We start from the raw sequence: 57,671 nt of genomic DNA on the forward strand, positions 1-57,671 counted from the left end.
ATATGTTGCCACAGATCAAGTAAAGTTTAAAAATGCTGATGGCCATGTCATGAATCTAATTGATGTTCCAAAAATTGTTTTTTCGGAAATTATGCGCGATGTCGATTTGTTTGTTGGAGTATGTAGTGTCGGAAATGACCCAGAATGGCAAGATAATAATGGAGATAGACAAACGCATAGAGATTATTGGACATCCTATTCATTTGGGGATTTAACAGAAATTGCAAAAACCCGAAAATCTATTCTTGAAAGATTACTTCCAAGGCTAAGTAAAATTAAAGACAAAGCTACTATTGATGGTAAGTTTTTAATTGTTCAAGGAACTATAAGAACCTACAAAATACATATTGGTAGTGGAAATATTTTGATGGAACCTAACGATCAATATTTATGTATTGTACCTTCTAGATCACCTAACAAATCAACCGACAAATTATTTATTCCTTTCGAAGGTGATAAAGGTTTATCTATTGTTTTAAGCAAGGCTTTTCTTCTAGCTGAGGACACTAAAATTACAGACACAACGATTTTAAGCCAAATTAACCGAAACTAATGACGTCATTTTTTGAAGTACATGAAAAATGTATAGGCAAAGAAAAAATTGATCTGCTGAAGAATTCACGAATTGCTGTTGTAGGACTTGGTGGATTAGGCTGTTCTGTTGCTATGGGATTAACCCGTTTAGGAATCAACAAATTAGTATTAGTTGATAATGATAAAATAGAACAGTCTAATGTTGCCAGACAAATTCTATTTACAAAGTCTAATATCGGAGCATCAAAAGTTGAAACTGCTAAACATGCTTTAACAGCGATTTTTGGCGATCTAGATATCACATGCATTCAAGATTATATAACAGTTAAGAACGGCATTAACTTCTTAGAAAATACAGATATTATTGTCGACTGTACCGACAATTATATGGCGCGTTATGCCATTAGCAAAACTTGTGAATCAATTAAAAAACCCATGGTTTTTGGAGGGGTTCAAGGATTTGAAGGACAAATTGGTGTTTTTAATTATAAAAACAATAAAGCATTTCACCATATTTTTCCAGATATTAACTCGCTGTTAAACGTTGAAAATTGTGAAGCTTCCGGAGTACTTCCGTTTGTTGTACAAACAGTTGCTAACTTTCAGGTTATAGAAACCTATAAAATAATATGTAACGAGAACAATGTTCTAAACAATCAACTCTTATGTATTAATACACTTTCAAATAAGAGTCGAATTCTACATTTAAAATAAGTTAATACTCTAACAATAAACTAATTTTACTTTTCACTTTTTCAGTTGAAGGAATCATGGTTTGCTCTAAAGTTGAATTCAAAGGAATTGCAGGCATATTCTCACTACCAATAGTCATCACTGGTGCGTCTAAATATTTAAAGCATTCTTCCTGAATTTTTCCAGCTAATGCGCGAGCAAAACTATTGTTTGAAGGCTCTTCTGTTACAACAAGACACTTTCCTGTTTTCTTAACCGATGTCATAATCGTGTCTTCATCTAAAGGAAACAACGTACGTAAATCAATAACTTCTATTTGATCTTGCATCCCTAATTCTTCCGATGCATTCATTGCCCAATGCACTCCCATTCCGTAAGTAACAATAGTTAATGTCTCTACATTTTCTTGTTTCCAAATTTCTTGTAAAACCCATGCTTTACCAAAAGGCAATACATAATCTTCACTTGGCTCCACAGAGGTTGCGCCTTGCGTTCCTGGCACTTTAGACCAATATAAACCTTTGTGTTCTAAAATTACAACTGGATTAGGATCATAGTAAGCTGCTTTCATTAAACCTTTTAAATCTGCTCCATTACTTGGATATGCTATTTTAATACCACGAATATTTGTAATTACAGATTCTACTGAAGATGAATGGTAAGGTCCTCCGCTTCCATAAGCACCAATTGGCACTCTAAGAATCATTGATACTGGCCATTTACCGTTAGACAAATAGCAACTTCTACTGACTTCTGTAAATAACTGATTTAAGCCTGGCCAAATATAATCCGCAAACTGAACCTCAACAATTGGTTTTAATCCAACGGCACTCATCCCAGCGGTTGAACCAACAATAAAGGCTTCTTGAATTGGTGTATTGAAAACGCGATCGTCTCCAAATTTTTGTGCTAAGGTTGCTGCTTCTCTAAAAACACCACCAAGTCTTCCACCAACATCTTGTCCATAGAGTAGACATTCTTTATGCTTTTTCATTAATTCTTCTACAGCGAAAAGTGCACAATCTACCATCACTACTTTTTCGGAACCTTCTGGTGAACGCGTTCCTTTTTCCTCGGTAATTGGTGTTGGCACAAAATCGTTGGTAAATAAATCCTCAGGTTTTGGATCTTCGGCTAATAACGCTCTTTCAAAATCGGATTGTACTTTCGTTTTCGCTAAATTTTCTATATCCTCAACTTCTTTTTCTGAGAAGCCAACATCTAATAATTGTTGCTTTAAAACTGGATAAGGATCACGAGAACTCGCTTCGTCTAAATCATCGCGATACCATTCCATTCTTACACCAGAAGTATGGTGATTTAATAACGGTACTTTTGCGTGCACTAAAAAGGGTCTGCGCTCTGTACGAATCGTTTCTATGACTTTTTCTAATGCTTCATAGCTTTCTGTAAAATTGGCTCCATCTATTGAGATAGCGTCTAAACCTTTAAATCCTTGTGCGTATTCAAACGCATTTTGCGCTCTAGTTTCTGCTGCATTTGCACTAATATCCCAACCATTATCTTGTACTAAATATAAGATTGGCATTTGCTTTAATGCTGCCATTTGGAACGCTTCTGCTATTTCACCTTCGGTTACAGAGGCATCTCCTAAACTACAAACGGTAATTGGTTTTAGAGCGTTCTCGACTGCGCTCGAACTGACAGGATCAGATTCTAAACTAGAATCGTCTAAACCTTGTAATTCTTTATACTGCATTCCCATAGCAACTCCTGTTGCTGGAATGGTTTGCATTCCTGTTGCAGAGGATTGGTGTGGAATTTTTGGTTTATCGTCGTCCTTTAAACTTGGATGCGAATAGTAGGTTCTTCCTCCAGAAAATGGATCGTCTTTTTTAGCTAACAATTGCAACATTAAATCGTAAGGCTCTAAACCAAATGATAACAACATGGCATCGTCTCTGTAATATGGAAACGCATAATCTTGAGGTAATAATTGAAGTCCTAAAGCTATTTGAATGGCTTCGTGTCCTCGAGATGTTGCATGTACATATTTTGAAACTTGTTTAAAATTAGCTTCGTATAATTCTGCCATTGCTTTTGCTGTGCAGAGTTTTGAAAATCCTTTTTTTAGTGTTTCTTTTTTCATCTTTAGTGACCGCGAAAGCGGTTATCTTTTCTCATTTCCCATGAAAATGGGAATCTCATTAATTAAATATTTTACTCAGTCTATGGATTCCTGCCTTCGCAGGAATGACAAACCTCACGTCAGTTCGAGTAAAATTGCTTTTCTTGCAATTTTGTATCGAGAACTTTACATGACTTCTCGAAACAATTCTGATAAAAAATCGGAATCACTCGAAGTGACATTGCTCACCCGTTAGGGATTACTCATTCATTCTTATTTGATAAATTAGAACTCATGATTGCTTCGCAGTTGAGGCTTTGTTGAAGCTCTTTTTTGTTTTTTCAAAAAAAGCGACTGCCGAAAGTACGACCCTTGTGGTAACGCCCAAATCACTCTAAGCTAATTCTTTTTCTACTTTAGTCATCCAATTAAATTGGTCGTCTAGCTTGCCCGTTTTAATGGCATTTAGCGTATCATTAACTTCTAATCCTATAGGGCTTTCATCAGAAACATGAATTGTCTCTCCTTCTAATCCAATCTCTTGAATATAAGCTATGCCAACGGCTGTTCCTGTTCCGAAGGCTTCTTCTAAAGTCCCATTTTCTGATGCTTTTTTAATTTCATCAATAGTGATTTTTCGTTCTGTTACTGTGAAATTCATAGCACGTAACATCTCTATAACACTTGCTCTAGTGATACCATGTAAAACTGAACCATCGAGTTCTGGTGTGATAAATTCTCCATTAATTTTGAAGAAAATATTCATGGTGCCAACTTCTTGAATATACTTGTGCTCTGCGGCATCTAACCATAACACCTGATCATAACCTTTGGCCTTGGCTAATTCCGTTGGACGAATTGCTGCTGCATAATTTCCAGCGGCTTTAGCTTCACCCGTTCCACCTTGTGCTGCTCTAATGAATTGCTTTTCTGCCCATAATTTAATGCGTTTACTAAAAAATGGACCCGCTGGTGATGCCATTATTATAAACTTATAATGGGTTGCTGCACGCATACCAATAAAAGGCTCATCGGCATACATGAATGGTCTTAAATAGAGTGCGCTTCCATCGGTTGGCGGAATCCAATTGTGCTCTAAGCCGACTAATTCTTTAAGTCCTTCTACAAATAAATCTTCAGGAATATGAGGCATTCCCATTCGGTCTGCACTTTTGTTTAAACGCTTGGCATTTTCTTCTGGTCGAAACAACATTGGTGCACCTTCGGTATCTTTATAGGCTTTCATCCCTTCAAAAATAGCTTGTCCGTAATGTAAAGCCATTGCAGCTGGATGTGTAGGAATTAATCCTAATGGTTCAATTCTTGGGTTAACCCATTCTCCGTTTTCGTAGTCGCAAATAAACATGTGATCGGTGAATGTGGTGCCTAATGGAATATTGTTGAAGTCTAAGGCATCAACTTTTGATGTTTCTACTTTAGTGATTGAAATGTTAGGTTTCATATATGTATGTTTTTTAGAGTGTTTAAAACACCCCTAAAGTCCCCTCAAGGGGACAATTCTGAATTTATATTTCTCTATTACTATCAAATTGTTCAAAATAATCGGCTACGCGTCGTACAAAGCTTCCGCCTAAAAAACCATCTACGACTCTGTGGTCGAATGATAATGATAAATACATCATACTACGAATAGCGATTTCATCTCCTTTTTCAGTGGTGATGACTTCTGGTCTTTTCTTAATGATTCCCAATGCTAAAATGGCAACTTCTGGCTGATTGATTATTGGTGTTCCCATGACACTACCAAAAGTTCCTACGTTAGAAATTGTGAAGGTGCTGCCATTTATATCGTCTCCTGCGAGCTTATTCTCTCTAGCTTTATTGGCGAGTTCATTGACGTTACTAGCAATTGTTTTCAAATCTTTAGTATCTGCATTTTTTACTACAGGAACGATTAGGTTTCCACTTGGTAATGCGGTTGCCATTCCAATATTGATATCTTCTTTTACAATGATGTTATTTCCATCGACAGAAGCATTAATATTTGGAAAATCTTTAACGGCTTTAGCTACGGCTTCTACAAATAAAGGTGTGAAGGTTAAACGCTCTCCATGCTTTTCTTGAAAGGCTACTTTGTTAGCATTACGCCAGTTGACCATATTGGTCATATCAGCTTCCACATAAGCGGTAACATGAGGCGAGGTATGTTTGGAATAGACCATGTGATCTGCAATCATTTGGCGCATTCTGTCCATTTCGATGACTTTTCCTTTGCCTTTATCGAAATTTAATTGCGGAATTCTATAAGCCGTTGGATCTTGCGTTACAGCTTGTGCAAATTTATAAGGTCGTCCGTCTTCTATATACTGAAACACATCGCTTTTGCGTAATCTGCCTTCATTTCCTGTAGCGGGAATTCGTGCTAATTCTTCAAAACTGATGTGATGTTCTTTCGCTATTTTTATGATTAATGGAGAAAAGAAAGTGTTAGTATTATTTACCGAAAATGAAGTTGAATTCGAATTGGCAGGCTGCTGAACTGGCTTTGGTCTTTTAGTCTTAGCCTTGTTCTTGACTGCGCTCGAAGGGACAGCTTTAGATTCATTTAGTGTTTTGGATTTCTTCACTTCTTCTGAAAGGTCTAAAATCGCTAGAACTTCTCCTACAGGAACCACATCTTTAGCTTGAAACATGGTTTTTACTAATGTTCCAGATGCTGGTGCAGGTACTTCGTTATCTACTTTATCTGTGGCGACTTCAAGAATAATATCTCCTTCTTCGAATGCATCGCCTTCAGCTATTAACCAATTGATAATAGTTCCTTCAGTAATACTTTCACCCATTTTGGGCATCTTTAATTCAAATATTCCTGCGAAGGCAGGAACCTTTTTATCTTTCATCTCTCAATCTATTAAAGTCTATATTCCAATTATCACTAATATCAACCCAACTTGGATTCATATCTTCAATTAATTTTATTTTCCAATCACGCTTCCACTTTTTCAATCGTTTTTCTCTAACAATTGCTTCTTCCGCTTTACTATATTCTTCAAAATATACTAGTTTATTACAATTATATTTTGATGTAAATGAATCTGGATATATTTTTAATTTGTGTTCTTTCACTCGTTCTTCCAAATTATAAACTAATAAGATTCCTGCATGCGCAGGAAGTTGGTTCCTTTAGTAATACTTTCACCCATTTTGGGCATCTTTAATTCAAAAGTCATCAAGCGAATATAGTTTAGGATTATAAGAATTAAAGATAATATATATCGAATTATACAATTGTTAAAATCTTTTAATTTACTATTAAAAAGGATATTATTCTTTATTTAAATAATATTACAGATGATTTATCTTTTAATCCTTAAATTTGCCGCTTTAAAACAACTAATTTTCTCATGTCACATACACTCGATAACATAGACACACAACTACTCACCATACTTCAAAAGAATAGCAATCGGACGACCAAAAGTATTGCTGAAGAACTCGGCATGAGCACTTCACCAATATTTGAACGCATTAAAAAATTAGAAAAGGAAGGTTATATTGAAAAATATGTGGCTGTTTTAAACAATAAGAAAATCGGCTTAAAACTGACTGTTTTTATAGGTATTACCTTGCAAGGGCATACCCGAAGTTATTTGGAAAAATTTGTAAAGGAAATTAATAACTTCCCGGAAGTTGTAGAATGCCACAGGGTCAGCGGGAATTTTGATTATTTATTGAAACTCGTCGTTGAAGATATTGAAGCTTATGAAACCTTTATCATTTCAAAATTGACACTACTTCCTTATTTAGGAAATGTACAAAGTTTGATTGCGTTATCGACAAGTAAAGAAACGAATGAGATTGATTTGAGTCGAGTGTTGTAGACCTGTAAGGTTTTTGAAAACCTGATAGAGCTTCTCGATATAATTCCGATAAAAATCGGAATCACTCGAAGTGACATCATCTTATTTTTTGAATGTTTCTCGAAGTGTTTTATAAACATCATCCTGCATTTTCATATTCTCAGGCACTTCTCGTAATGGCTCAACGGCTTTTAAACTCTCGTGGCAATCTGCAGGTAATTGCTGATACAATTGCGTGCCTTTTGTTTTCCACGAAATCATCTCATCACTAACCTGCTTGATGACTTTTGCAGGATTACCAACGACTAAACTTCGCTTTGGAATTTTTGTTTCGGCTTTTACAAATGCCATGGCACCTACTATAGATTCGTCTCCAATTTCGGCATCGTCCATAATTACGGTGTTCATACCTATTAAGCAATTTCTGCCCAAATTCGCACCGTGAATAATGGCTCCATGGCCAACGTGTGCACTTTCTTTTAGGGTAATGGACTTACCTGGAAACATGTGTACTGTACAGTTTTCTTGGACGTTTACTCCATCTTCTAAAATGATTTGTCCCCAATCGCCACGAATAGCTGCTCCTGGACCAATATAACAATTTTTACCAATGATGACGTTTCCTGTTACTGCCGCTAAGGGGTGCACGAAACTGGATTCGTGAACGACTGGAGTATAGCCTTTAAAACTGTAAATCATATTTTATTAAAACTTATTAAATTGTTAAATATTCATAAAAATCACAAAAAAACGTAAAGTTTTGTGTATTTAAACCTACTATCCTCAAATAAACACAACAAATTATGAATCACCTAACATCATCTTATACTATACAAAAAGAGGATATACCTCAATTAAAATTTTCTAAAACAGAAACTTTAAGTAGTCCTATAAAAAGAAAACTAAGATCTCATTATTTAGAGCGTGCTACACAATTAGGCAACTTACTAAAAACTAAAGTAAAAATCTATTTTATGGATAGCACCAATAAATTAATAAGTGTAAACACAACTATTTGGGCCGTTACCTCTAATTTTGTTGTCTTAAAACAAGGCATTACCATCCCAAAACATAGTATTATTTACATTGAGTAAATCTTATTTAAAGCCCTTTAGTTTTTCTTTTGTAAAGTCGGAAAGCACCAATCTACCACTAGTTTGAGCACGTTCGGCCAAAAGTGAATCCCAATCGTCTGTGCCTTGCCAGAATACTTTTTTCATTTCTAGCATCGCTTCTGTGTTATAGGTACATAAATGTTCTGCTGTTGTTTTTACAGCTTCATCTAGTTCTTCTGTACTATCATAAACTTGCGTGAATAAGCCTTTTTGTTTTGCCCATTCTGCAGGATAAAATGTATTGGCGTCAATTGCGATTTGCGACATGGCGCTTAATCCCATTTTACGCTCGATTGCTGGTCCGACTACAAATGGTCCAATACCAATATTTAATTCGCTTAACTTAATAGCTGCGAATTTAGATGCCATACAATAATCGGTTGCAGCAGCAAGACCAACACCACCTCCAACGGTTTTCCCTTGAATGCGGCCGATAATAAATTTCGGACATTTACGCATCGCATTAATCACATTTGCTAAACCCGAAAAGAATACTTTTCCTGTTGCGGCATCATTGATGTTTATTAGTTCTTCAAAGCTAGCTCCTGCGCAAAAGGTTCTGTCTCCGCCACTTTTAAGAACGACCACTTTAATAGCGTCGTTAGTTCCAGCATCCGAAATGGTTTGCGCTAGTTTTGCTAATACATCTCCAGGTAAGGAATTGTGAGCAGGATGGAAAAACTCGATGTATCCTACTTCGTTTTGTATATCTAATGTTACGTATGGTGTGTTCATATTCTTAGTTTGTCAATGCGCACTTGTTGCGCATTCGTATTAATCTTTGTTCTTATTATATTTAAAAAGCTCCCAATCTAAACTCAAATCCATCCATTCCGGATTCATTTCTGTTATTAGATTTCTCTTCCATTCTTTTTTCCATTTCTTAATAGTCTTTTCTCTTTTGATGGCGATTCGTATATCTGAATGCACTTCAAAATAAACTAATTTTTTAATGTTATAATGCCCAACATGAGTTCCAAAAGTTGCTGCTTTGTGTTCACTCATTCGTCGTTCAATATTATTTGTTACACCAACATAAAAGAGGTGATTTCTTTCATGTGTTAAAATGTATGTATAATATTTTTTAGACATTTCGTTTCAATTTAAGCGACTGCAATTTATATTATCGCTAAAATTCAAGCGACTGCGCAATAAATGCGCAGTGACTTTCTATTAATAATTACAGTAATCCGAATTGCTCAAAGTGATGATTCAGGTGTTTTCGTTCTAATAAATACGATTCGTATTTATTCAATTCTCCGAAAACTAAATTCTTTAATTTAGCTTCTGGGTTTTCTTTAAAAAACTCTAAATACTTTTCGCGTTGTGCTTTAAACTTTTCGATTGCTGTTGCTAAATCTGGATGCTTTAGAGGTTCTAAAGTGTTTTTTTCTAATTGTGGAAATTGAGAGTTCTTAGGGAACTTATCATAATTCCATAAACTATTATGCACTTTATCTAAAATGGTTGAAGGTGTAGCAATTTCAAAATCTTGAATTTCTCCTGAAGCAATTTTATAGGTGTATTCTAAATGTTCAACCATGTGTTGCGGCGTCATAATGCCCCATTTTGGTTTCATGTCTTCTTTTAATGCAGAAAGACATGCGTTGATCTTATCTTCTGTCATTTCAACAAAAACCTCTTGCTTTTTTTGCACCATGGTTAAGACTGTTGCGAAAGCTACTTTCTCATCGTTGTTTGCATCAAAAATTTCGGCATACCATTTTACAATGCCACTTGGATGTTCTGCTGAAGCCACATCGCGATCTACTTTTTGCTTACAGGTTAAGCGCACGTAAATGGTATCGTTGTGATATAATGGACGAAGGAATCTGCATTCTTCTAATCCGTAATTTGCAGACACTGGTCCTTTATTTGGGTATACAAATAATCCTGCAGCTGCTGAAATAATAAAATACCCATGTGCGGTTCTCTTCTCGAAAATACTACCATCTAATGAGGTGATGTCTGTATGTGCATAGAAGTGATCCCAAGTAAGGTTTGAAAAGTTAATGATGTCTGTGTCAGTGAATGTACGATTGTGGGTTTTCATAGACATTCCTGGTTGGATGTCTTCCCAATGGTATTTAAATGGATGCTGCTCTGCTTCCTTATATTTTGCATTTTGCTGATAAATACTAGTGATTTCCGTCAACGTTGTTGGTGACCCTTGAATGGCAGTACGTTGTAAATAATGCTTAATACCACGCATGCCTCCCATTTCTTCGCCACCTCCAGCTCGACCAGGACCACCATGTACCAAATATGGTAAAGGAGAACCATGACCAGTGCTTTCTTTGGCCATATCGCGATTAACCACTAAAATTCGACCATGATGACTAGCTGCATTAACCACATAATCTTTGGCAATTTTATCGTCATAAGTTGCAATAGAAGACACTAAAGACCCTTTACCCATCTGCGCTAAAGTAATAGCTTCGTCTAAATTCTTATAAGGCATTATGGTACTTACAGGGCCAAATGCTTCTGTTTCGTGAACGGCTAAATTTGTAAATGGTTGATCTTCGCGAAGCAGTATTGGCGCTAAAAAGGCACCTTTTTTAGCATCTGCACCAATGGTTTCAATTTTATCTAAATCTCCATAAACAATACTAGCTGTTTTTGCTAATTCTTGTACACGTTCTCTAACTTCGGTAACTTGATCTTTACTTACCAAGGCTCCCATACGCACTTCTTTAAGTCGTGGATCTCCAATGGTAATTTTATCTAAGGCTTTACCTAGAGCAGCCTGTACATCATCTATAAGATTTTGAGGTACAATAATTCTACGGATTGCAGTACATTTTTGACCACATTTAACCGTCATTTCATTACGAACTTCCTTTATGAACAAATCGAATTCTGGTGTTCCAGGGACAGCATCTTCACCTAATATTGATGCATTTAATGAATCGGCTTCCATAGTAAAAGGCACTGCTTCATCAATGATACGTTTATGAGATTTTAAAAGTCTTCCTGTTGTAGCGGACCCTGTAAAGGTTACAACATCTTGAGATTCGACAGTGTCTAAAATTGTTCTTGCCGAACCTGTAATCAGTTGTAAAGCGCCTTCTGGTAAAATACCTGAAGCAATAATTTCTCGTACAACTGCTTCTGTTAAAAATGAAGTGTTTGTTGCTGGTTTAACCACAGCAGGAACACCAGCCATCCAATTGACAGCACATTTTTCTAACATGCCCCAAACAGGAAAGTTAAAGGCATTGATATGAATCGCTACACCGCGTTTTGGTACCATAATGTGATGTGCCATAAAGCGTCCACCACGAGACAAGTCGATAGCATCACCTTCTACGTGATACGGTTGGTTTGGAAATAGTTTACGCAATGACGCATTAGCAAAAAGATTTCCAAAACCACCTTCAATATCTATCCAGCTATCTACTTTGGTAGCTCCTGTTCTGTAACTTAATTCGTAAAAACTAGCTTTTCTTTTGGTAAGATATAAAGCTAAGCTTTTTAACATGTTGCCACGTTCTTGAAAAGTCATTTTACGAAGTACTTCACCACCTTTAGTTCTTCCATATTGAAGAATTTCGGCAAAATCTAAGCCTTCGGTATCTGAAAGTGCAACAAGCTCTCCTGTAATGGCGTCGAACATAGGAACTCCTTCACCTTTACCTTCTAGCCATTGTCCTGTGACGTAATTTTGTAATTTTTTCATTGATACGTTTATTTATCATTTCCTTAAAAACGGAAATCTAATTTATGTCTTTTCGATACAGATCCGATAAAATTCGGAATCACTCGAAGTGACGTTTTTTTTATTCAATTAACTGCACACGCGTTAGCGATTGTAGCGGCATCCTTTTTGGCCATTAAAAGCAAAAAAGATATAGCGGAAAGCGCGACCCTTGTGGTAACGCCCAAATGATGTTACAAATTCACATTCTCAATAATCGCTGCATAACCTTGCCCAACTCCAATACACATGGTAATTAAGGCATAACGTTTGTTTTGCTCCTGCAACTCCAAAGCGGCAGAATACGCAACTCTTGCGCCTGTTACTCCTAATGGGTGACCAATAGCGATAGCACCACCATTTGGATTTAATCGCTCATCGTTGTCTGCTAATCCCCAAGCTCTAGTGCATGCTAAGGCTTGCGCAGCGAACGCTTCGTTAAGCTCGATAATATCCATATCGTCCATGGTTAATCCTGCTTTTTCTAGCGCTTTATTAGAAGCTGTAACAGGGCCAATTCCCATAATCCTAGGCTCGACACCAACCACAGCAGAACTTACGATTCGTGCTAATGGTTTTAAATTGTATTTTTTAACTGCATCGCCTGAAGCGATAATGGTTGCTGCTGCGCCATCGTTTAATCCTGAAGAGTTACCAGCGGTTACGCTACCACCTTCTTTTTTAAAGGCAGGTCTTAATTTCCCTAAAACTTCTAAAGAGGTTGTAGGCTTAACAAATTCGTCTTTAGAAAAAAGGATGGGATCTTTTTTACGCTGTGGAATTTCTACAGTAACAATTTCTTTTGCTAAGCGTCCGTTTTCTTGTGCTTTGGTTGCTTTCTGCTGACTCCAAAGTGCGAACTTATCTTGGTCTTCTCTTGAAATATTATATTTCTCTACAAGATTTTCGGCTGTATTTCCCATGCCGTCTGTGCCATACATTTGTTGCATTTTCGGATTGATAAAACGCCATCCGAAAGTAGAATCGTATAGTTTTGAATCGCCACCAAAAGCCGTTGATGGTTTTGCCATGACGTATGGTCCGCGTGTCATATTCTCGACTCCACCAGAAATAAACACATCGCCATCTCCTGCTTTTATAGCACGATTGGCGTGAATGATTGCTGATAATCCAGAACTACATAAACGGTTTACGGTTTCTCCTGGCACTGTAAATGGTAATCCGGCTAACAGAGATGACATTCTCGCTACATTTCGATTGTCTTCACCTGCTTGGTTGGCGCAGCCCATAATCACATCGTCATACGCTTCTTTTGGGATGTTTGGATTACGTTTTACGATTTCTGCAATGACTAAGGCTCCTAAATCGTCTGTACGAACAGCAGCTAATGTGCCTTTGTAGTTTCCTATTGGTGTTCTAATGCCGTCTATTATATATGCTTCCATGTTTGAAATTGAAATTGAAATTGAAGTCGAAAAATGAAACTTCTATTTCATAATTAATGTGTTATTTACTTCTGTTTTTTAATACCTATAAGGTTTTTGAGACCTTGCAGAACTAATTAATTTAATAAAGCAGAGAATGTATCTCCGTTTCTTATATCACCTGTATTATAGCCTTTCATAAACCACTCCATACGTTGTTGTGATGTGCCATGAGTAAAACTATCTGAATTTACGCTTCCGCTTGTTCTTTTCTGAATGGCATCATCACCAACCGCATTGGCAGCACTCATTGCTTCTTCAATATCTCCTTCTTGTAAATATTTTTTATTGTGATGCGCCCAAACTCCTGCGTAAAAATCGGCTTGCAATTCTTGTGCTACCGATAATTTATTTGCTTCGGTTTGGTTGGTCTGACTCTGTAATTGTCTTACTTTGTTAGAAGTGCCTAATAAAGTCTGAATGTGATGTCCGACTTCGTGTGCTGTTACGTATGCAATTGCAAAATCACCTCCTTTAGCTCCGAAACGTGTTTTTAGTTCATCAAAGAAAGACATATCCATATATAATTTTTGATCTGCTGGACAATAAAAAGGACCTGAAGCTGCACTTGCATTTCCACAACCTGTACTTACGGCATCTGTAAATAAAACAAGTTTTGGTTCTTTATAATCACCTAGGTTATATTCCCTAAAAAGTCGATTCCAAACATCTTCTGTATCTACCAAGACTGCGTTCATAAAATCACCCATTTCAACTTCTTGACTCGTTAGATCTCGTTGCTCAACTTGTTGTGTCGTTTGACTATTGGCTACTTGTTCTATGATTGGTGCTATTTGTTGCCCGGTTTCACCTCCAAAAAGTTGTAATAAAATTACCACAACAGCAATGACTCCACCTCCTGCAACCACTTTTCCTTTGCTGCTCATGCCGCGTTGATCTTCAAGATTCCCGCTTTGTCGTCTACCTTTCCATTTCATAATTTAATGTATTTACTGTTTTATTCCCAATCTTTTTGCGTCCTGTACACCACACCTTTAAAAAGCGCGACTAATTCCTCACCGCGTTTGACTTCAATAATATTAAAGCCTAATCTATTTTTTACAGATTCTATTACAGATTCTGCTGTAATATAATCTCCTTCGTTTAAAGCTTCAATATGGTTAATGCTTGTTTCGATAGACACGGCATATTTACCATGTGTATTTGCTGCAAATCCGAAAGCCGTATCGGCTAATGAATAACTAATGCCGCCATGAGCTTTATTCATGCTGTTTAGCATTTCCTTTCTAATGGTCATTCCGACTTTACAGCGTCCGATTTCACATTCTAGAATTTCTATGCCTAGCCACGTGCTATAGGCGTCTTGGGAAAGCATTCGCTTAGGTATGAGGTGTGAGGCTAAAGGTTTATTTTTAGATTCCATTTAAACTTATTAAATTCTTTTAGATATCATGGTACGCAATGATGTTATCATTTTTGATAATTCCGTTATTAATTTACGATTTTCTTCATCTTCGTCATCAGAAATATAATTTCTCATTTGAGCTTTCGAACTACATGAAACACATTCGTGCGCACTATGCCATGCATTCCCTAAATAATGATAAAACTGTTTATCTGTACCACTTGAACCTTCAGCTATATTTAAGGCAATAGAATCTGCGGCTCTCTTAAATTGTGAGGTAAGTTCAAAACGTTCCTCTTTGGGAAAATTTTTAACCAATCGATTTACAACTTCTCCAAATTCCATGGCCTTGGTGTATATTCCTAAATCTTCAAATTTAAAATGATACTTCGATTTCCTCATACCTCATACCTTTTTTAATAAAACCTCATACCTGATTTGCTCATTTTACGCAACAACGGACTACAACGGTATCTATCTTCGTGATATTCGTTATACAATTCATCCATTTTACTGACACACCAATCAATTCCTTTCTCGTCTGCCCAAGCCAATAATCCATTTGGATAATTAACCCCTTTGGTCATGGCATTATCGATATCTTCAGCTGATGCGATATTTAAAAACAAGGCATCTGCGGCTTCGTTGATAAGCATGACTAAGACACGATCGAAAATTTGATTTTTTAAAGTCTCTTCTTCTTCATAGGTTTCAAAAGTTCTTGAATTAGTGTGATTAGTGTTAATTATTTTTCCATTTTGATCGTAATCATAATAGCCTTTTCCTGATTTACGTCCTAAATACCCTGCTTCTGCAAACCGTTTTTGAGTGAATGACGGCTTATATCTTGGGTCGAAATAAAAGGCAGTAAATACCGTTTCGGTTACGGTATAGTTTACATCGTTTCCTATGAAATCCATAAGCTCAAATGGCCCCATTCTAAAATCACCTAAAGACTTTAAGCTATGATCTATGGTTGCAAAATCGGCTAATCCTTCTTCATAAATACGTAATGCTTCACCATAAAATGGTCTTGCCACTCTGTTTACTATAAATCCTGGTGTGTCTTTGGCAACTGCGACTACTTTCTTCCAATCTTTAATGGTTTGTATGGCTTTTTCAAGAACTTCAGTTGAAGTTTGAATTGCTGGAATAACCTCAACCAACTTCATTAAAGGTGCTGGATTAAAAAAGTGAATCCCTACACAACGTTCTGGTTTATTCAGCGATGCAGCGATTGATGCTATAGATAAACTTGATGTGTTTGATGCAATAATACAATCCTCAGCCACATAGCTTTCTAATTCTGAAAACACTTTTTTCTTGATGTCAAGATTTTCAATAATGGCTTCAATGGTTAGGTTTGAATCGGCTAAATCTTTTAGGTTATTGACGTAAGCGATGTTTGACTGAATTCTATCTTTTTCAGACGTATCAATTCTTCCTTTTTCAATTAAGCGATTTAATATTTTTTCTAGTGAAGCTTTTGCTTTATCTAAAGCCACTTGATTGGTATCGTATAACTTCACTTTACACCCCGAAGTTGCTGCAACTTGCGCAATGCCGCTTCCCATGGTTCCTGATCCTATTATTCCAACTCTATTGATTTGAGATTGTGGATTAACGATTTCTGATTTTTGATTTTCACTCATACCTGATATTCCATCTATATTTTATGATTTCAACTTGTTTGAAGCTGTTTTAATACTAACAACAAAAATTGAAATTAATTCATCGTTTTCTTTTAATATTTATTCTAAAATGTCTAAACACCCCTAAAGTCCCCTCAAGGGGACAATCGTTAATCAAAACGGTAAATTTCTCACATCTACATTACCGCCAGATAAAATGATGCCTACGTTTTTAGTTGCAAATTCTTTTCTATTCTTCAACACAGCAGCAAAGGCTACAGCACTTGATGGTTCTACAATAATTTTCATGTGTTCCCAAATCAATTGCATTGCTTCAATAATTTCAACTTCTTCAACACAAATAATCTTATCCACATACGTTTGAATAATCGGAAAATTACGATCGCCTAAATGTGTTCTTAGGCCATCGGCAATGGTATTTACCGCGCTGTTATATTCAATTTTCCCTGATTGTTTAGATCGAAACGCATCATCCGCATTTTTGGGTTCTCCTCCAATCACTTTACAGTTGTTTGAAAAATAGTGTGCTGCCAGCGCTGTGCCTGCAATTAATCCTCCGCCACCAACTGGTGTTACAATGACATCTAAATTGGGTTGTTCTTCTAACAGCTCAATTGCAGCTGTACTGTTTCCGTAAATTACCTCATCTTGATTTGATGGATGTAAAAATGTCGCACCTTTTTCTTCTTTTATGCTATTGGCAGTTGCTTCTCTTGCTTGAGGTGTCGATTCGCATTCTATGATTTCTCCCTCGTAAGTTCTAACACCATCTTTTTTAACTTGAGGTGCATTCTCTGGCATTACAATATAAGCTTTAACACCTAATTTCTGAGCTGCTAATGAAACGGCTTGTGCAAAATTACCTGACGAATGTGTCACCACGCCTCGTTGTCTTTCTTCTTCTGAAAGTGATAGAATAGCGTTTGCAGCACCTCGCATTTTAAAGGCTCCCATTTTCTGGAAATTCTCACACTTAAAAAACAGGTTACAACCTGCTTTTTCATTCAACAACTGCGATGTTAACACAGGTGTTTTGTGAATAAAGGGTTTTATTCGGTTGTGGGTTTGTATGAGGGTTTGTTTTAAATCGTATGGATTGTCCCCTTGAGGGGACTTGAGGGGTGTTTTTAAAGATTTAATTTTTTCTTCTAAAGTCATAGAAACACTAAACATATTATTTTTTACATCCGAATCAGAGAATCTGATAAACTCGACACCTAATTTTTCAAGTTCACACTGTCTATTTTTATCTTCAAAATATCTGAAACCGTGTGAATCACCATCAATTTCAATAGCTAACATAAGCTCGTGACAATAAAAATCTACTATATAATTTAGCATCGGAACTTGTCTATGAAACTGAACATCTAGCGCTTGATTTTTAATAGCTTTCCACATTAAAACCTCTGCAAGTGTGCTATTTTTTCTTAGCTCTCTTGCGTATTCTTTAAGTTTTGGATTGTATGGAATAATTTTGTTTTTCACTTTTTATTTTAACACCCCTAAGGTCCCCTCAAGGGGACAATACTCAGATGCGTATTATTTTGTCTTTATTAATGTTTCTTGAGTTTCCAATGAGATCTACATTTTATTTCTATTCTGTTTTAACACCCCTAAAGCTCCCTCAAGGGGACAATATTCGGATGTCTAATTTTAATTCCCTTTAAAGTTCGGTTTTCTTTTTTCTATAAACGCAGCAACTCCTTCTTTGTAATCGTCACTTTGTGCGGCTTCTATTTGTAATTTAGATTCTAAAGCTAATTGCGATTCTAAATCGTTAGTCATGGATTTATTGAACAATTCTTTAATCATACCTAATGCTTTAGTTGGCATATTTGCTAGTTTTAAAGCTAGTTTATTAATCGTTTCGCCAAATTCTTCCGTTGGGACACATTTGTAAATCATGCCCATTTTTTCAGCTTCTTCAGCTCCAATTTTATCACCTAGCATCGCTAATGCTAGTGCTTTTTGAAAACCGATTAGTCTTGGTAAAAAGTACGTTCCTGCACTATCTGGCACTAAACCTATTAGACTAAATGCTTGAATGAAGCTTACTTTTTCGTGAGCAACTACTATATCGCAAGCCAAAGCGATATTTGCACCAGCACCTGCAGCCACTCCGTTAATTGCACCAATAATTGGTTTTTTAATGGAACGTATTCTGGTGATGATTGGGTTATAATGTTCTTCTAGTATTTTTTTGAATCCCGGATTTAAATCAGGATCTGTAACTTCTTTTAAATCTTGACCAGCACAAAATGCTTTTCCGTTTCCGGTTAAGACAATAGCTCTAACATCTTTATTTGCTTCGCAAGCATCCAAAGTTTCTTGTAAACTAAATGCCATTTCACGATTGAAACTATTGAATACCTCTGGTCTGTTTAGCGTGATGTACGCTACTTTATTTTCAATTCTAAGTTGTATGCTTTTGCTCATAATTATATGCTTCTTCTCTGTTTTTCACACCCCTAAAGTCCCCTCAAGGGGACAATTGTTCGATTTAAAATATTTACACTTATAAATTTGACTTTTGCCTCATTTTAAACATTTAAAATAATCAAAGGGTTCTTGGCAATCGTCACACTGAAATTGTGCTTTACAAGCTGTGGAACCAAACTGACTTACTAGTCTTGTATTGGTAGAACCACAATTGGTACACTTAACAATACGCTTTCCATTAAGCAATACATCTTTATCTGCTTCTGCATTTAAAGGTGCTGCAATTCCGTAATCTTCCAATGCTTTTCTACCTCTTGGTGTAATCCAATCGGTTGTCCATGCAGGATGTAAAATCAATTCTATTTTAGATTCGTATCCGGCTTGTTTTAATGCTAATTTTATATCATCACCAATCACATCCATTGCAGGACAACCACTGTAGGTTGGTGTGATTTTAACATTAACGATATTATTTTTTACAACCGCAGAACGCACCACGCCCATATCCATTATGGATAATACTGGGATCTCGGGATCTGAAACTTTTTCCAGAATTGGAATTAAGATTTCGTCTATATTTTGTTCTGTTGTTGTCATTTTTTGAATTTGAAGTTGAAGTTGAAACTGAATTTGAAGTGTTCTTCTTTCAAATTCAAGTTCGATTTCAATTTCTTTTATTTTTTACCATTCCATATTAGGATAAGCACGTTGCATGTATTGAAGCTCTGCTAATAAATAGCCCATATGTTCTGTATGAATACCTTCTTTTCCACCTTTTTGGAACCATTTTGATTCTGGTGTTTCAAGCGTTGCTTCTTCTAAAATTTCATTCACTCTAGCATAATAAGCGTCTTTTAGTTTAGTAACATCCACACCGATTCCTTCTGCAACCATAGCTTTATCGGCTTCTGTTTGATGAAATAATTCATCAGTGTACGTCCATAAACCATCAATAGCTTCTTGCATTTTTACTTTGCTTTCTTCTGTACCGTCACCTAAACGCTTTATCCAATCTGAAGAAAAACGTTCGTGATAACTGACTTCTTTTATACATTTATTCGCAATTGCAGACAATGTTAAATCGGTACTTTTTTGTAATTCGCTAAGAAAAGCTAAATGGTACACATCGAATAAAAACTGACGCGCCATAGTGTAGGCAAAGTTTGTGTTTGGTTGTTCTACCAATAGTACATTTTTATAATCACGCTCTTTTCGAAGCATAGCAATATCATCTTCTGTTCTATCGTCACCTGCTATTTTTGCTGCATATTGAAAATAGCTTCGCACTTGACCAAATAAATCCAATGAAATATTAGTACAGGCGATATCTGTTTCTAGGCTTGGACCATGACCTGTTAATTCTCCTAGTCTTTGACCGAGGATTAGGCTGTTGTCTGCTATGCCTAAAATATATTTGTATAAATTTTCTTTCATCTTAATCAAAATTGAAATTGAAGTCGAATTTGAATTCGAAAACCTTCAATTGATATTTTTTATTCTAGTTACAATAATTCGAATTAATTGATCATTTTCATCTTTCAATTCTCTTATACTTTCCTCAGAAATTAATTTTGCTTTAGTCTGAATGTTTAAATTCCTTAAGGATTCTCTTAACTCTTTTAAGCAAATTCTAAGTTTATTTATTTTGTCTTTATTTGTTCCAGCACCTAAAACTTCACCGTAATTTAAAGCTGAAGAACATGAAGAACGGATAAGTTGTTTTGCTAAATAATCGCCAGCATAAGAAAGCGGTTTCTTATCATATAAAATAATGATTGCAGCAGCAAAATTTTCAAGTCGTTCTGTTAAATCAAATTTTATCCCATTCATATTTTCAGATTCAGATTCAGATTCAACTTCAATTTCGATTTCGATTTTACTGTTACATATGTTTCACCTCGTCTGGCAAATCGTAAAATGTTGGATGACGATACACCTTGTCTTGAGCAGGTTCAAATAGTTCACCATTGTGTTCTGGATTTGATGCTGTAATATTTTTAGATTCTACAACCCAAATACTTACACCTTCGTTTCGTCTAGTGTAGACATCTCTTGCATTTTCTAAAGCCATTTCTGCATCTGCAGCATGAAGGCTTCCGAAATGACGATGCTCTAATCCATTTTTACTTCTAACGAAGATTTCCCAAAGTGGCCAGTTTTTACTCATTATGAAATTGAATTTATCTATTAAAAACACCCCTAAAGTCCCCTCAAGGGAACAATACTCCCATGAGCATCGAGGTTAATTAAATTGCTTGTTTTTGTTTTCTTGCTTGTTTCTTTTCTGCGTAAGCCATTGCAGCATCACGAACCCATTCTCCCTCTTCCCATGCGTTCACTCTAGCTTTCATTCGTTCTTTATTCATTGGTCCATGACCTTTGACAACTTGCCAAAATTCATCCCAATTAATCTCTCCGAAATCATAGCTTTGGCGTTCTTCGTTCCATTTTAAATCGGGATCTGGAATGGTAAGTCCAATTAATTCTGCTTGAGGAACGGTTTGATCTATAAATTGCTGACGTAAATCGTCATTAGATTTTCGTTTTAATTTCCATTTCATCGATTGCTCTGTATGAATAGATTCTGCATCTGTTGGGCCTAACATCATTAAGCTTGGCCACCACCAGCGGTTTAAAGCATCTTGTGCCATATCCTTTTGCTCTGGTGTTCCATTTGCTAGTTTCATCATAATCTCGAAGCCTTGTCGCTGATGAAAACTTTCTTCTTTACACACACGAATCATGGCACGTGCGTATGGGCCGTATGAGGTATTACAAAGTGGTACTTGATTAATAATGGCTGCACCATCTACCAACCAACCAATCGCTCCCATATCTGCCCAAGTAATGGTTGGGTAATTGAATATGGACGAATATTTTGCTTTTCCGGAATGCAATTGCTCATATAACTCATCGCGAGAAACTCCTAAAGTTTCGCAAGCAGAGTAGAGGTACAAGCCATGACCTGCTTCATCTTGAACTTTAGCTAATAACGCTACTTTTCGTCTTAACGAAGGTGCTCTTGTGATCCAATTGCCTTCGGGAAGCATCCCTATAATTTCGGAATGCGCATGTTGCGACATTTGTCTAATATGCGTCTTGCGATATTTTTCAGGCATCCAATCTTTAGGTTCGATTTTCTCGTCTCTTGCGATACGTTCTTCGAACTGCTTTTCTAGATTTTTTATTTGTTCTTCACTCATCTTTATAGCTATTAGCTATTGGCTTTTGGCCTTTAGCTCGTTGAACTTTATTTTTTATTAGCTGTGGCCGTTGGCCTTTTGCTGTTGGTGCGTTAAGGAATTTGCTTTATAAGATTCCTGTCTTCGCAGGAATTTTACACATCAAAGTCGACCACTACTTTCTCAGATGTTGGCACGGCTTGACAGCTTAATACCAAATTTTGAGAGACTTCTTTTTCGTCTAAGGCATAGTTAATTTTCATTTCAACAGACCCTTCAATAACTTCACATTTACAAGTACTGCAAACACCTCCTTTACATGCGAAAGGTAAATCGGCTCCTGCACCTAAGGCTGCGTCTAAAATATTATCATATTCTTTGGTCATGGTGAAAGCAAATTCTTTTCCTCCATCAACAATAGTGACCTCTATTCCTTCTACATTTTGTTGCGCTAAGCGTTCTGCTCGTTTTATATCTTCATCTGAAAGTCCGGTGACAAACAATTCAAAATGCACGAGTTCTTTTGGTAATCCGGCATTAATGAGGTAAGTACTAACATAATTCACCATTTTTTCTGGACCACACAAAAAGACTTCGCTAGTATCTGGAATATCGATAAACGTTTGCGTTAAAATTCGCATCTTTTCGTCATCGAATCTTCCATTAAACAGTTCTATATCTCTACGTTCTTTGGTTAAGAAGTAATAGATTTCGAACCGCCCAAAATATTTATTTCTAAGCTGCTCCAACTCCTCTTTAAATATAATGGATTTTGCGGTCTTATTGACATAAAATAATTTACATGTTGAATTTGGTTCGGCTTCTAAATGCGCTTTTACCATGGACAGTACAGGTGTGATTCCGCTACCTGCTGCAAAAAAAAGATAGTTTTTAGCTTTTGTAGCATTGACGTCTACACCAAAGGTTCCGCTTGGCGACATTACTTCTAACTGGTCACCACGTTTTAATTCGTCGTTTATATAGGTAGAGAACTTTCCGCCAGGAATTAACTTTACAGCGACTTTCCATTGACCATCTAATGGACTTGAACAAAGCGAATACGAACGACGTACGTCTTCTCCGTTAATGTCTGCTTTTAAGGTTAAATGCTGACCTTGCCTAAATTGAAACTCTTTTTTTAATTCTGAGGGTACTTCAAAAGTAATTACAGAAGTGTCTTCTGTCTCCTTATAAATGTCTGCAACTTTTAAGATGTGAAAATCTGCCATATGTTTTTCTTAAACATTTAACTAACACTTGTTAGTTTGTTCAGCAAAGTTATAAAATATATTCTAAACTATTTGTTAATGCCTTTTATCAGTATTTGATTTAGGGTATGAGATAATTCTTCAGGGTTAATGTCTTCTTTTTTAGGTATCCATATATAGAGGGAGCGTAATGTTGTTAAAATAGAAAACATCATTACGTCTGGTTTGGTGTCTACGATTTCGCCAGATGCTATTCCTTCTTTTAGAATTGCCCTAAAATCATTTTCGTAATCAATTCTTAATTTTTGGTAATAATTAAGTTTGTCTTCTAAGTGCATCCAATCGTTATTTAGCGATGCCATACCGTAAATATTTTGGCTAGAAATACGCACATGTAGCTCTATAATTTTTTTGAGTTTTTCAATACAACTAGCATCAGAAGATTGAATGGATGTCATTCCTTCTGTAAATTCTTCAGCTAATGAAATTATAATTTTATTTAGGATGTCTTGTTTAGAGTTTATATGATTATACAGGCTTGCTGCTTTTATACCAATGGCTTTGGCTAAATCTCGCATAGTGACAGCACTGTAACCTTTTTCTTTAAAAAGTTTGGCTGCAACTCTTAAAATTTCTTGTTGACGCGTTTCTTGTCTCATGTGTATGCAAAGTACTAAAATAAGAAGATTTTAATGTATTAATAATTATAATGTAACTTTGGTTACGCAATGTTCTTCGTATTATTTAGAATTTTGCTCAAAATTAAAATTATGGGATTATTAAATGCTCTATTTGGAAAATCGACGAATAACGTTGCAGACTATATTGAAAAAGGCGCTGTTATTTTAGATGTACGAACTCATAGTGAGTACCAAGGTGGTCATATTAAAAATGCTTTACATATTCCTGTACAGGAATTGGGTAATAGACTTAATGAAGTTAAAAAGTTAAACAAACCTGTGATTGCGTATTGTGCCAGTGGTATGCGTTCTGGTAGTGCCGCGAGTCTATTAAAATCTAAAGGGGTTGATGCTATTAATGGCGGAGGTATAGGTAGTTTACAACGTAAGTTGGGTTAAGAGCTAGTCTGCTAAAATCTTTTCTAAGTTTTGAAATTGATTTAAGTCTTCTATAGGATTTTCATTGTATTGTAAGGTCCATCCCAAAGAATTAGTGAGAATAAAGAACTTTGAAAGCTCGCTAATTAATCTATTCTGAGCATTAGATTTTAATTCAGAAGCCTCAATTTTTTTCATTAATGATTCTTTAACTGTATTCTTAATGGTATTATAATCTTTGGCATCAAACTGATTTAAAAAATCAGCCTGTACATCGTAATATTCAAAATCGGGATTAATTTTTATTTCCTCTTTAGGAATGCTTATAATCTGTAGTGTTTTAGTTGTTTCATCAATATGATATTCTATTTTGCTTAAATCATAAGCTATGGTTACATCGGCATTAACCACAACTAATGCTTTCTTTTCTGCAGACATTAAATCTCCAAAAACTGCTTTAGAATTTTTGTAACTAAAGACCTCTGAAAAATGGCCTTCAGTAACGACTAATTTCCCAACATTTTTAATCTGTTCTTGAATTAAAGCACTATGTGCTTCAATGACAATTTTATCTTCTTTCTTGTCTTCACAATACTTAAAGGTCAATAGAACAATTAATGTTATAACAACACCAAATAAAATTTTTCGCATAGGCTAATTTAATATAATTACAAATTAACACACCAATAATTAGGGATAATTAAATCCTGTTTTTTTGCTTTATAACGAAGATGAAAGTGTATGGTCTAAGAAAAATGCATCATATCTTAAATATATAACCGTTTGGTTTTAAGGCTATAACTTAGCTCTTAATTAGAAGAACATTTGTGTTTTGTACATCCTGTTTGAAGAAAGCTCTTTAACTTAAAAGTGATTATTATGACAAAGAATATATGCACGCTACTGATTCTATTCTCGACATTAATTAATTATAGTCAGAATTCTATACTATTCAAAAATAACAATCCAAAAGCAAAAGCATTAAAGCATGATTTGAATCATGCTAAAGACAGCTTGATTTTGAGTAGTGAAACTAAAATCCTTCAGATTGAGATTTTTAACGAAGATTACGAAAAGTTGGTAAAAGTTGAAGGTTTTGAATCTCAAATTTCCTTAGCAGATATTCCTGAAGGTAAATTTGTGATTGAAGCGAGATTGGAGGATAAGAACATCGTCATGGGATTAATGCGATATGACTATGCTGATGAAGGTGCTTATTCTAAAACAGCTACAAAGGAAAACATTGCAGAGGGCAAAGGTATGATGTTAGACGAAAGTTTAAATGTCATACGAAAAACGCCAAATAAAAGTATTGAGTTCCTTTTAACAGGGTCTAGTGCTAAAAGAAATACAGAGAAAAAACAAAAATTTTACTGGGTGTTAACTAAAGTGAATAGTGAAAGTGGCTCTAGTAAAACAATGAGGTTAGTAAGTAAAGACGTTGCTGATAGAATGATTTTAAAACATAAATTAGAACTGAATAGTGTTTCTGGTAAACACAACGAATTAACCGTTTGGGAAGTTTATAATTCAGCTAAATTTATGGAGTATCAGATGTTAAATCCTGATTTCTTCTATTCGTTATATTCCGATTTGTTTAATACAACACCTTATTATATCACCGAAAATACCCTTCAAAATTTGTAGGGAGGTTTTTTAGCGTTTTAGAGCTAATTAAACTCCAATTTTTAACTGATAATTTTAGTGAGATTTTAAGAATTTTGAAGCGCCTCGAGTCAGTTGTAAGTATGCTTTTTTCGGACAAACAACTTTATTTAGTAGTATTTTTCATACAGATTTTGTTGGAGTAAAAATAAAAAATGCGCTAAAAAATAGTCTCCCTTTAACCTGTGTTTTCCCCGTTATGTCGAGGATTGCTGCACGTTGACCAAAAATAAATGTAGAATATCTAAATTATAAAGCGCTATAAAATAAAGCGAATACCTTTGTTTTTAATAAGGAATTGTACATATTTGTCTTTTCCATGTGAAAAAAAATTGTTTCCCAAAGCAAAAAAACCTACTTATTATGAGACTATTATACACGCTTGTATTCTTATTGATGACGTCTGTTATCTATGGTCAAAAATCCACATTATTTCAAAACGTTAATGTAAGAGCAAAAGAACTTAAGCACAAGCTTAATGACTCCGGAGATAGCCTTATCTTTAAATGTGAACGTACTATTTATGAAGTCGTTATTTTTAATGACGATTTTGAACGCGTTATAAAAGTAAGAGAATCTGAAGCTATAATACCTATTGGAGATATACCTGTAGGTAGATATATTGTAGAAGCTTTATTAAGTGATAAGCTAATAGTTATTACTTTATTAAGAAATGAGCCTATAGAGTCGCTTAACGACACTCCTTTAGTTGCAGATAGCTCAGATCTTTTTGGAAGGAAGTTAGTGTCACCCAAAGCTGCTGTAGCTAGTGCCGAAGCTCCTAAAGCATTGCCTAAAGAAACTGTAACTAAGAAAATAGCAGAAACAAAAACAGAAGTTATAAAAAAGCCTATACAGCCTAAAGAAGAATTGTATGGTAGTGAAAGCAGTATAAAAAAGACTGACTTGGCGGTAGCCGGTAAAAAAGCTCAGCCACAAAAGGCCAAGCAACCTGAAAAGAAAGTTGCTGTAGCAAAGAAAAAGGCGCCTAAAAAGAGCAGTTTGTCATTGTTTAGTGCAAAAACAGAGGTGACTAAAAAAGCCCCTGAGATCTCAACACGTGAGATTGATGCAGCTAGAGCAAACAGAGTTGTTAGTACGTATTGGGTTGTTTATAAAATAAATAATGGTCAAAGTTCTGAAAAAATACAGAAAATGAGTGATCAAGATGTTGTTGACAGAATGATTAAGAAAATTGAGATTGACATGAAAACAAAAACAGGTCGATTAAATGAGCTTACAGTTTGGACGGTTTACGATCCTTCTGAGTTTGTGCAACACAAGAAAAAGAATAAAGAAGATTATATGAATATTGCTTCAGAGAGTTTTAATATGGAGCCTTATTATAAAAGGGTAGTAGATGAAGATAAGTCTAGTGATTTATAAAAGTACGAGCTCTTATTAATATATAAATAAAAAATCTCAGGTCAATTATAGCCTGAGATTTTTTATTGATACAATTTTAAATTTAAAAGAAAAGACGCCGTGTTTATTTCTTTTTAAGCTCTAATTTATCAGCAAAATAATCGCAGAAATCTTTCATAGTAGCGGTCATTTTTTCGTCTTGTGTCGCTCTTAAAAATGTATCGCTCATGGTTACTAATGTCTGGTGAAAGAAAAGTTTCATTTCATCTACAGGCATATCTTTTGTCCATAAATCTATTTTTAAAGTTTCTTGAGCATTACTATCCCAAACAGATAACATTATAGCTTTGGCTTCTTCGTTGTCAACACCACCATCTTGGGCAGACCAGTTTAGTTTTTCTGGCACTCTGTTTTCGTCGAGTTCAACGTTTAATACGATTTTAGATTTTATAATTTCAGACATTACTTTTTTGGTTTAAATTTTGATTTTCTAAAGATTTCTTCAGATTCAGTTTGCATGATGGTCATGATATCTTTGCCTGTAGTTTCAGCATAAGCTCTTACAATTTGCCAGCCCATATATTGTCCTAAACGTCCTGGAGACTCATTGTCTAATTCTAAATAAAATTTAGAGAAAGGAGCGTCAGCAATAAAGCGATTGGGTAATTTAGGGTCTGTATTGTACAATAATTCTTTTTCAATAAAATAGCTCCATATTGGACTTTCATTGGCTTCGGCCCATTTTATTTGAGCTTCAGTATAACCTATTTTTTCAGCATCTGTTTTAAATGGAATCATAACATCTTTAAAGTACAGCAGCTTTCCAAAGTATATCATTTCATCTAATAAGGTTTTTCTATTGGTCTGAAATATATATTTTTCGGCATAACCATTAGCTACATCAACTGTAATTAGGTCCTTACGTAAATTAGCAGCAATATACATTGAGATGTTTTGGTAAAATTCGTGTTCTGCACCTAAATAGTTGTCTAAAGCAATAAGTACTAAAGAATCATTAACTATAATTTTATCTCTATAAGCTACATCATTGGTTAAGGTAATTACACGAGGAGATGTAAAGGTTTTGTCGTAATATTTTAAATGTTGAAATAACTGTTTTAATTCTTGTTTAGAAGATTTAAAGTCAGGAAAAGTTTTTTGTACTTCGGATAATAGCTCACGTTGTAAAGTATCGTTCATTTTATGAACCAATATAGAGTCTGGTATATGTTTAGAAAAGAAAAAAGGATATGCCTTTTTTAGCTTTGGTAAATCCTTAGGTGTAGCTTCAAAAAAAGCTTTGTCAAAACGCTCTACAGTAAAATCTGTTTTAATATTAGCAATTTCTTTTTCAATCTTAGACTCTTCATTACAAGACGTAAGTGTCAGTAAGAGTATACATATAAGGTAGAATTTAATTTGCATTTGATAAAATGTTTTTAATACTAACACGATTGCGTTATTTTTGTTGTGCAAAGGTACACTTCTTTGTTTTAAAAATTCAAAAATTATGCAAACTGAAAAAGTTATAAATCACATTGTAGATTGGTTAAAAGACTATGCTGCAAAAGCAGGAGTTAAAGGTTTTGTTATTGGTATTTCAGGTGGAATAGATTCTGCCGTAACTTCAACGCTCTGTGCAAAAACAGGTTTGGAACTTTTGTGTTTAGAAATGCCTATTCATCAAGCGCCAAGTCACGTTACTAGAGCGCAAGAGCATATTGCGCAATTAAAAAAACGCTTTCCTAATGTAAAAGATAAGGTGGTAGATTTAACTCCCGTTTTCGAAGAATTTAAAACAGAAGTAAGTTTAGAAGGAAAGCAATCTACAGTAGATATGGCTTTGGCTAATACAAGAGCACGTTTGCGTATGACAACCCTATATTATCATGCTGGTTTGTATGGCTTGTTGGTTGCTGGTACAGGAAATAAAGTAGAAGACTTTGGAGTTGGTTTTTATACCAAGTATGGAGATGGTGGAGTAGATTTAAGTCCAATTGCAGATTTGTTAAAATCTGAAGTTTATGAAATAGGACGTTTTTTAGACGTGCCAGCTTCTATTATAAAAGCGGCTCCTAGTGATGGCTTATTTGGAGATGCCCGTAGCGATGAAGATCAAATAGGAGCTTCTTATCCCGAGCTAGAATGGGCTATGGAAATGAAAGCCAATGGGAAAACTGTTGCCGACTTTGAAGGTAGAAACCGTGAAGTATTTGAAATTTTTAATAAATACAATAGCTCAAATAAACATAAAATGGTTGCGATACCAGTTTGTGAAATTCCTAAAATTTTAAGGTAAAAACTGTAGTTTGTCGAATAAATTCTTAAAATTCTTTAATTTTTGGTTATTTTTGTGTAACAAATCTACACATAACCATTTAGCCTAGCCGTTGTTATAAATAATTAACACCTAACAAAAAAAAAGTCGATTATCATGATAAATATTTTGATTGTTGATAGTCATCCTATCATTAGAACTGGATTAGAACTATTTTTAAACAGTAAGCCAGATTTAAAAGTTATAGGTAGTTTAGGTAGTGGTATTGAAATCTTTGAATTTGTACGTCGCCATAAGGTTGATATTATTATATCTGAAGTCGACTTGCCAGAACTCAATGGTATTACAGCACTTAGAGCGATTAAAAAAGAAAACAAGTCTGTAAATGTTTTAATGTTTAGTCATCAGCCTGAAGAAATCTATGCTATAAGTACGCTTAAAGCAGGAGCATCAGGATACTTAAGTAAAACGGCTAATGTTCAAGATATAGAAACTGCAATCCGAAAAATTAGCGCAGGAGAAACCTCTCTCAGTGAAAAAATGGACAAGCATTTGCGTTATGAGGATACCAGAAAAAGCAGAAGCCGTATGTTTAAAAAACTTTCAACTAGAGAAGTTGAAGTCTTAAAACTGCTTTCTATTGGTCGTAAAAACAAAGAAATTGCACAAGAATTAGATATTAACGAAAAAACAGTTAGTACGTACAAAGCGCGACTTTTCAAAAAGCTTAACGTGACTAATATTGTAGATTTAATTCATCAAGCTAAGCACCACAACTTAACATAGAAGCTTGTTTTTGCTGTTATCCTAATACTTTTCCTAATTTTCTAGATAATAACCTTTTAAGACTAACGTAGTCTTTTACATCTTCCATAATAGCACGTAGGTCTGCATTTTTATTTAAGGTCTCATTTTTATATTCGGCCACTTTTTGGTCAATTAAATGACAACGTAAACTTAAAATGGTTTGGCTTACCAATTGAGGAACAGAATCTGTCTTTTCTTTTGGAACAATTTGATTGCGTTCCCAATCGTGTAAATTATAGCGCTCATCTTCCATTAAAATACTTGTTACCGTACTTGCAGATTCTTGGTCTAGCTGATTGATGAAATTTTTGGTAGAAAAATTTTCGTCTTGATTCAACCGGTCAATAATAGCGTAGTAGAGGGCTTTAAATTGTGTATTAGAAAACTGCATTTCATCTTCCTGAAGATCTAAATATATTTTTTCAAATACACGTGCTTCATGTTTGGTAGGTTCTAATACCAACTCTTTAGAGGCTTCGTCTTCCTTTAAAATTAAATCTTCAAATTGTTCTGTACGATCTCCATAAAGCATTAATATTTCTATGATTTTTCGTTCTAATTCAAACTGAACATCTACTTTTTGTTTAGGTTGAGGTTCGTTTTTTACAACTTGAAATGCTTTTTGGTCTTGTTTGTATGTTTTATTAGCCTCTTGATTTTCTTTTTTATTGATTTGCGCTAAGGTACTAAATAGCACATTCTCACTAATATCCATAATGCGTGCACATTCTTGAATATAGATTTCGCGTTTAATCTGATCTGGAATTTTAGCAATACTATTTACAATATCACGAATGGTTTCCGCTTTTTTAATCGGGTCATTATTAGCTTCTTTAACTAATAGTGATGCTTTAAACTGAATAAAATCTTTGGCATTCGCTTCAAGATAAGCCGTAAGTTCTTCTAAGGTGTTTGATTTTGAAAAACTATCTGGATCTTCACCATCAGGAAACGTACAAACTTTAACATTAACTCCTTGTTCTAGAATTAAATCTATACCGCGAATAGATGCTCTAATTCCAGCGGCATCACCATCAAAAAGCACTGTAATGTTATTAGTAAGTCTGTTAATTAAACGAACTTGGTCTGCAGATAAAGCCGTTCCTGAAGAAGAGACTACATTCGTAATTCCGGTTTGGTGAAACTGAATCACATCTGTATAGCCTTCAACTAAATAGCAATTGTCTTCTTTGGCAATACTTTGCTTAGCGTGAAACAAACCATACAACACTTTACTTTTATGGTAAATTTCGCTTTCAGGCGAGTTTAAATATTTAGCTGCTTTTTTATCGTTAACTAAAATTCGTCCACCAAAGCCAAGAATACGTCCACTCATACTATGAATAGGAAACATAACTCTGCCTTTAAATCTATCAAAGCGTTTTTCTCCTTTAACAATCGTTAAGCCTGTTTGTTCAAGGAAATTGATGTTATAGCCTTTTCCTAAGGCATCGTCTGTAAAGGCTTGCCATTCGTCTAAAGAATAACCTAACTGAAACTTTTTAATGGTGTCTTCTGTAAAACCACGCTCTTTAAAGTAGCTTAAGCCAATAGCCTTGCCTTGGTTGGTGTTATGTAGTACTTTTTGAAAATACGTGTTTGCGTATTCGCTAACCAAATACAAACTTTCTCTAGTATCAGCTTGTGCCTTTTCTGCGTCTGTTTGTTCGGTTTCTTCTATTTCAATATTATATTTTTTGGCGAGATATTTTATAGCTTCAGGATAGGTAAAATGCTCGTGTTCCATTAAAAAGGTAACAGCATTTCCGCCTTTTCCACTAGAGAAATCTTTCCAAATTTGCTTTACGGGCGAAACCATAAAGCTCGGAGAACGTTCTTCACTAAAAGGACTAAGGCCTTTAAAATTACTACCTGATTTTTTAAGTTGTACAAAATCACCAATAACCTCTTCTACGCGAGCGGTTTCAAATACTTGTGCTATAGAATTTTGTGAAATCATTTGTTCTGTGTTCCTGTAAAAGTAGGAGTTTTATTAATGTTTTATGCGTTTTGTGGATTTCTGTCAATACAGAAATAATAAGTTTGTAAATTTAAGATAAAAACAATTTGTATTAAAAATTAATGCGCTAAAGTAATCGTATGATCTAAAATAAAACGCCAAATTTTGGTTTAACTGTTAGACTAAAAACAGTTGGTTATAGGAATTGGATTTTATAAATCATAGCTGGTATATTTAAAGTGGCTAAGTATTGGTAAGCTTAAAATTAAGCACAAAAAAAACCTATCTAAAAGATAGGTCTTATGCTTAAAAAGATTGTAAGGTATATAATTATATAACTTTTACATTTACTGCGTTTAATCCCTTTTTTCCTTCTGCTAAATCGAATTCTACATTATCGCCTTCTCTAATCTCATCGACTAAACCAGAAATATGTACAAAATGCTCTTTGTTGTTTCCTTCTTCTGTTATGAATCCAAAACCTTTAGAGTCATTAAAAAATTTTACTGTACCAGTACTCATATTAAAATATATTAAATTAAGATGCAAATATAGTTTAAATAGTTGGTAATCAATTATTTTGAGTCTTTTATTTTTAAAAAAAGATAAGTGTCTAAAGATTAGTCTTTAGAGATTCTAAAAAGCTTATAAATTAGATGTTATATTCCGAAAGTGGTTTTGTAAATTTTTCTGGATTTTCAGCCAAATGATAACGAGGGTCATCAATAGCTTCAACAATGACATCTTTAAATTTAGGACTGGCTTTATAAAGCAATATTTTACAATCCTCGCTCAGGTGTTTTAGTTTTATGGTTTTGCCTGCAGCCTGATATTTTTCAACCAATGTATAAATAGCTTCAATAGCCGAATGATCCGAAATTCGAGCTTCTACAAAGTCAATTTCTACAATGTTAGGATCGTTTTTGATATCAAATTTTTCGTTAAATGAGGTAATACTTCCAAAGAATAATGGGCCCCAAATTTCATAAGTTTTTGTACCGTCTTCTTTAAAACGTTTACGAGCTCTAATTCTTTTGGCATTTTCCCATGCAAACGATAAGGCCGAAATAATAACCCCTACAAATACAGCAATGGCTAAATCAAAAATTACAGTTACTACAGAAACAATAATTAGTACTACAGCATCAGATACAGGAATTTTTTTCATGATTCGGAAACTAGACCAAGCAAAAGTTTCAATAACCATCATAAACATAACACCTACTAAAGCTGCAATTGGTACTTGTTCTATATACTTATCTGCAAAAAGGATAAATGTAAGTAGCGTTATTGCCATCATTACACCAGACAAACGTCCTCTACCTCCAGCATTAATGTTTATAACTGTTTGGCCAATCATACCACAACCACCAGTACCACCAAATATACCACTTAGCATGTTTCCTGCTCCTTGAGCAACACATTCTCTGTTACCATTTCCTCTAGAATCGGTTAGTTCGTCTACAAGATTCATCGTCATGAGTGTTTCTATTAATCCAACAGAAGCCGCTAAAAAGGCATAAGGAGCTATAAACTTTAAGGTGTCTAAGTTAAAGGGTAGATGACTCCAAAGGTCAAAGAGGTTGAGTTTACTAGATAATTCATCAAATCCATTGAGACCAGCTCCTCCACCATCTCTAATAAAGTCTCCAACATTTATAGAATGCAGTCCACTAAAAATAGAAATTAAAGTAACAATAAGAATTGCTGTTAATGCCGCAGGTAATTTTTTTGTGAGTTTAAATTTAGGTAAGCCCCAAATTAGAAGCATAGTTAATAGTACAAGGCCTATCATAATATATAGCTTTTGACCTTGTAAAGTAGATTTAACAACGCCCTTATCTTTTATAGAATAGAAGCCGTTGTTTTTAATATTAAAGACCACTCTTTTTGTTTTAACATCAAAAACCTGATCGTTTGATGCTATAAAAACAGTTTCGCCTGTATTTATGTTGATTATATTTTCGCCTTCTATAGAAAATAATTCAGTGTCAGAAATTAAATCTCTTACCTTGTTATCACTAACATTATAAACCAATTCTTTTGATACGGTTTTACGCATGTTTTGTCCAAAAACATCTTTTTTGTTTTCTTTAAACATTCCCAATTGTGCAATAAAAATAACAATGGCTAAACCGTTAACAAATCCCATCATTACAGGGTGTGGAATTAGGCGTACAAACTTTCCGAGCTTAAAAACACCGGCTATAATTTGAATAATTCCCATTAACACGACGGCTGCTAATAGATAAAAATAGCCCATGTTTTCCACCGGAGTATCAAATAAAAGACCTTTGGCATGTCCTTCTTGGATCATGTAAACAAAAATAACAGCCACAGCACCTGCAGCTCCTGAAATTAAACCAGGTCTACCTCCAAAAAGTGCCGAAATAATACCAATTATAAAAGCACCAAAAAGTGCAACAATAGGGCTTATCTGTGCCACAAAAGCAAAAGCGACGACCTCAGGAATCATAGCCAATGAAACGGTTATACCTGCAAGGATGTCATTTTTAGGGTTTTGAGTAATTTTTTTAATGATGTTTCTACCTAGCTTCATAGTTCCTTAAATTAAAAGGCGGCAAAGATAGACTTTTTGAATTTAACAAAAAAAGCATCGGTTTCCCGATGCTTTTTTTTAATAGGTGTGATGCTTATTTTTTTTCTGGTGGAAACTGCGCTAACATTTGAGAGACAAATTCATTAATGCGTGCTTCTTTCTTTTCTACACTTCTAGTTTCAAGATTTCCTGTTCCAGAACCTTGCCAAATTAATTCTTTCTTATTCGCATCTATAAGGTCAATGTATAAAACACCTTCTGTTGTAGTAGATACTTGGTTGTTGTTCCAGCCAGATCTCCAGCCCCAACCGCCATAACCTCCCCAGCCCCAAGCACCACTGCCCCAAGCATTGTTGTAGATATCTACACGTTGGTTAGATTTGGTAAATATGCTAACCAGCATATCTGGGTTTTCAGACTTGGTATAGCCTTTTGCCATTAATTCAGACTCAATAGCTCTAAGAATTCGCCTTTTATCAAGATCGTTAATTTCGGCTTTGTCAATTCCGGGTTTAAAAAATGCGAAAGTCTTGTAATTTTCAAAATTGGCTTCTCTGTCATAATCTGTTGCCACTCTTACCGAGCTACAAGATGATAAGACTATAAGTAAAAGAAACATTGGAGTAAGTTTGAGTAGTTTTTTCATAACAGCTTTGTTTTTTTATTACACTTCATTTAATAAATCATCATCTACGAAATTTGGTAAGGTTACTTTTAAGTTTGGTTCCGTTTCCATGGCGCGTTGTATTGCAAATACAGCCCCTTCGTTTCTTGCCCAACTGCGTCTAGAGATACCATTATTAACGTCCCAAAACAGCATTTGTTTTAATCGTTTTGATGCTTCTATACTACCATCAAGAACCATACCAAAACCACCGTTTATAACTTCGCCCCAGCCAACGCCTCCACCATTGTGAATGCTTACCCAAGTGGCTCCTCTAAAACTATCTCCAATAACATTCTGAATGGCCATATCTGCTGTAAAGCGTGAGCCATCGTAAATATTACTAGTTTCCCTGTATGGAGAATCTGTTCCCGAGACATCGTGATGGTCTCTTCCTAAAACAACAGTACCAATGTCTCCATTTTTTATGGCTTGGTTAAATGCTTCGGCTATTTTCATACGACCTTCGGCATCTGCATATAAAATTCGGGCTTGTGAGCCTACAACCAATTTGTTTTCTTGTGCTCCTTTTATCCATTGAATGTTATCAGCCATTTGTTGCTGAATTTCCTCAGGTGAATTCTTTTTAATGTCTTCTAAAACACGACAAGCAATAGCATCTGTTTTAGCTAAATCTTCTGCTTTTCCAGAAGCACATACCCATCTAAAAGGACCAAAACCATAGTCAAAACACATAGGCCCCATAATATCTTGAACGTAGCTTGGGTACTTAAAATCGATACCATTATCTGCCATAACATTAGCTCCAGCACGAGAAGCTTCTAGTAAAAAGGCATTGCCATAATCAAAGAAATAGGTGCCTTTTGCGGTGTGTTTATTAATAGCATCTGCATGGCGACGTAAGGTGTCTTGAACTTTTTCTTTAAATAATTCGGGTTGGTTCGCCATCATTTCGTTAGCGTCTTCAAAAGAAACATCTACAGGATAGTAGCCACCAGCCCACGGATTGTGTAATGAGGTTTGATCACTTCCTAAGTCGATATGAATATTGGCTTCATCAAATTTTTCCCAAACATCTACCACGTTGCCTAAATACGCTATAGAAATGGTTTCTTTGTCTGCTTTGGCTTTATTAACACGATGAACAAGCGCATCTAAATCGGTAATTTTTTCGTCTATCCAACCTTGGTCTAATCGTACTTGTGTAATTTTTGGGTTCACTTCGGCACAAACCGTAATGCAACCTGCAATATTACCAGCTTTGGGTTGTGCTCCAGACATGCCTCCAAGTCCTGAGGTTACAAAAAGGTTACCTTTAGGTTCTTTTTTTATTTTTCTAAAGCCATTAAGTACCGTAATTGTTGTGCCATGAACAATACCTTGTGGTCCAATATACATATAACTTCCCGCCGTCATTTGTCCGTATTGGGTCACTCCTAAGGCGTTAAATTTTTCCCAGTCGTCGGGTTTAGAATAATTAGGGATCATCATCCCGTTAGTCACTACAACTCTTGGCGCTTCTTTATGTGAAGGAAATAATCCCATAGGATGACCAGAATACATCACTAGAGTTTGTTCATCATTCATCTCAGCCAAATACTTCATGGTTAATCTGTATTGCGCCCAGTTTGAAAACACTCCGCCATTACCACCATAGGTAATTAATTCGTGCGGATGCTGTGCTACAGCATGATCCAAATTGTTCTGAATCATAAGCATAATCGCTGCGGCCTGTGTTGATTTTGCAGGATATTCAGCTATTGGTCTGGCGTACATTTTGTAGTCTGGCCTTAAGCGATACATATAAATACGACCGTAAGTGTCTAATTCGTTTTTAAACTCAGGCAATAAGGTCTTATGGTCCTTTTTATCAAAGTAGCGTAAGGCATTTTTTAAAGCCAATTTTTCTTCGGCTTTAGATAATATAGCTTTGCGTTTTGGAGCATGATTAATAGCGGCATCAAAAGGTTTTGGTGCTGGTAAAGGGTTAGGAATGCCTTCTAGTATTTGGTCTTTAAATGATAATGTGGTTGTATGCATTACTTTTTTTTTAACGTATTTTTTTCTTTTTTAAGCGGAGACGATGTATTAAATCCATACGGACAATGTCTGCAACCGCTCTCACAACAATAACCGCGTTTTAAATGGTATTGCTCGGTAAAACAACGGTAGCCTTCTGGTGTAAGGTAGTAGTCTCCGTCTTCAATGGGAACGTATTTTTTCATATCTTAACAAAGATAATGTAATTTGGATTGATTTTTGAAACGAATAAACCATGATATTGATTTCAAAATATATAGTGCCTAAAGGCTATCTTGGAATGACCATATTTCCTTTTATGATTTTAAAGACAAAAACTTTAAAAGGCGATGCTGTACTCATTAATCATGAAAAAATTCACCTTAAACAACAGTTAGAATTACTTATTCTTCCGTTTTTTATATTGTATGTTTTTGAATTTTTATGGCGATTAATTCAGTATAAAAACTGGGATGTGGCTTATAGAAATATCTCTTTTGAACGTGAAGCTTATGCCAAAGAAAAAGACCTTGAATATTTAAAAACAAGGCCTTCTTATAATGTTATAAAGTATTTTAAAAAATAATTTTAGCAATACTTTGTTCGCCGTTAGTTAATTTCACTTTTAAGAATAACGTTGAATTAGTAGGCTGAAGCGCATTAATAGTAAACTGCGTTTGGTTAATTGCTGTGTTTTTAAAAAGCGTTCTGCCTAACATATCGTAAACTTCAATAGACTGCATGGTTTCGTTTGCAGCGTTTACAACAATATTGGTATTATCTTTATAAACTTTAACATCATTTACACTTTCAAAATCATCTACACTTAAGTTGTTAGCTCGGTATGTTAAAACCAATCTATCGTTTATAATACCAGTTTCGCTTGTAAATGTATAAGGCGCGTTGCTAATATTATGCGTAATTCCTGTTAAAAGGTCTTTAATATAAATGTCTTGATCTGTATCTAAAAATAAACCGTCAACGGTATTGATAGCTATGGTTTGAATACCTGCTTCTGTAATATTAAGCCCCAAAGGCACTGTGTCTGTATCTACAAACGGTGTTTGGCGACCTTGAATAAGATAGGCGTCTTCTTCAATCATAGAATAGAAATTTAAGCCTTCGCCTCTAGTGGTTTTGGCATCATACATACGGTCTCTATCATTTGTAGCTCCATTAGCATAACCAATTAATGTGGTATTGGTGCTACCAGATGGACTAATATAATCTAACCAAATTCTATGTTTAGTTGCTAGGTCTTCTTCTGCGGCATCGGTATCTGTATCTGCACTTCTATAAAATTGGTCGTTTCTGTAAGAAGCAGTGTGTCTCATATAATTTTCAAACGTTACACTTTCGGTAGTAGTGCCAGTATCATTCATTAGCACAAAGAAGCCTTGCCCTGCACCAATAAACTTGTGGTCAATGACTACTGGACTTGAAACACCAACAGAATTAATAGCGATATAATCAGCGGTGTTGTAATTATACGTAAAATCATCATAAAATGAATCTGTATTTCCTACGCCAATATCTGTACCGTGCGTCCAGAGGTAAACGTTACCATCGATAGTACTATTACCTGTTAAGAAATCTTCAATACTCAAGGCCGAAGGATACGGATTTCCTATTAGATTCCAATTGTCATCATCAGCAGTAATAGTAAGGATGTCATTTGAGTAGGGGTTATAGGTGTAACCTACTCCTTGATATGTTCCTCTTGTAATAGGTTGAATTATAGTCCCATTATTAGGCGTACCAGAAAATGTTGCAGTAAACGGCGCATCTGTAGATCCATGACCTACAGGGCCTTTTACAATATAACCTTTTCCTACATCCATAGCACCAGTATTATAGCTTTGCCATTCTCCAAATAGCATAGGGATGACAGGTGGTGGTGTGTTTCCTTGGTTCACTGTAGGAAGCCACTCATAGTTATAATCGGTTGTACCTGGAGATACATTTTGAATAAGGAAATTGTCAACTGGCGATGACCAATACACATAATCGTCCTCGCTTATAGTTGCTGTACGTTGCATATTAAATGTACCATTAACCGTATTGGCTGCATCCGTATCTTGAAATAGACTCGCACTATCTAACATGGTATATGTTCCGCCTGCTTTAACGTTTATAGCATCTGTAATGGTTAATATAGAATTGGGTTGTTGTGTAAGTGTGGCTCCATTCTCAATAATTAATCCGAAACCTTCACCCGCTGTTATGCCATCTATAATAGGACTGAATCCTGCAGCCGTAATAGTTACACAATCCGAATATGTTGGCACACCACTTGGCGACCAGTTTCCTGGAGTGTTCCAATTAGAATCTATAGCTCCAGTCCAAGCTTTACCAACATTAAAATCGGCACGAGTTCTTACGTCAGGAGACGATGAGCATGCCGCCCAATAAGAATATACACCAGGTGTGGTTCCTGTTATTTCTCCTTCGGCAACAGGGTCAAAATCTGTACCTGTAAAAATAGGTGTACCACCACTTGCGCTAGTGTACCATTCTATATCACCAGCTAATGCATTTGGATCTAATACGGAGCCGGTACCAGAACTAGAAATATCCCAATGGAATGCCCCATCAACTTGTGGAGTCCAACCACTAGTTGTAGTAACTAAAGTATAAGTGATACCAGGAACAAGGTCTGCTGTTATCTCAGCTGCCCATAAAGCAGGACCAGAATCATCATCTCCTGCAACATAAGTGCCACCACCACTACAATTACCAGGTGTAAAACCACCGTGAACGATATAACCCATAGAGTCAAAATCTGTTAAATCGCCGTCTATGGTGAATACATAGGTGTCTGCCTCATCTACCTCAAATTCAAAGGTGCTATAGGCTTGTTGACTATAAGACGTATTAAATAAACAGAGCTCCGCACTTGTTATACCCCAATCTAAAACATTAGCAAACGGTGACGAAGGTGATGTAGAACCAATAATGGAGGAAATAATAGATCCACTTACACAAGCCGCATCTGCGGTTAATACATCTGAAGGATCTCCAGGACAAATAGACACATTGGTTGTTGTTGGCGGATTAACAAGCGTATCAAAGGTTGCAGAACCTTGCCATTCGCCTTCTTCTCCCCAAGCCGTACCACAAACCGATCGTACCCAAATATAATAGGTGGTATCTGCAGACAAGCCTGTTAGGTTTACTGAAGTTGTAGCCGAAGTTCCTGTTGGTGTTTGGTTGTATATAATAGGATTTGGATTTTCAGTAACAAAATACTCATAACCATTAGCCGGAGCCAGAGATGCGGGATCCCAAGTTACCGTTGCTGTGGTATAATCTATAGCACTAATGGCAATGTTTGAAGGATTATCTAAACAGTTAATGTCTGAGATAATAAGGCTGTAATCTTTAGACTCTCCATATTGGATATAGCCACATGGTGCTGGGTCGGCATTATTGAAATCGGATCTAATACGCATGGTATAGGTGCCAGGCGGAATAGTAGAAGGAATTTGAAAACCAGAAACAAAACTTGGGGTTAAAATTCCTGTGGCAAACACTTTTTCGTTGGGTGCACTTAAAAAATCGCCATCGCCATCCCAATCTACCCAAATATTAAAGCCATTGGTGCCTCCGCTACCAAAAATAACGGTAAAATCGACTTTGCCACCAGGAAATTGTTCTACAAAATCTGTGGCAGAATTATCTTCGTAACCTGGTGCTACCCATGCTGGATTTATATCTGTAATATTAAATGGACTTCCTAGTACAGCGGTTGTGAAATTTTGAATCCAATGTGATGTCGATGAACCTGATGGCACACAGTTGGTAACCAAACTAATATTGTCTATAGCTGCAGGTGCTGCAGTAGGAGCACTACCATCATTAGTCCATTCAAAAAGCAAACGGTAGGTGCCGTTATCTGCATAGCTACTAGGAATGGTAATGGTTTCGCTGGTCCAACTTGTAGATCCTGTATAAGTCCCTAAAAGGATGTTAGTTGCTGAAGGGATTATACCTGTAGGAGCATTTCCTACGGCTGTAGGGACTATCCATACCTTTAAAAGGGTACCGCCTTCTTCTTTCCAATCAAAACTTAGGCTTATGTGGCTTTCTGAAGCATCAAAAGTCACGTCTCTATGAAAATTAGGTTTAATAAAATCTTGAGCACCACTATAAGCATAAGGAGGTGGAGTCCCTGCGCCGTTTGTAATATAAGCGGCTCTGTTTCCTGTATAGCCTGAGACTCCTGTATCTGTTGTCCAAATATTAAAACCGGGGAATCCAATATTATCCCAGCCATTAGCTGTAAAATCAGCTCCAGATTCAAAACCACCTTCGACGTTAGGGTCTATAAGTACGGTTTGTGCGCTTATTACACCATAAGTAGTTAATGCAATAGCAAAAAGTAATTTTTTAAGCATGTATTCTATGTTTTAATGTAGGGTTAAAATAAGGTGGTCTATGCTAAGACCTCCTTTGTTTTTTCAACTTGGGTTTCAAAAACTATTTATACATATTAAGCAGGTAAAAAACAGATGTATATTATATTATAAACACCGTAGTGTTACCTTACTGTTAAGGAGTTAAATTAAAGCTATTCTATGTTTTAGGAGGTATATTTCAATATATTATCGATAAAACCTAAAAATTAGCGGATGAAAGTGAGGTTTTTGTAGTGTTTAATTGTGAATAGCTTTGGTTTTTTGTGAAAACGTAGTTTTTTATAAAAAAAATATAGTCGTTTAAGCACTAATTATTAGGGTTGAAGGCCTTTTGGGACGGCTTTAATTTAGGCTTAAAAATGCCCTAAAAAAAGCATGAAAAAGCCGTGAAAAAAACACTTAAAAAAAAGCCGTGAAAAACGGCTCTAAAAAAGGGTATAAAAACAGAAAGATCTTAACGGTTGTAATGTTAAGATCTCGGTCTGTTTGTAATGGTATTTTAAGGTTTAGATGATAAGCTTTTTAGATGCTGTTGTGCCATTGGCAAGCGACACAGTTACAATATAGGTCCCACGACTTAAGTTTTGAGTAGGGTAGCTGTAATCTGCTGCTGTGATATTAAGCTTTTTATGTATTAAGCGGCCTGTAATATCGTGCAACTCAAAGGTTTTAATTAAACTCTTAGTCGCCGTGGCTACAATCGTATTAGCTAAGGTTCTAATATCTAAATTGGCATTGGCATCTAGGTCTGTAACACTTAGGCTGTCATCGGTATTAAATCTTAAGACAAAACGGTCTTCAAAAGTGCCTAAATCTGTAGTAAAACTATACGGACTTGTTTTTAAATCGTGTATAATGTCTAGCACTTTGTCTTCAAGATAAATGTCTTGTTCTGTGGTTTCAAATAGACCATCAACCGTATTAAGTGCAATGGTATATTGTCCTTGTGTAGGAGTTTGAAATCCTAAAGGAATGGTGTCTGTCTCTTCAAAAGGTAAGGCTTTACCATGAATAGCCAGTTTATTCGTTTTTTCAGGCGTATTGAGTGTAGAATAAAACTGATAGTTAGAATCGTTTAGTAAATGGCCATCATATAATCTATCTATAGCATCTGTGGCACCCGCGGCATAACCTACTAATAGTGATAAAGCGGAATTATTGCTGTCAATTAAATCTAACCAAATACGATGTTTTTGGTTTGTATTGCTGGTGTTGTCTGCGTTTAGATTGGCACTTCTATAGAAGCCATCGTTAGCATAAGTTCCTCTCATGGTATTGTTAAACACTACAGGACTTGGTCTTGGTGAAGAATTAAGAAGTTGCACAAAGAAACCTTGACCTGCGGCAATATAACCGTTAAAACCAGGAGGTGTAGAGCCTAAGCTGTTGGCACTTAAATAATCGTTTTCTGAGTAATTATATAGAAAACCTGTATAAAACGGATCGCCTACAAAAGTACTTGGAGGAGCGGTGTGTCTCCAAAAATAGAGTGTACCATCTATATAAGGGTTTGCGGTTGTAAAATCGTTTAAAGAAATAGCAGAAGGGTATGGGTTTCCTATTAAATTCCAGTTATCATCTTCGGCTGTAGCGGTATTTCCGTTACCTTGGTAAGGTAGGCCGTTGTAGGTACCTCTAGTGATGTAATGTGTAATTTGTCCGTTGTTTAATTTGCCTTCAAATTGAGCTGTATTGGCAATAGCAGTCCCTTCTAAATCTCTAATGGCATAGCCTTTTCCTAAGGTCATATTGCCCGAAGCGTAGCTCCATTCGCCATGTTTTCCAGGACTGCCGTTATCTACGGTTGGAAGCCATTCAAAAATACCATAATTAGGTGTGCTTGGCGACACATCTCCTACATCAAAAGCTTCTACAGGAGTAGACCAATAGACATAATCAAAATTGGTTAATCCGTTAACTTCGCGTTGCACTTTGGCAGTACCTACATTTTGGTTGGTAGCCACATCTGTAATTTGTATAAGGCTGGCGCTGTCTTTTAGTTCGTAATCGGCATTAGTATCTATGGTAATTTTATCTTCAATAGTTAAAGACGAATTAGGTTGTTGTATTAGTGTGGCACCATCTTCAATTTCCATATTAAAACCGGTTCCATCTACCACACCAGTAATAACAGGGTCGTTTGCGGTAACAGGAATTACAATACAGTCTGTAATCACAGGTACACCAGCAGGAGTCCAGTTGTTAGGGTTGTTCCAATCTGAGCTTTCAGAGCCGTCCCAAACTTTATCTCCTGTTAAGGTAATTGTAGCTGTATCAATTTCTACGATTGAAGAACCAGAACAAAGGTCGTAAGTTACTTCAGAGTAGTAGGTTGTGGTTTCTGTTGGAGTTACGGTAATAATACCATCGTTATCTGGGTCATCAATTTCATTGGCAGGTGAGATAGCATCTTTGTACCATTTAAGCGTTGTAATAGAAGGACCAGCAGGTACAAATCTCCAAGCTTCGTCAAAGGCTACCCAATTAGCATCTCTTGCATTTCTGTTTGGTGCTACTACAGCAGTAGTGCCGTTGGCTTGTAGTCCAATAGTGGCGTTACCATCGTTCCATGCATTTAGCGTTCTTTTTTCTTTAACATAGACTTCAATAATGTTAGTATCTTCATAGAATACAATCATTCCTGTATATAATAAAGAGTTATCATCGTACATTGGTACATCGCTCCAGGCAGCAACTAAAGCTCTACATCCTGTATCTAGAGTAATTAATTGGTAGCCTATTTCGCCGCCTACACTCGGATCTACATCGTGATGCACTCCATGTATTGAAGGCCCATAATAGTAGCCAGATGCATTTTGGTAAGTAGGTATGTTGTAAATGGTTCTCCAGCCTGTAGGGCCACTAGCTAAGCTACTATCAAAAGAGATAACACCGTTAGAGCCAATCACACAAGAGTCGTAAGTATTGCCAAAGAAACAAAAATCGAAAGGTAAATCAATTTCTGGAGACCAAACGTCGTCATCGTTAACACTCACAGGATTTTCTAGACAGCTAAATTGAAACGGAGGAGCATAAGGAATAGATTCTACATTGTAAGTAGAGGTATCTCCTAAGTCTAGGTAAGTAGCTTCTAATGTTGTGGTGTTGTTTCCTACCGAGCAATTAATAGGGTCTGGATCTGCACCAGATAATCCTAGTCCACCTGCATTTACAGAAGGACAAGCCAAGGATGTTGTGCCAAGGCCATCAGAAGGAGTACAGGTTACAATGTCTAATACGGTTAGTGTATAGTCTTCGGCTTCTCCTATAAAACTGCTAGAACACCAACTTGGGTTGCCGGTATTCCAATTTATAACAATTCTCATTTGGTAGTCGCCAGGAGTTGTGCTTTCAGGAATGGTAAAACTGCTATTTATAGGATCGTAGTACCCATTATTAAAAACGGTTTCTCCGGCATCGTTAAAATCTCCATCATTGTTAAAATCGACCCATATACCAACTCCAAAACCATCATACTGCCATGAGCCATCTGTAAAGTTACCATAAAAATTGACTGTAGCGCCACGATATTGACTAACAGATAAGTTGGTGAAATTTCCGTAACCGTTTGTAGAATACCCAGAATTATTGTTGGTAATATTAGTTACACCTCCTGAGGTTGAAAAATCATCGATATAATACGATGAATTTGTGCCGTTAGGAATACAATAGTTTAAAGTGGTTTCATTACCGTTAAGAGGCGAGCTGTTTAAATAATTTGGGCCACCTGAACATAATGAATTATACGAAAACACATAAACATAGTATGTGGTGTTATTGTTTAATCCTGTTAGTGTAAAAGTGGTGTTTGTATTATCGCTTACAACCGTATGGTCGCCATAGGTTGCGCCTACAGTATAAGTAGAGCCGTCTGCTACAGGAGGAGTTACTCCTGTGGTGTTATAAACCACCAAATAGCCATCTGGCGAACTTGTTGCAGGAGTAAAGCTAAAGTCCATAGAGGTATCTAAAACATTGCTAAATGTAAGGTTAGTAGGTTGGTTAGTAGGTTGTGTACATGGTGTAGAATTTACGCCTGTGATGGTAACGTCGTCGAAAAAGTTATAATGACCATTGTATATTCCAGTTCCTGTAAATCTAAACCTTGAATTTGAATTAAATGTATACGAAGCGTTTGTGATGGTTGCTGAAAGGTTATGAGCATTTGACGTACCTTGATTGAAAAAATCAGTGCCTAATTCAAATGTTTGTATTGTTGTCCAGTTAGAGCCGTTATAGTATTGTATTCTAAACCCTTTATTATTTCCTAAATTGGAAGATTTGTGACAGAAAGAAATTGTAACACTAGAATATCCTGTTAAATCGAGTTGTGGGGAGGTCATTCGGTTTCTGCTCGTGTCATCATCTTTTGAATATATAGACCTATTTCCGTCACAAGACCAGGTACCACTGTACCATAATCCAGAATCATTACCATTACTTGTCCAACCTTGAAAGCCCGATTCAAAATCGTAAGTTACGGGTAATTGGGCCGTAGCAGAATGACTTGTTAAAAGAACTATTGCAAAAAAGACAACGCTTAATGTTTTGCAATTACTTATTCTAAAATTGATAAGTAATTGAGATAACGGAGAACGAAAATTATTGTTCATAATTAGTAGGTTTTAGCGTTAAGAATACCGTTTAATTGATATTAATAATTAGCTTAATCTAGGGTTAAATAGGACTAATTGATTTTAAATCCGAGGACAAGTGTAGGAAAAAAAAAGGATAAAAAATAATTTTTTACCGATAAAACGATTAAAAACACCGATTATCTGCATTTTTAATATATTTTCTTACAAATTTGAAAAACACTTAAATTAAAAGGAGTTGCCTATTTTTGTAAAAAAAAGATTTGGAAATTCCGTCTGTTCATCATCAAGATATAAGGTTTAAGAATTTGTTAATAACTATAAAGCGTGAAGATTTAATTCACCCTTTTATTTCGGGCAATAAGTACCGTAAATTGACCTATAATATTGATGAAGCCAAAAGGATAAATGCCACTTCTTTATTAACCTTTGGTGGTGCGTTTTCAAATCATATTGCCGCTGTTGCATATGCGGGAAACATGTATGGGTTTAAAACGGTTGGTGTTATAAGAGGAGAGGAGTTAGCTTTAAAAAGTCCATTAAATCCCACCTTACAATTTGCTAAAACCTGTGGGATGCATTTAGAATTTGTTTCGAGAGCTCACTATAGGCAGAAAAATGATGACGATTTTATTGACGGATTAAAAAGTAGGTTTGGAAACTTCTACCTTTTACCAGAAGGAGGTACTAATGATTTAGCGGTTAAAGGTTGCGAAGACATTTTACAAGCTACAGATAATGTGTACGATTATATTTGTTGTGCGGTAGGTACAGGTGGTACAATTTCGGGACTTATTAATGCGTCAGAATCACATCAGAAAATATTAGGTTTTCCTGCGTTAAAAGGTGATTTTTTACAACAAGATATTCGTAAATTTGCAAATCAAGACAATTGGGAACTGATAACAGCGTATCATTTTGGTGGTTATGGTAAAATAAAGCCCGAATTAATTGCGTTTATAAATCAATTTAAGAAGGCTTATCATATTCCGTTAGATCCTATTTATACAGGTAAAATGCTATTTGGTATATTTGATTTAATTGACCAAGGATTTTTTCAAAAAGAGTCAAAAATATTAGCCATTCATACCGGAGGTTTACAAGGTATAACTGGTATTAATCAAATATTGAAACGAAAAAACCAGCCCCTAATAGAGCTATGAAAATGAAACAAACATATAAAACAATACTAGCAAGCACATGAAGTTTAGATATATAATTGTATTAATTGTAGTGTCTGCAATGAGTTGTGGTCCTAAAAAAGGTATTGTTACAAAACGAAAAAATGATAGTACTAATAAAACGGTTGTTGTTAAAAATGATAAGGTAGAGACCAAAAAGCCAACCGTAACCCCTAATACAACAACCAATAAAGCACCAAGTACTGTAGATGCTTATATTGCTATTTATGCAGCGATTGCTAAAGACAATATGCGACACCATAAAATACCAGCTAGTATTACACTTGCGCAAGGTATTTTAGAATCTGGTGTAGGTAGAGGGCGTTTAGCTGTAGAGGCAAACAATCACTTTGGTATAAAATGCCATGGGTGGAAGGGAGCCAAAATTTACCATGATGATGACCGTTCGCAAGAATGTTTTAGAAAATATACCAAGGCAGAAATGTCTTATGAAGATCATTCTAAATTTTTAACAGGCCGAAGTCGCTATGCGAGTTTGTTTAAATTACGACCAAATGATTATAAAGGTTGGGCAAAAGGATTAAGGGCTGCAGGTTATGCTACAGATAGAAAATATCCTCAAAAACTAATCAGTTTAATAGAACGTTACCAGCTGCATAAGTATGATGATGAGGTGCTTAGTGGTGCAACGACTGCTCAGACCAAACGAAAATCTATAACAATTATTGAAGGTAGGAAGACGTCTGCCATAAAAAAGCATACTGTTACAAAAGGCGATACCTTGTATTCGCTTTCAAGACTTTATAAAACTACTGTTGAGGCTATAAAGTCTCAAAATAAATTAAAATCAAATGACCTAACTATTGGTCAAGAACTTATTATTCCTAATTAAGTTATGTTATATCAAAGAAGTAGCGCTTTGTTTAAAGAAGCGCAAGAGGTGATTCCGGGAGGAGTAAATTCACCCGTTAGAGCTTTTAATGCTGTTGGTGGTACACCAATTTTTGCAAAATCTGCTAAAGGTGCTTATGTTTATGATGAAGATGGCAACCGTTTTATCGATTATATTAATTCTTGGGGACCAATGTTGCTTGGTCATGCATTTCCACCAGTTGTTGATGCTGTTATAGAAAAGACAAAATTGGGAACATCTTTTGGAATGCCTACAGCTATTGAAACAGAAATAGCAGAATTAGCTGTATCTATGGTGCCAAATATTGATAAAATTCGTTTTGTGAATTCTGGTACAGAAGCTTGTATGAGTGCTATAAGATTAGCAAGAGGATTTACCAAAAAAGATAAAATTATAAAGTTTGCGGGGTGTTATCATGGTCATAGTGATTCCTTTTTAATAGCAGCAGGTAGTGGTGCTGTTACTTTTGGAACACCTAATAGTCCTGGAGTAACCCAAGGAACGGCAAAAGATACCTTGTTAGCGCGGTATAATGATCTTGAAAACGTAAAGGAACTTGTTGAAGCTAATACCAATGAAATTGCAGCTATTATAATAGAGCCTGTTGCCGGTAATATGGGGTGTATTCCTCCAGTAGATGGATTTTTAGAAGGTTTAAGACATCTATGCGATGCTCATCATATCTTATTAATTTTTGATGAGGTAATGACTGGTTTTAGATTGGCTAAAGGTGGAGTGCAAGAGCTAAAAGGTATTAAAGCCGATATTGTGTGTTTTGGTAAAGTTGTTGGAGGCGGATTGCCTGTTGGAGCATTTGCGGCACGGAATGAAATTATGAATTACTTAGCGCCATTAGGTTCCGTATACCAGGCAGGTACGCTAAGTGGAAATCCATTAGCTATGGCTGCAGGATTAGCAATGCTTAAAGCTGTTAATGCAGATACAGGCTTGATGAATAGGTTAGAAGAAAAAACGAAATATCTTCATAATGGTATTGCTGATGCTTTAAATAAAAATGGAGTAACACATACTATAAATAGCATTGGCTCTATGATTTCTGTTCACTTTGCAGAAGGAGCTGTGGTAGATTTTGATTCGGCTGCCAAAGGAAATAATGAGACGTTTAAAACGTTCTTCCACGGCATGCTAAATGCGGGCATTTATATTGCACCAAGTGCTTTTGAAACTTGGTTTATTACAGATGCTTTAACCTATGAAGATTTAAATGCAACCATTGCAGCTGTAGAACAAGTTGCTAAAACATTATAATAAAAAGACTGTATCTTATAGTGGCATTTAGCTTATAAGATACAGTCTCTTAAATTTTAATGAGTTTAATGGAGTCCAAATGAATGTCTTCTACAATTTGGTTTGTAAATTTAAAATGTCCTCTCGTTGTTATTAATCTAAAACGATACGATTTTAATTGGCTTAATGTATTTAAAAATAGCCATTTGGATTTTAACAATCTTGGTTTTTTAGATTTTAAACTTAAATCGAAGATGTGTTTACGGCCTTCTTTTTCTGCGACGATATCTGGTGTAACTTCAATTGTACTTCCCCTTTTTAAATACGACTTTGGGGTTTCATAACCTTCAATATCGGCCTTGATATTAGAATAGCCTAAATTTTGCAGATAGGAAATGGACTGATTTAACTCATTTGCGTACTTCTCTTTGTCTTGTGTTATCATAACTTATAGTATACCAAATTTTATTGAGACACCCTAATTATTTTGGTTAAAACTTTGAAAAGCATGTTGTTAGCTCTTGGTTTTGGCTGTTGGCTCAAGACTCTCTAATTCCCCAAAATCTAACACCTATCTCCTAATCCCTAACTCTAAATCCTAACCTGTCCATTTCCATACACGTAATATTTATTCGTTACCAATTGGTTTAGGCCCAAAGGTCCTCTATGGTGTAGTTTGTCTGTACTAATAGCGAGTTCTGCGCCAACACCCATTTGTCCACCATCTGTAAATCTGGTAGAGGCATTATGATATACTGCAGCACTATCAACATTGTGCATAAATTCCATGGCTTCGTCTGTGTGTTCCGTAATAATAGCAGCCGAATGTTTTCCAGAATAGGTGTTAATAAGATCAATAGCTTCTTCTAAAGTATCTACCTCTCCGATGAGAAGTTTTAGAGCTAGAAATTCTTCGTGCCAAATTTCACTATTCGAAACCGTTTCTTTTTGAGGTAAAATGCTTGAGACCTTATCATCGACTAGAATTTCAACATGATGTTGTTCTAATTTTTCTTGAAGCATTTTTAGTTTGGTTTCGTATTCTGGAAGGTTTTTATTGATTAATACTTTGTCTAAAGCATTACAGCCCGAAATTTTATCTGTTTTAGCATTAATAATCACATTTACAGCTTTGCTCCAATCGGCATGTTCAGAAACATACAAGAAGTTATTGCCGCGTCCACTAACTAAAACGGCGCAAGTGGCATGTGTTTTTACAAAATTGATTAAACGCTCACCACCACGAGGAACAATTAAATCTAAGGGTTCGGTTGGGTTTTTAAGAAATTCTTGGGTTTCTTCACGTTTTAAATGCAATAGCTTAATCCATTCTTTAGACAAGCCATTTTCTTCTAAAGCTTGGTGCCAGCATTTTTCTAAAATAAGATTGCTGTTTAGGGCTTCTTTACCACCTTTTAATAAAATTTTATTATTGGCTTTAAAGGCTAAAACGGCTGCTTCAATAGTAACGTCTGGTCGCGATTCGTAAATAATAAGAATGGTACCAAAAGGAGCTGTAGTGTTTACTATATTTAAGCCGTTTTTTAGTGTACGATTAGATAGTTCTTGTCCAACAGGATCTTCCTGATTCATAACGGCTTCAACCGCAGTAATCATTTCATCTACCTTTTTATCATTTACAATTAAACGCTCATAAAGGGCTTGGTCTTCTTTTTGAAAAGCCTCTAAATCCTTTTTATTGGCTTCGATAATGGCATGTCTTTCGTGTCCTAAAATCCTTATCATTGATTTGAGGACTTTGTTTTTTATACGTGTTTGTAATAGTTTCATTTTTTAAATTTTTATAATTGAGGGGTTTATTTTAAGCACTAATAAATTTTGTGCCTACTGCTTTATTATTAATAATATCTATGATTACATTTTCGCGTTTACCATTGGCGATGTAAGTTGGGATGTCTTTATTTGCAGTGCCTTTGGCTATTTTTAATTTTGAGGCCATTCCGCCACGGCCTTCTCCTTCTTTTTTATCAGAAGCCTGAACATATTGTTCGACATTCTGATTGGTTTTAACTTCGTGTAATCTAATAGAATCTTCGTCGTCTGGATGTCCTGTGTAGAGTCCGTCTGTATCGGACAAAATGATTAATCGGTCGGCATCTAAAAGTTCGGCAACTAAGCTTGCGAGCTCGTCATTGTCTGAAAACATAGACATGGTTAAGGATACGGCATCGTCTTCGTTGGCAATAGGAATGACGCCTTCGGACAATAAGCCTTCATAACAGTTAATCATATTTTGCCTGTGTTTTCCAGCATCAAAATCGCGTTTTGTGGCTAAAATTTGAGCACAACGCATGCCGTAATCATGGAAAATGCTATAATAATGACGCATCATCCTAGGCTGGCCAACAGCAGAATAGACTTGTCTTCTTACCGATTTATCCTTGATGTCAGTGTCGCCCAAAACTTCCATACCTGCAATTGCAGAGCCGGAGGAGACTAAAATAACCATGATGTCTTCTTCGTATAAAACGGCAATTTGCCTTACCAATTCTCTAAGTACTGGTCCTAATATTCTATTGTCTTTGTTTGTTAATACGTTGGTACCTACTTTGACGACCACACGTTTTATATTGTTATTCATATTTTATTTGTCTTTGCCTAATTCTACAGCACGATCAAATGCTGCATAGGCTGCATCTTGTATTAATTGTTTTACATTATTGTCTTCCATAGAATCAATGGCTGCTTGAGTTGTGCCTCCTTTTGAAGCGACTTTAGCTATCCATGATTTTGGCGATATATTGTTTTGATTGAAGAGTTCTATGGCTCCTTCAAACGTACTGCTTACTAAGACTTTGGAATCGTAATCCGAAAAGCCCATTTTTAAAGCTGCTTCTAACATGGATTGCATAAAATAGAACACATAAGCAGGGCCGCTTCCTGAAATTCCTGTAGAGGCGTCAATAAACTTTTCCGTGTTAACATGAATGGATGTTCCTGTAGTGTCTAAAAGGTTTCTTACCATGATTAGTTCTACTTTGGAAACGTCTTTAGATTCTGTGTAAGAGGTGACACCTTTACCAACTTGTGCGGGTAAATTAGGCATGGTTCTAATGACTTTTTTTGCGTCTAATTTTTGCTGAATGGTTTCAATAGTGACTCCTGCCATTAAGGACACAAAGATTTGACTGTGATTTATCATGGGTTTCATTTTTTCAAATAAACCATCACTGTGATACGGTTTTACAGCAATAAAGACAATATCTGCTTTTGGTAAGCAATCCTCTAGATTGTCAAAAACGTTAAATCTTGAATCTTGGCGTAAGGTTTCTATTTTTTTTGGATCGGTATCATATATTCTCAGTTTATGCTTATTAAGTAATGGCGATTCTGCCATACCTTCAGAATATGTTAAACCCATATTACCAGCTCCAATTACTAATACTTTCATTTTTTTATTAAATTAATTCACCTTAATTACCACAAGGACTGTACGGAAGTGCCAAAAAGAAAGATTGATTTTAAGAATTATGGAATCTTAACATATTTGTGTTAATCATTGAGAAACTGTAAACTTATGAGTGGTATACTTGTGGAAATGAAAATCTTAAAATTTTACTAAACCTATAAAACTGACAGCCTGTCGGTGACAAATTGAGTGATTTGTATAAAAAAAACCTATCAAGTTTTATTTTGATAGGTTTATATATGTTGTGTAAAAAGTTTTTTTACTTCTGTTCGGCTAAGCCACGTGTTAACCAACCTCTTCTATTTGCTGTTGCAATAGCATAAGGTGTAATCCAGAATAAAGCAAAGGTGAATAAAATGCTATACGAGTAAGCCCAAAATCCTTGCGTGGTTTTATATTGGCTAGTAAAAAATAGTACAGAAAAAGTTGAAACCACTAAAATACTAACTAGGGTAGAGCCTAAAAATAATAAAGGATGTACTAAAACGAAGAACAGCATAGAGATTAATAAAGGATAGCTCATAAGTATTTTTACAAATTGGCTAATAAATAAAATTCGTGTAGCAGATTTTCCTTTGGCTCTAAAGTTTGTAAATACATATTTAGCCATTTCTAGGTTTTCTCTAACATTACTTCGTCCCCAACGGATAAACATTTTATACAAACCGATATATTCTTCAGGGACATTGGTATAAGCCACTGCATTTTTTTGAAACAAAACGTGTTTACCTTGTTTTAAAATCATATTGGTCATCGCTCTGTCTTCTCCAATGTCTGATGGTTGTCCCATAAACGTTTGATTGATCCACTGTGGTAAACAGTTATGCACAGCAGTGCTTCTGTAAGCAGCTAAGGCTCCAGGAGTACAGAGTACAGAATTTAAGTTACTTTCTGCAGAACGCACAAATTCAAAACTTAAAACAAAGCTAACATCTAGCATTTTAGGTAACATTTCCTTTTTGTTGTTTAAAACTCTAATATTACCAGCAACAGCTCCACAATTTTCGTCTTTAATAAAAGGGCTGACTAAATTTCTCAGTGTGTCTTCAGTAACAATAGAATCGCTATCTACGGTAACATATACATCACCTGTTCCTAAATTAAATCCACGGTAAAGTGCATGACGTTTTCCTTGGTTTTTGGGTTGTTGGTATATTTCTAAACGATCTCCTAATTTCTTTTTAGCATCTAGCATCCAATCCCAGGTGTCGTCCTTACTACCATCGTCAATAGATATAATTTGTAGTTTATGTTTGGGATAGTTGCTATTGTCTAAACTTATTAATGTATCATACACTTGTTTGCCTTCGTTATATGCTGGAACAATTACAGTACAAGTTGGTAATTCTTTGTCTGAAACAGAGGCAATAGGTTTGTATTTGTAATAATTATAGGCCTTATAAATAAAAAATAAGGCTTTAAAGGCTAAGAGGGTAGTGGCTAAGATTATAAATGTATATCCAATAGTGCTGCTCATTTTATCGGCGTTGAATTGTTCAAAGTCGCCATAAAAAACAGATAAAAAATAGATGCCTAAAAGCATGAGTAAAAATGTACTAAAAAGGACAATTTTGTTATTAGTGTTTTCTGTTTTTGATTTGCTGTTGAGAAACAGGTTGAAATTTTTGGATAGTTTTTTAGTAGTGCTTTTTGAAGTTGATATTATTGTTTTTGAGAAGGTGTCTTTTGAAGCCATATATCTTGTTTTGTTGATGAGATGATTAAAACAGATGTACGTTTAATATTACAGTTTAGATTTTTTTTGAGTTTTATTTAACATTACAACTAAAACTGTTGGCTTAAGCAATTACTTATGTAAATCTAACAATAATACGCTTAATCAATAGGTATAAGTCCTTGAGCACTAATGGTTCCAGATAAATACTCTCCTTCGTCGTCCAAATTCTCAAGGTACACATTATTAAATGTTATTTCTACGGTATTTGTTTCAGGGCTTATATAATTTACTGTAAACGACCCAAAATCTACATTATAAGCCCACCATGCGTCGTCATATTCATCATAATTAACTGATGTATCTGGATCATAAGAAACCGACACCAAACCGTCTTCTAATTGGTAGGTCATGCCTGTATGCATACCATCACCTAACACTCCGACAATAACTTGTGGACCAGTTGCGTAAACTCCAGTCATTCCGATTGAAACATAATACCTTTCGACTCTTACTTGACATGCTGGATACCTATCCGTATCACAAGTAAAGCTTTCGGGGAAATTTAGACTAGAACTAATAAATGAATTGTCTATTGCTCTAAACTTTGCACTAATATGAGAACTTTCTTCATCATAAATATAAAAGTATGCGGAGTTTCCGGGAGGCGAATGAGGAGATTTGCTGCCTAATTCCCATTCAAAAAATTCATAATTTAAATTTGGAACTGCGGTACATAAAAGCGAATCTCCAAAGCAGTAAGCTTCATCTCTATAATTAATTACACCAGTACCTAAAGGGAATACAGATGTTGTAATTGTAAGAGGGGCTTCACAATTGGGATTTCCATCATTAGTATTTTTACTACAACTACATAGCAAGAAAACGTAACTCATTATTGCGATAAAAAATATTTTAATTTTCATAATTGTGGCTTTACAATTCATAGTGTTTAAAATTAAATAAGCAAAATAGTTACTCCTATACCTGATAATGGGTATTTTATAGTCTAATGATAAACAAGCCTAGTTGATTATACTATTGCATTTGGTATTTCTGAAATAACCAAAATAGAGCGCATAAAAAAACCTGTCAGGCTTAAAAACTTGACAGGTTTAATTTATATAAAAAGAAATTAGAAATTAATCTTCTTTCTTATCTTCTCTAGGTTTGCGATCATCACGTCTGTTATCACGTCCACGATTATCTCTTCCTCTGTTATTATCACGTCCACCAGAACGTTTGTCATCTCTTGGTGGTCTTGCTACATAACCTTCAGGTTTTGGTAAGATTGCCTTACGAGATACTTTTTCTTTACGTGTTCTAGAATCGATACCGAAGTATTTAACATCAAAAACATCTCCCATGTTTACCACATCAGATACATTTTCTGTACGTTCCCAAGCTAATTCAGATACGTGTAATAATACTTCGTTTCCTGGTGCAGCTGTATATTCTACTACAGCACCAAAATCTAACATCTTAATTACTTTTACTTCGTAAATGCTACCAACTTCAGGCTTAAATAAAATAGCATCAATTTTTGCCATTACAGCATCGATACCTTTTTTACCAACTCCTAAAATTTCAACAATACCTTCTTCAGTCACTGGGTCTTCGTTAATAACGATAGTTGTCTCAGTTTCTTTTTGCATTTCCTGAATTACTTTTCCACCAGGACCAATTAAAGCTCCAATGAATTCATTAGGAATACGTCTTGTTACCATTGTAGGCGCATGTTCTTTAACATTTGCGTTTGGTGTAGCAATGGTATCTGTTAATTTTTCTAAGATATGTAAACGACCATTACGAGCTTGTTTTAGTGCATTTACAAGAATTTCGTAAGACAGACCTTTTACTTTAATGTCCATTTGACAAGCTGTAATACCATCTGCAGTACCTGTTACTTTAAAATCCATATCACCAAGGTGATCTTCATCTCCTAAGATATCAGATAATACAGCGTATTTTCCAGAATCGGCATCAGAAATTAATCCCATAGCAATACCAGAAACCGGTTTTGTCATTTGTACACCAGCATCCATTAATGCCATTGTACCAGCACAAACAGTTGCCATAGAAGAAGAACCGTTAGATTCTAAAACTTCAGATACTATTCTTACAGTGTAAGGACTCTCGTCTGGCACCATACCTTTTAACGCACGTTGTGCTAAGTTACCATGTCCAACTTCTCTACGAGACGTTCCACGAATAGGTCTTGCTTCACCTGTACAAAACGGAGGGAAGTTATAGTGTAAATAGAAACGCTCTTCACCTTCTTGAGAAGGCATATCTATTTGGTTTGCATCTCTAGAAGTACCTAAAGTTACTGTAGCTAATGCTTGCGTTTCTCCACGTGTAAAGATTGCAGAACCATGTGTTGATGGTAAGTAATCTACCTCACACCAGATTGGTCTGATTTCGTCAGTTTTACGACCATCTAAACGTAAGCCTTCGTTTAAGGTTAAATCTCTAATAGCCGCTTTTTCTGCTTTGCGGTAATACTCAGATACTAAACCACCATAATCTGCTAATTCTTCTTCAGAAAATGTAGCTATAATATCTTCTTTTATTTGTTGAAAAGCAGCACTTCTTTCGTGCTTAGAAGATCCAGCTTTTGCAATAGCATATACTTTATCGTATGCCATGTCATGTACTTTCTTCTCTAA

The 57,671-nt window shown here is 35.5% G+C and carries 53 protein-coding genes and 1 pseudogene (2 of these 54 cut by a window edge); 13 read left to right on the forward strand and 41 right to left on the reverse strand.

Features of this window, described 5'->3' with window-relative positions; all coding sequences use genetic code 11:
- Together ABD730_RS01610 and ABD730_RS01615 are read left to right on the forward strand one after the other, a co-directional pair.
- Positions 1-553, forward strand: partial view of a DUF4132 domain-containing protein gene (locus tag ABD730_RS01610; protein WP_344712084.1) — the end only. It extends 2,033 nt beyond the left edge of the window; the window shows 553 of its 2,586 coding nt (coding positions 2,034-2,586); the start codon falls outside the window, past its left edge; the stop codon is at positions 551-553.
- Complete coding sequence (locus tag ABD730_RS01615) at positions 553-1,248, forward strand: HesA/MoeB/ThiF family protein (RefSeq protein WP_344712086.1); 696 nt, start codon at positions 553-555, stop codon at positions 1,246-1,248. The genes ABD730_RS01610 and ABD730_RS01615 overlap by 1 nt, the downstream gene beginning before the upstream one ends.
- 1 nt (position 1,249) lies before the next feature.
- Here ABD730_RS01615 and ABD730_RS01620 read toward each other — a convergent pair whose 3' ends face one another.
- From ABD730_RS01620 to ABD730_RS01635, 4 genes are all read right to left on the reverse strand, one after another.
- Complete coding sequence (locus tag ABD730_RS01620) at positions 1,250-3,337, reverse strand: alpha-ketoacid dehydrogenase subunit alpha/beta (protein ID WP_344712088.1); 2,088 nt, start codon at positions 3,335-3,337, stop codon at positions 1,250-1,252.
- A gap of 373 nt (positions 3,338-3,710) precedes the next feature.
- Entirely contained in the window at positions 3,711-4,778 is a 1,068-nt protein-coding gene (locus ABD730_RS01625; protein WP_344712090.1) for a branched-chain amino acid aminotransferase, read from the reverse strand.
- 64 nt (positions 4,779-4,842) lie between these two features.
- Entirely contained in the window at positions 4,843-6,177 is a 1,335-nt protein-coding gene (locus ABD730_RS01630; protein WP_344712092.1) for a dihydrolipoamide acetyltransferase family protein, read from the reverse strand.
- Entirely contained in the window at positions 6,167-6,415 is a 249-nt protein-coding gene (locus ABD730_RS01635; RefSeq protein ID WP_344712093.1) for a GIY-YIG nuclease family protein, read from the reverse strand. Before ABD730_RS01635 ends, ABD730_RS01630 begins: the two co-directional genes overlap by 11 nt.
- Before the next feature lie 266 nt (positions 6,416-6,681).
- Between ABD730_RS01635 and ABD730_RS01640 the strand changes: the two genes are divergently transcribed.
- Entirely contained in the window at positions 6,682-7,158 is a 477-nt protein-coding gene (locus tag ABD730_RS01640; protein WP_334467711.1) for an Lrp/AsnC family transcriptional regulator, read from the forward strand.
- Positions 7,159-7,239: 81 nt separating this feature from the next.
- Here ABD730_RS01640 and ABD730_RS01645 read toward each other — a convergent pair whose 3' ends face one another.
- Positions 7,240-7,836, reverse strand: coding sequence for an acyltransferase (locus tag ABD730_RS01645; RefSeq protein WP_344712095.1), 597 nt, complete (start codon positions 7,834-7,836; stop codon positions 7,240-7,242).
- A 104-nt stretch (positions 7,837-7,940) separates the two neighbouring features.
- Between ABD730_RS01645 and ABD730_RS01650 the strand changes: the two genes are divergently transcribed.
- The gene (locus ABD730_RS01650; RefSeq protein ID WP_344712096.1) at positions 7,941-8,231 is read left to right on the forward strand and encodes a hypothetical protein; all 291 of its coding nucleotides are present in this window, start codon (positions 7,941-7,943) and stop codon (positions 8,229-8,231) included.
- 3 nt (positions 8,232-8,234) lie between these two features.
- Here ABD730_RS01650 and ABD730_RS01655 read toward each other — a convergent pair whose 3' ends face one another.
- The 18 genes and pseudogenes from ABD730_RS01655 to ABD730_RS01740 all read right to left on the reverse strand — a co-directional run bounded on the left by ABD730_RS01655 (position 8,235) and on the right by ABD730_RS01740 (position 23,903).
- A complete protein-coding gene (locus ABD730_RS01655) occupies positions 8,235-8,987 on the reverse strand; it encodes an enoyl-CoA hydratase/isomerase family protein (protein WP_344712098.1) in 753 nt (250 codons plus the stop codon).
- Between the two features lie 39 nt (positions 8,988-9,026).
- Positions 9,027-9,344, reverse strand: a complete 318-nt coding sequence (locus ABD730_RS01660; protein ID WP_344712101.1) for a GIY-YIG nuclease family protein — start codon at positions 9,342-9,344, stop codon at positions 9,027-9,029.
- 88 nt (positions 9,345-9,432) lie between these two features.
- Positions 9,433-11,934, reverse strand: coding sequence for a phenylacetic acid degradation bifunctional protein PaaZ (gene paaZ / locus ABD730_RS01665; protein WP_344712103.1), 2,502 nt, complete (start codon positions 11,932-11,934; stop codon positions 9,433-9,435).
- A gap of 212 nt (positions 11,935-12,146) precedes the next feature.
- Positions 12,147-13,358, reverse strand: coding sequence for a 3-oxoadipyl-CoA thiolase (gene pcaF / locus ABD730_RS01670; protein WP_344712105.1), 1,212 nt, complete (start codon positions 13,356-13,358; stop codon positions 12,147-12,149).
- Positions 13,359-13,474: 116 nt separating this feature from the next.
- Complete coding sequence (ypfJ, locus tag ABD730_RS01675; protein ID WP_334467697.1) at positions 13,475-14,335, reverse strand: KPN_02809 family neutral zinc metallopeptidase; 861 nt, start codon at positions 14,333-14,335, stop codon at positions 13,475-13,477.
- Between the two features lie 20 nt (positions 14,336-14,355).
- Positions 14,356-14,781 (reverse strand): PaaI family thioesterase, encoded by a 426-nt coding sequence (locus ABD730_RS01680; protein ID WP_344712107.1) that lies wholly within the window; start codon positions 14,779-14,781, stop codon positions 14,356-14,358.
- Positions 14,782-14,790: 9 nt separating this feature from the next.
- Entirely contained in the window at positions 14,791-15,165 is a 375-nt protein-coding gene (locus ABD730_RS01685; protein WP_334467692.1) for a four helix bundle protein, read from the reverse strand.
- Between the two features lie 14 nt (positions 15,166-15,179).
- Entirely contained in the window at positions 15,180-16,415 is a 1,236-nt protein-coding gene (locus tag ABD730_RS01690) for a 3-hydroxyacyl-CoA dehydrogenase NAD-binding domain-containing protein (protein WP_344712109.1), read from the reverse strand.
- 153 nt (positions 16,416-16,568) lie between these two features.
- Positions 16,569-17,573 carry a pyridoxal-phosphate dependent enzyme gene (locus ABD730_RS01695; protein WP_425583498.1) on the reverse strand — a complete coding sequence of 335 codons (1,005 nt, stop codon included), beginning with the start codon at positions 17,571-17,573 and terminating at the stop codon, positions 16,569-16,571.
- 6 nt (positions 17,574-17,579) lie between these two features.
- Positions 17,580-17,900: pseudogene (locus ABD730_RS01700) on the reverse strand (endonuclease domain-containing protein); the annotation flags it as partial.
- Positions 17,901-18,068: 168 nt separating this feature from the next.
- Positions 18,069-18,851, reverse strand: a complete 783-nt coding sequence (locus ABD730_RS01705) for an enoyl-CoA hydratase-related protein (protein ID WP_344712112.1) — start codon at positions 18,849-18,851, stop codon at positions 18,069-18,071.
- Between the two features lie 99 nt (positions 18,852-18,950).
- A complete protein-coding gene (paaD, locus tag ABD730_RS01710; RefSeq protein ID WP_344712114.1) occupies positions 18,951-19,451 on the reverse strand; it encodes a 1,2-phenylacetyl-CoA epoxidase subunit PaaD in 501 nt (166 codons plus the stop codon).
- An 84-nt stretch (positions 19,452-19,535) separates the two neighbouring features.
- Complete coding sequence (gene paaC / locus ABD730_RS01715) at positions 19,536-20,288, reverse strand: 1,2-phenylacetyl-CoA epoxidase subunit PaaC (protein ID WP_344712116.1); 753 nt, start codon at positions 20,286-20,288, stop codon at positions 19,536-19,538.
- Positions 20,289-20,333: 45 nt separating this feature from the next.
- On the reverse strand, positions 20,334-20,684 hold the full coding sequence (locus ABD730_RS01720) for a four helix bundle protein (RefSeq protein WP_334467685.1): 351 nt from the start codon (positions 20,682-20,684) through the stop codon (positions 20,334-20,336).
- Positions 20,685-20,736: 52 nt separating this feature from the next.
- Positions 20,737-21,021 carry a 1,2-phenylacetyl-CoA epoxidase subunit PaaB gene (gene paaB, locus ABD730_RS01725; RefSeq protein WP_344712119.1) on the reverse strand — a complete coding sequence of 95 codons (285 nt, stop codon included), beginning with the start codon at positions 21,019-21,021 and terminating at the stop codon, positions 20,737-20,739.
- A gap of 79 nt (positions 21,022-21,100) precedes the next feature.
- Positions 21,101-22,057 (reverse strand): 1,2-phenylacetyl-CoA epoxidase subunit PaaA, encoded by a 957-nt coding sequence (gene paaA / locus ABD730_RS01730; protein ID WP_334467678.1) that lies wholly within the window; start codon positions 22,055-22,057, stop codon positions 21,101-21,103.
- A 134-nt stretch (positions 22,058-22,191) separates the two neighbouring features.
- A complete protein-coding gene (paaE, locus tag ABD730_RS01735) occupies positions 22,192-23,265 on the reverse strand; it encodes a 1,2-phenylacetyl-CoA epoxidase subunit PaaE (protein ID WP_344712121.1) in 1,074 nt (357 codons plus the stop codon).
- A gap of 68 nt (positions 23,266-23,333) precedes the next feature.
- Positions 23,334-23,903 carry a TetR/AcrR family transcriptional regulator gene (locus tag ABD730_RS01740; RefSeq protein WP_334467674.1) on the reverse strand — a complete coding sequence of 190 codons (570 nt, stop codon included), beginning with the start codon at positions 23,901-23,903 and terminating at the stop codon, positions 23,334-23,336.
- Positions 23,904-24,014: 111 nt separating this feature from the next.
- Here ABD730_RS01740 and ABD730_RS01745 point away from each other — a divergent pair, with 111 nt between their 5' ends.
- On the forward strand, positions 24,015-24,323 hold the full coding sequence (locus tag ABD730_RS01745) for a rhodanese-like domain-containing protein (protein WP_344712124.1): 309 nt from the start codon (positions 24,015-24,017) through the stop codon (positions 24,321-24,323).
- Positions 24,324-24,326: 3 nt separating this feature from the next.
- Here ABD730_RS01745 and ABD730_RS01750 read toward each other — a convergent pair whose 3' ends face one another.
- The gene (locus tag ABD730_RS01750) at positions 24,327-24,953 is read right to left on the reverse strand and encodes a DUF4230 domain-containing protein (protein WP_334467670.1); all 627 of its coding nucleotides are present in this window, start codon (positions 24,951-24,953) and stop codon (positions 24,327-24,329) included.
- A gap of 228 nt (positions 24,954-25,181) precedes the next feature.
- Here ABD730_RS01750 and ABD730_RS01755 point away from each other — a divergent pair, with 228 nt between their 5' ends.
- Together ABD730_RS01755 and ABD730_RS01760 are read left to right on the forward strand one after the other, a co-directional pair.
- The gene (locus tag ABD730_RS01755; protein ID WP_344712127.1) at positions 25,182-25,949 is read left to right on the forward strand and encodes a hypothetical protein; all 768 of its coding nucleotides are present in this window, start codon (positions 25,182-25,184) and stop codon (positions 25,947-25,949) included.
- 381 nt (positions 25,950-26,330) lie between these two features.
- Entirely contained in the window at positions 26,331-27,353 is a 1,023-nt protein-coding gene (locus tag ABD730_RS01760) for a hypothetical protein (protein ID WP_334467666.1), read from the forward strand.
- A gap of 103 nt (positions 27,354-27,456) precedes the next feature.
- Here ABD730_RS01760 and gldC read toward each other — a convergent pair whose 3' ends face one another.
- Both gldC and gldB read right to left on the reverse strand, forming a co-directional pair.
- On the reverse strand, positions 27,457-27,795 hold the full coding sequence (gldC, locus tag ABD730_RS01765; RefSeq protein WP_215928530.1) for a gliding motility protein GldC: 339 nt from the start codon (positions 27,793-27,795) through the stop codon (positions 27,457-27,459).
- Entirely contained in the window at positions 27,795-28,757 is a 963-nt protein-coding gene (gene gldB, locus ABD730_RS01770; protein WP_344712130.1) for a gliding motility lipoprotein GldB, read from the reverse strand. Before gldB ends, gldC begins: the two co-directional genes overlap by 1 nt.
- Positions 28,758-28,842: 85 nt before the next feature.
- Between gldB and nadE the strand changes: the two genes are divergently transcribed.
- The gene (gene nadE, locus ABD730_RS01775; RefSeq protein ID WP_334467661.1) at positions 28,843-29,631 is read left to right on the forward strand and encodes an NAD(+) synthase; all 789 of its coding nucleotides are present in this window, start codon (positions 28,843-28,845) and stop codon (positions 29,629-29,631) included.
- Between the two features lie 135 nt (positions 29,632-29,766).
- Positions 29,767-30,396, forward strand: a complete 630-nt coding sequence (locus tag ABD730_RS01780; RefSeq protein ID WP_215928534.1) for a response regulator — start codon at positions 29,767-29,769, stop codon at positions 30,394-30,396.
- Between the two features lie 16 nt (positions 30,397-30,412).
- Here the strand turns inward: ABD730_RS01780 and dnaG are convergent, their stop codons facing one another.
- The 6 genes from dnaG to ABD730_RS01810 form a co-directional block, all read right to left on the reverse strand.
- The gene (dnaG, locus tag ABD730_RS01785; protein WP_344712132.1) at positions 30,413-32,377 is read right to left on the reverse strand and encodes a DNA primase; all 1,965 of its coding nucleotides are present in this window, start codon (positions 32,375-32,377) and stop codon (positions 30,413-30,415) included.
- 330 nt (positions 32,378-32,707) lie between these two features.
- Positions 32,708-32,899, reverse strand: coding sequence for a cold-shock protein (locus ABD730_RS01790; RefSeq protein ID WP_020895249.1), 192 nt, complete (start codon positions 32,897-32,899; stop codon positions 32,708-32,710).
- 130 nt (positions 32,900-33,029) lie between these two features.
- A complete protein-coding gene (locus ABD730_RS01795; protein WP_334467650.1) occupies positions 33,030-34,937 on the reverse strand; it encodes a SulP family inorganic anion transporter in 1,908 nt (635 codons plus the stop codon).
- 94 nt (positions 34,938-35,031) lie between these two features.
- Entirely contained in the window at positions 35,032-35,583 is a 552-nt protein-coding gene (locus tag ABD730_RS01800; RefSeq protein ID WP_334467649.1) for a DUF4136 domain-containing protein, read from the reverse strand.
- Between the two features lie 18 nt (positions 35,584-35,601).
- Positions 35,602-37,602, reverse strand: a complete 2,001-nt coding sequence (locus ABD730_RS01805; protein ID WP_344712143.1) for a urocanate hydratase — start codon at positions 37,600-37,602, stop codon at positions 35,602-35,604.
- Entirely contained in the window at positions 37,602-37,787 is a 186-nt protein-coding gene (locus ABD730_RS01810) for a C1orf53 family protein (RefSeq protein WP_215928544.1), read from the reverse strand. The genes ABD730_RS01805 and ABD730_RS01810 overlap by 1 nt, the downstream gene beginning before the upstream one ends.
- A gap of 50 nt (positions 37,788-37,837) precedes the next feature.
- Here ABD730_RS01810 and ABD730_RS01815 point away from each other — a divergent pair, with 50 nt between their 5' ends.
- Complete coding sequence (locus tag ABD730_RS01815) at positions 37,838-38,167, forward strand: hypothetical protein (protein WP_344712146.1); 330 nt, start codon at positions 37,838-37,840, stop codon at positions 38,165-38,167.
- Here ABD730_RS01815 and ABD730_RS01820 read toward each other — a convergent pair.
- Positions 38,157-41,978: a GEVED domain-containing protein gene (locus ABD730_RS01820; RefSeq protein WP_344712148.1), complete on the reverse strand. Its 3,822-nt coding sequence runs from the start codon at positions 41,976-41,978 to the stop codon at positions 38,157-38,159. The genes ABD730_RS01815 and ABD730_RS01820 overlap by 11 nt on opposite strands.
- Before the next feature lie 527 nt (positions 41,979-42,505).
- Entirely contained in the window at positions 42,506-46,612 is a 4,107-nt protein-coding gene (locus tag ABD730_RS01825; RefSeq protein WP_344712150.1) for a GEVED domain-containing protein, read from the reverse strand.
- A gap of 245 nt (positions 46,613-46,857) precedes the next feature.
- Between ABD730_RS01825 and ABD730_RS01830 the strand changes: the two genes are divergently transcribed.
- From ABD730_RS01830 to hemL, 3 genes are read left to right on the forward strand one after another with little or no spacing between them, the layout of a single operon-like run.
- A complete protein-coding gene (locus ABD730_RS01830; protein WP_425583495.1) occupies positions 46,858-47,757 on the forward strand; it encodes a 1-aminocyclopropane-1-carboxylate deaminase/D-cysteine desulfhydrase in 900 nt (299 codons plus the stop codon).
- A 37-nt stretch (positions 47,758-47,794) separates the two neighbouring features.
- On the forward strand, positions 47,795-48,628 hold the full coding sequence (locus ABD730_RS01835) for a glucosaminidase domain-containing protein (RefSeq protein ID WP_344712152.1): 834 nt from the start codon (positions 47,795-47,797) through the stop codon (positions 48,626-48,628).
- A gap of 3 nt (positions 48,629-48,631) precedes the next feature.
- Entirely contained in the window at positions 48,632-49,918 is a 1,287-nt protein-coding gene (gene hemL / locus ABD730_RS01840) for a glutamate-1-semialdehyde 2,1-aminomutase (RefSeq protein WP_344712154.1), read from the forward strand.
- Between the two features lie 49 nt (positions 49,919-49,967).
- On the opposite strand, the gene ABD730_RS01845 is transcribed toward hemL, so the two are convergent.
- The 7 genes from ABD730_RS01845 to ABD730_RS01875 form a co-directional block, all read right to left on the reverse strand.
- Positions 49,968-50,342 carry a hypothetical protein gene (locus ABD730_RS01845; RefSeq protein ID WP_344712156.1) on the reverse strand — a complete coding sequence of 125 codons (375 nt, stop codon included), beginning with the start codon at positions 50,340-50,342 and terminating at the stop codon, positions 49,968-49,970.
- Positions 50,343-50,488: 146 nt separating this feature from the next.
- Positions 50,489-51,688 (reverse strand): glutamate-5-semialdehyde dehydrogenase, encoded by a 1,200-nt coding sequence (locus ABD730_RS01850; protein ID WP_344712158.1) that lies wholly within the window; start codon positions 51,686-51,688, stop codon positions 50,489-50,491.
- A gap of 31 nt (positions 51,689-51,719) precedes the next feature.
- A complete protein-coding gene (gene proB, locus ABD730_RS01855) occupies positions 51,720-52,499 on the reverse strand; it encodes a glutamate 5-kinase (RefSeq protein ID WP_334467629.1) in 780 nt (259 codons plus the stop codon).
- A 3-nt stretch (positions 52,500-52,502) separates the two neighbouring features.
- Positions 52,503-53,309, reverse strand: a complete 807-nt coding sequence (gene proC, locus ABD730_RS01860) for a pyrroline-5-carboxylate reductase (protein WP_334467628.1) — start codon at positions 53,307-53,309, stop codon at positions 52,503-52,505.
- 277 nt (positions 53,310-53,586) lie between these two features.
- The gene (locus tag ABD730_RS01865; RefSeq protein ID WP_334467626.1) at positions 53,587-55,023 is read right to left on the reverse strand and encodes a glycosyltransferase family 2 protein; all 1,437 of its coding nucleotides are present in this window, start codon (positions 55,021-55,023) and stop codon (positions 53,587-53,589) included.
- Positions 55,024-55,163: 140 nt separating this feature from the next.
- Entirely contained in the window at positions 55,164-55,928 is a 765-nt protein-coding gene (locus tag ABD730_RS01870; protein WP_344712161.1) for a hypothetical protein, read from the reverse strand.
- 216 nt (positions 55,929-56,144) lie between these two features.
- Positions 56,145-57,671, reverse strand: partial view of a polyribonucleotide nucleotidyltransferase gene (locus tag ABD730_RS01875; protein WP_334467623.1) — the 3' portion only. The gene runs 729 nt beyond the window's last position; 1,527 of the gene's 2,256 nt are visible here — the last part of the coding sequence; the start codon falls outside the window, past its right edge; its stop codon occupies positions 56,145-56,147.

The sequence above is a fragment of the Winogradskyella damuponensis genome (assembly GCF_039538385.1).
Taxonomy (GTDB): Bacteria; Bacteroidota; Bacteroidia; order Flavobacteriales; family Flavobacteriaceae; genus Winogradskyella; species Winogradskyella damuponensis.

Coding starts and splice junctions, on each gene's coding strand:
- paaZ (WP_344712103.1), bottom strand. CDS start 11,934: ATGAAAAAATTACAAAATTACGTCACAGGACAATGGCTAGAAGGTAAA.
- ABD730_RS01655 (WP_344712098.1), bottom strand. CDS start 8,987: ATGAACACACCATACGTAACATTAGATATACAAAACGAAGTAGGATAC.
- ABD730_RS01640 (WP_334467711.1), top strand. CDS start 6,682: ATGTCACATACACTCGATAACATAGACACACAACTACTCACCATACTT.
- ABD730_RS01625 (WP_344712090.1), bottom strand. CDS start 4,778: ATGAAACCTAACATTTCAATCACTAAAGTAGAAACATCAAAAGTTGAT.
- ABD730_RS01850 (WP_344712158.1), bottom strand. CDS start 51,688: ATGAAACTATTACAAACACGTATAAAAAACAAAGTCCTCAAATCAATG.
- ABD730_RS01685 (WP_334467692.1), bottom strand. CDS start 15,165: ATGAGGAAATCGAAGTATCATTTTAAATTTGAAGATTTAGGAATATAC.
- gldC (WP_215928530.1), bottom strand. CDS start 27,795: ATGTCTGAAATTATAAAATCTAAAATCGTATTAAACGTTGAACTCGAC.
- ABD730_RS01690 (WP_344712109.1), bottom strand. CDS start 16,415: ATGAGTGAAAATCAAAAATCAGAAATCGTTAATCCACAATCTCAAATC.
- ABD730_RS01660 (WP_344712101.1), bottom strand. CDS start 9,344: ATGTCTAAAAAATATTATACATACATTTTAACACATGAAAGAAATCAC.
- ABD730_RS01720 (WP_334467685.1), bottom strand. CDS start 20,684: ATGAATGGGATAAAATTTGATTTAACAGAACGACTTGAAAATTTTGCT.
- ABD730_RS01790 (WP_020895249.1), bottom strand. CDS start 32,899: ATGAGTACTGGTACAGTAAAATTTTTTAATGACTCTAAAGGTTTTGGA.
- ABD730_RS01750 (WP_334467670.1), bottom strand. CDS start 24,953: ATGCGAAAAATTTTATTTGGTGTTGTTATAACATTAATTGTTCTATTG.
- nadE (WP_334467661.1), top strand. CDS start 28,843: ATGCAAACTGAAAAAGTTATAAATCACATTGTAGATTGGTTAAAAGAC.
- paaE (WP_344712121.1), bottom strand. CDS start 23,265: ATGGCAGATTTTCACATCTTAAAAGTTGCAGACATTTATAAGGAGACA.
- ABD730_RS01630 (WP_344712092.1), bottom strand. CDS start 6,177: ATGAAAGATAAAAAGGTTCCTGCCTTCGCAGGAATATTTGAATTAAAG.
- paaA (WP_334467678.1), bottom strand. CDS start 22,057: ATGAGTGAAGAACAAATAAAAAATCTAGAAAAGCAGTTCGAAGAACGT.
- ABD730_RS01800 (WP_334467649.1), bottom strand. CDS start 35,583: ATGAAAAAACTACTCAAACTTACTCCAATGTTTCTTTTACTTATAGTC.
- proC (WP_334467628.1), bottom strand. CDS start 53,309: ATGAAAGTATTAGTAATTGGAGCTGGTAATATGGGTTTAACATATTCT.
- ABD730_RS01760 (WP_334467666.1), top strand. CDS start 26,331: ATGAGACTATTATACACGCTTGTATTCTTATTGATGACGTCTGTTATC.
- pcaF (WP_344712105.1), bottom strand. CDS start 13,358: ATGGAAGCATATATAATAGACGGCATTAGAACACCAATAGGAAACTAC.
- hemL (WP_344712154.1), top strand. CDS start 48,632: ATGTTATATCAAAGAAGTAGCGCTTTGTTTAAAGAAGCGCAAGAGGTG.
- ypfJ (WP_334467697.1), bottom strand. CDS start 14,335: ATGAAATGGAAAGGTAGACGACAAAGCGGGAATCTTGAAGATCAACGC.
- dnaG (WP_344712132.1), bottom strand. CDS start 32,377: ATGATTTCACAAAATTCTATAGCACAAGTATTTGAAACCGCTCGCGTA.
- paaC (WP_344712116.1), bottom strand. CDS start 20,288: ATGAAAGAAAATTTATACAAATATATTTTAGGCATAGCAGACAACAGC.
- ABD730_RS01645 (WP_344712095.1), bottom strand. CDS start 7,836: ATGATTTACAGTTTTAAAGGCTATACTCCAGTCGTTCACGAATCCAGT.
- ABD730_RS01815 (WP_344712146.1), top strand. CDS start 37,838: ATGATATTGATTTCAAAATATATAGTGCCTAAAGGCTATCTTGGAATG.
- ABD730_RS01810 (WP_215928544.1), bottom strand. CDS start 37,787: ATGAAAAAATACGTTCCCATTGAAGACGGAGACTACTACCTTACACCA.
- ABD730_RS01865 (WP_334467626.1), bottom strand. CDS start 55,023: ATGGCTTCAAAAGACACCTTCTCAAAAACAATAATATCAACTTCAAAA.
- proB (WP_334467629.1), bottom strand. CDS start 52,499: ATGAATAACAATATAAAACGTGTGGTCGTCAAAGTAGGTACCAACGTA.
- gldB (WP_344712130.1), bottom strand. CDS start 28,757: ATGCAAATTAAATTCTACCTTATATGTATACTCTTACTGACACTTACG.
- paaB (WP_344712119.1), bottom strand. CDS start 21,021: ATGAGTAAAAACTGGCCACTTTGGGAAATCTTCGTTAGAAGTAAAAAT.
- ABD730_RS01780 (WP_215928534.1), top strand. CDS start 29,767: ATGATAAATATTTTGATTGTTGATAGTCATCCTATCATTAGAACTGGA.
- ABD730_RS01620 (WP_344712088.1), bottom strand. CDS start 3,337: ATGAAAAAAGAAACACTAAAAAAAGGATTTTCAAAACTCTGCACAGCA.
- ABD730_RS01835 (WP_344712152.1), top strand. CDS start 47,795: ATGAAGTTTAGATATATAATTGTATTAATTGTAGTGTCTGCAATGAGT.
- ABD730_RS01615 (WP_344712086.1), top strand. CDS start 553: ATGACGTCATTTTTTGAAGTACATGAAAAATGTATAGGCAAAGAAAAA.
- ABD730_RS01845 (WP_344712156.1), bottom strand. CDS start 50,342: ATGATAACACAAGACAAAGAGAAGTACGCAAATGAGTTAAATCAGTCC.
- paaD (WP_344712114.1), bottom strand. CDS start 19,451: ATGACAACAACAGAACAAAATATAGACGAAATCTTAATTCCAATTCTG.
- ABD730_RS01705 (WP_344712112.1), bottom strand. CDS start 18,851: ATGAGCAAAAGCATACAACTTAGAATTGAAAATAAAGTAGCGTACATC.
- ABD730_RS01740 (WP_334467674.1), bottom strand. CDS start 23,903: ATGAGACAAGAAACGCGTCAACAAGAAATTTTAAGAGTTGCAGCCAAA.
- ABD730_RS01825 (WP_344712150.1), bottom strand. CDS start 46,612: ATGAACAATAATTTTCGTTCTCCGTTATCTCAATTACTTATCAATTTT.
- ABD730_RS01870 (WP_344712161.1), bottom strand. CDS start 55,928: ATGAAAATTAAAATATTTTTTATCGCAATAATGAGTTACGTTTTCTTG.
- ABD730_RS01745 (WP_344712124.1), top strand. CDS start 24,015: ATGGGATTATTAAATGCTCTATTTGGAAAATCGACGAATAACGTTGCA.
- ABD730_RS01805 (WP_344712143.1), bottom strand. CDS start 37,602: ATGCATACAACCACATTATCATTTAAAGACCAAATACTAGAAGGCATT.
- ABD730_RS01820 (WP_344712148.1), bottom strand. CDS start 41,978: ATGCTTAAAAAATTACTTTTTGCTATTGCATTAACTACTTATGGTGTA.
- ABD730_RS01650 (WP_344712096.1), top strand. CDS start 7,941: ATGAATCACCTAACATCATCTTATACTATACAAAAAGAGGATATACCT.
- ABD730_RS01680 (WP_344712107.1), bottom strand. CDS start 14,781: ATGGAATCTAAAAATAAACCTTTAGCCTCACACCTCATACCTAAGCGA.
- ABD730_RS01695 (WP_425583498.1), bottom strand. CDS start 17,573: ATGACTTTAGAAGAAAAAATTAAATCTTTAAAAACACCCCTCAAGTCC.
- ABD730_RS01755 (WP_344712127.1), top strand. CDS start 25,182: ATGACAAAGAATATATGCACGCTACTGATTCTATTCTCGACATTAATT.
- ABD730_RS01795 (WP_334467650.1), bottom strand. CDS start 34,937: ATGAAGCTAGGTAGAAACATCATTAAAAAAATTACTCAAAACCCTAAA.